General features: G+C 71.9%; 38 protein-coding genes and 1 pseudogene (1 of these 39 running past the window's edge). 12 read left to right on the top strand and 27 right to left on the bottom strand.

Annotation, left to right across the window (positions count from 1 at the left end; all coding sequences use genetic code 11):
• The 4 genes from betT to ACVV2G_RS23770 all read right to left on the bottom strand — a co-directional run.
• On the bottom strand, positions 1 to 2,026 hold the 5' portion of the coding sequence (gene betT, locus ACVV2G_RS23785; protein ID WP_453844777.1) for a choline BCCT transporter BetT. The gene continues 98 nt to the left of window position 1, outside the view; only the first 2,026 of its 2,124 coding nucleotides appear in the window; its start codon is at positions 2,024 to 2,026; its stop codon lies beyond the left edge, outside the window.
• Positions 2,027 to 2,098: 72 nt separating this feature from the next.
• Complete coding sequence (locus tag ACVV2G_RS23780) at positions 2,099 to 3,670, bottom strand: GMC family oxidoreductase (protein WP_453844776.1); 1,572 nt, start codon at positions 3,668 to 3,670, stop codon at positions 2,099 to 2,101.
• An 82-nt stretch (positions 3,671 to 3,752) separates the two neighbouring features.
• Positions 3,753 to 5,219, bottom strand: coding sequence for an aldehyde dehydrogenase family protein (locus tag ACVV2G_RS23775; protein WP_453844775.1), 1,467 nt, complete (start codon positions 5,217 to 5,219; stop codon positions 3,753 to 3,755).
• Between the two features lie 314 nt (positions 5,220 to 5,533).
• Positions 5,534 to 6,700 carry an FAD-dependent oxidoreductase gene (locus tag ACVV2G_RS23770; RefSeq protein WP_453844774.1) on the bottom strand — a complete coding sequence of 389 codons (1,167 nt, stop codon included), beginning with the start codon at positions 6,698 to 6,700 and terminating at the stop codon, positions 5,534 to 5,536.
• A 783-nt stretch (positions 6,701 to 7,483) separates the two neighbouring features.
• Between ACVV2G_RS23770 and ACVV2G_RS23765 the strand changes: the two genes are divergently transcribed.
• Positions 7,484 to 8,812, top strand: coding sequence for an enolase C-terminal domain-like protein (locus ACVV2G_RS23765; protein WP_453844848.1), 1,329 nt, complete (start codon positions 7,484 to 7,486; stop codon positions 8,810 to 8,812).
• A gap of 156 nt (positions 8,813 to 8,968) precedes the next feature.
• Here the strand turns inward: ACVV2G_RS23765 and ACVV2G_RS23760 are convergent, their stop codons facing one another.
• Positions 8,969 to 9,721, bottom strand: a complete 753-nt coding sequence (locus ACVV2G_RS23760; RefSeq protein ID WP_453844773.1) for a hypothetical protein — start codon at positions 9,719 to 9,721, stop codon at positions 8,969 to 8,971.
• Between the two features lie 295 nt (positions 9,722 to 10,016).
• On the opposite strand from ACVV2G_RS23760, the gene ACVV2G_RS23755 reads away from it, so the two are divergent.
• Complete coding sequence (locus tag ACVV2G_RS23755) at positions 10,017 to 10,409, top strand: RapZ C-terminal domain-containing protein (RefSeq protein ID WP_453844772.1); 393 nt, start codon at positions 10,017 to 10,019, stop codon at positions 10,407 to 10,409.
• A gap of 41 nt (positions 10,410 to 10,450) precedes the next feature.
• Complete coding sequence (locus ACVV2G_RS23750; RefSeq protein ID WP_453844771.1) at positions 10,451 to 11,203, top strand: alpha/beta fold hydrolase; 753 nt, start codon at positions 10,451 to 10,453, stop codon at positions 11,201 to 11,203.
• Between the two features lie 296 nt (positions 11,204 to 11,499).
• Here ACVV2G_RS23750 and ACVV2G_RS23745 read toward each other — a convergent pair whose 3' ends face one another.
• From ACVV2G_RS23745 to ACVV2G_RS23725, 5 genes are all read right to left on the bottom strand, one after another.
• A complete protein-coding gene (locus ACVV2G_RS23745) occupies positions 11,500 to 12,183 on the bottom strand; it encodes an ATP-binding cassette domain-containing protein (RefSeq protein WP_453844770.1) in 684 nt (227 codons plus the stop codon).
• Positions 12,180 to 13,139, bottom strand: a complete 960-nt coding sequence (locus ACVV2G_RS23740; RefSeq protein WP_453844769.1) for an ABC transporter ATP-binding protein — start codon at positions 13,137 to 13,139, stop codon at positions 12,180 to 12,182. The genes ACVV2G_RS23745 and ACVV2G_RS23740 overlap by 4 nt, the downstream gene beginning before the upstream one ends.
• Positions 13,108 to 14,874, bottom strand: a complete 1,767-nt coding sequence (locus ACVV2G_RS23735; protein WP_453844768.1) for an ABC transporter permease subunit — start codon at positions 14,872 to 14,874, stop codon at positions 13,108 to 13,110. Before ACVV2G_RS23735 ends, ACVV2G_RS23740 begins: the two co-directional genes overlap by 32 nt.
• Positions 14,871 to 16,358, bottom strand: a complete 1,488-nt coding sequence (locus ACVV2G_RS23730) for an ABC transporter substrate-binding protein (RefSeq protein ID WP_453844767.1) — start codon at positions 16,356 to 16,358, stop codon at positions 14,871 to 14,873. Before ACVV2G_RS23730 ends, ACVV2G_RS23735 begins: the two co-directional genes overlap by 4 nt.
• 651 nt (positions 16,359 to 17,009) lie before the next feature.
• Positions 17,010 to 17,573 carry a TetR/AcrR family transcriptional regulator gene (locus ACVV2G_RS23725; RefSeq protein WP_453844766.1) on the bottom strand — a complete coding sequence of 188 codons (564 nt, stop codon included), beginning with the start codon at positions 17,571 to 17,573 and terminating at the stop codon, positions 17,010 to 17,012.
• Between the two features lie 138 nt (positions 17,574 to 17,711).
• Between ACVV2G_RS23725 and ACVV2G_RS23720 the strand changes: the two genes are divergently transcribed.
• From ACVV2G_RS23720 to ACVV2G_RS23710, 3 genes are all read left to right on the top strand, one after another.
• Positions 17,712 to 18,437 (top strand): SDR family oxidoreductase, encoded by a 726-nt coding sequence (locus ACVV2G_RS23720; protein WP_453844765.1) that lies wholly within the window; start codon positions 17,712 to 17,714, stop codon positions 18,435 to 18,437.
• A gap of 70 nt (positions 18,438 to 18,507) precedes the next feature.
• Positions 18,508 to 19,578 carry an aldo/keto reductase gene (locus ACVV2G_RS23715; protein WP_453844764.1) on the top strand — a complete coding sequence of 357 codons (1,071 nt, stop codon included), beginning with the start codon at positions 18,508 to 18,510 and terminating at the stop codon, positions 19,576 to 19,578.
• 69 nt (positions 19,579 to 19,647) lie between these two features.
• On the top strand, positions 19,648 to 20,394 hold the full coding sequence (locus ACVV2G_RS23710) for an SDR family oxidoreductase (protein ID WP_453844763.1): 747 nt from the start codon (positions 19,648 to 19,650) through the stop codon (positions 20,392 to 20,394).
• A 580-nt stretch (positions 20,395 to 20,974) separates the two neighbouring features.
• On the opposite strand, the gene ACVV2G_RS23705 is transcribed toward ACVV2G_RS23710, so the two are convergent.
• The 6 genes from ACVV2G_RS23705 to ACVV2G_RS23680 are packed head-to-tail and all read right to left on the bottom strand — an operon-like array spanning position 20,975 to position 27,002.
• Complete coding sequence (locus ACVV2G_RS23705; protein WP_453844762.1) at positions 20,975 to 22,204, bottom strand: beta-ketoacyl-[acyl-carrier-protein] synthase family protein; 1,230 nt, start codon at positions 22,202 to 22,204, stop codon at positions 20,975 to 20,977.
• Complete coding sequence (locus ACVV2G_RS23700; RefSeq protein WP_453844761.1) at positions 22,201 to 22,461, bottom strand: acyl carrier protein; 261 nt, start codon at positions 22,459 to 22,461, stop codon at positions 22,201 to 22,203. Before ACVV2G_RS23700 ends, ACVV2G_RS23705 begins: the two co-directional genes overlap by 4 nt.
• Positions 22,425 to 23,465 (bottom strand): NAD-dependent epimerase/dehydratase family protein, encoded by a 1,041-nt coding sequence (locus tag ACVV2G_RS23695; protein WP_453844760.1) that lies wholly within the window; start codon positions 23,463 to 23,465, stop codon positions 22,425 to 22,427. The genes ACVV2G_RS23700 and ACVV2G_RS23695 overlap by 37 nt, the downstream gene beginning before the upstream one ends.
• Positions 23,462 to 25,039, bottom strand: coding sequence for an AMP-binding protein (locus ACVV2G_RS23690; protein WP_453844759.1), 1,578 nt, complete (start codon positions 25,037 to 25,039; stop codon positions 23,462 to 23,464). The genes ACVV2G_RS23695 and ACVV2G_RS23690 overlap by 4 nt, the downstream gene beginning before the upstream one ends.
• A complete protein-coding gene (locus ACVV2G_RS23685) occupies positions 25,036 to 25,977 on the bottom strand; it encodes an alpha/beta fold hydrolase (RefSeq protein WP_453844758.1) in 942 nt (313 codons plus the stop codon). The genes ACVV2G_RS23690 and ACVV2G_RS23685 overlap by 4 nt, the downstream gene beginning before the upstream one ends.
• On the bottom strand, positions 25,974 to 27,002 hold the full coding sequence (locus ACVV2G_RS23680; protein WP_453844757.1) for a 3-oxoacyl-ACP synthase III family protein: 1,029 nt from the start codon (positions 27,000 to 27,002) through the stop codon (positions 25,974 to 25,976). The genes ACVV2G_RS23685 and ACVV2G_RS23680 overlap by 4 nt, the downstream gene beginning before the upstream one ends.
• 159 nt (positions 27,003 to 27,161) lie before the next feature.
• Here ACVV2G_RS23680 and ACVV2G_RS23675 point away from each other — a divergent pair, with 159 nt between their 5' ends.
• Positions 27,162 to 34,538, top strand: coding sequence for an SDR family NAD(P)-dependent oxidoreductase (locus tag ACVV2G_RS23675; RefSeq protein WP_453844756.1), 7,377 nt, complete (start codon positions 27,162 to 27,164; stop codon positions 34,536 to 34,538).
• Positions 34,539 to 34,760: 222 nt separating this feature from the next.
• Here ACVV2G_RS23675 and ACVV2G_RS23670 read toward each other — a convergent pair whose 3' ends face one another.
• The 7 genes from ACVV2G_RS23670 to ACVV2G_RS23640 all read right to left on the bottom strand — a co-directional run bounded on the left by ACVV2G_RS23670 (position 34,761) and on the right by ACVV2G_RS23640 (position 50,049).
• Entirely contained in the window at positions 34,761 to 35,642 is an 882-nt protein-coding gene (locus tag ACVV2G_RS23670; protein ID WP_453844755.1) for a hypothetical protein, read from the bottom strand.
• 176 nt (positions 35,643 to 35,818) lie between these two features.
• Positions 35,819 to 36,352 carry a SigE family RNA polymerase sigma factor gene (locus ACVV2G_RS23665; protein WP_453844754.1) on the bottom strand — a complete coding sequence of 178 codons (534 nt, stop codon included), beginning with the start codon at positions 36,350 to 36,352 and terminating at the stop codon, positions 35,819 to 35,821.
• A gap of 92 nt (positions 36,353 to 36,444) precedes the next feature.
• Positions 36,445 to 37,134: a hypothetical protein gene (locus ACVV2G_RS23660; RefSeq protein ID WP_453844753.1), complete on the bottom strand. Its 690-nt coding sequence runs from the start codon at positions 37,132 to 37,134 to the stop codon at positions 36,445 to 36,447.
• Between the two features lie 186 nt (positions 37,135 to 37,320).
• Entirely contained in the window at positions 37,321 to 37,755 is a 435-nt protein-coding gene (locus tag ACVV2G_RS23655; RefSeq protein ID WP_453844752.1) for an aminotransferase-like domain-containing protein, read from the bottom strand.
• A 764-nt stretch (positions 37,756 to 38,519) separates the two neighbouring features.
• Positions 38,520 to 40,619: an MMPL family transporter gene (locus tag ACVV2G_RS23650; protein WP_453844751.1), complete on the bottom strand. Its 2,100-nt coding sequence runs from the start codon at positions 40,617 to 40,619 to the stop codon at positions 38,520 to 38,522.
• 726 nt (positions 40,620 to 41,345) lie between these two features.
• Positions 41,346 to 42,461: an SDR family oxidoreductase gene (locus tag ACVV2G_RS23645; protein ID WP_453844750.1), complete on the bottom strand. Its 1,116-nt coding sequence runs from the start codon at positions 42,459 to 42,461 to the stop codon at positions 41,346 to 41,348.
• A gap of 88 nt (positions 42,462 to 42,549) precedes the next feature.
• Positions 42,550 to 50,049: an SDR family NAD(P)-dependent oxidoreductase gene (locus ACVV2G_RS23640; protein WP_453844847.1), complete on the bottom strand. Its 7,500-nt coding sequence runs from the start codon at positions 50,047 to 50,049 to the stop codon at positions 42,550 to 42,552.
• 732 nt (positions 50,050 to 50,781) lie between these two features.
• Between ACVV2G_RS23640 and ACVV2G_RS23635 the strand changes: the two genes are divergently transcribed.
• Positions 50,782 to 51,987, top strand: coding sequence for a wax ester/triacylglycerol synthase domain-containing protein (locus ACVV2G_RS23635; protein ID WP_453844749.1), 1,206 nt, complete (start codon positions 50,782 to 50,784; stop codon positions 51,985 to 51,987).
• A gap of 9 nt (positions 51,988 to 51,996) precedes the next feature.
• Here the strand turns inward: ACVV2G_RS23635 and ACVV2G_RS23630 are convergent.
• Positions 51,997 to 52,541 (bottom strand): annotated as a pseudogene (locus ACVV2G_RS23630) (transposase).
• A gap of 430 nt (positions 52,542 to 52,971) precedes the next feature.
• Here ACVV2G_RS23630 and ACVV2G_RS23625 point away from each other — a divergent pair.
• From ACVV2G_RS23625 to ACVV2G_RS23615, 3 genes are read left to right on the top strand one after another with little or no spacing between them, the layout of a single operon-like run.
• Positions 52,972 to 53,451, top strand: a complete 480-nt coding sequence (locus ACVV2G_RS23625; RefSeq protein ID WP_453844748.1) for a hypothetical protein — start codon at positions 52,972 to 52,974, stop codon at positions 53,449 to 53,451.
• Between the two features lie 57 nt (positions 53,452 to 53,508).
• Entirely contained in the window at positions 53,509 to 54,162 is a 654-nt protein-coding gene (locus tag ACVV2G_RS23620; RefSeq protein WP_453844747.1) for a ScbR family autoregulator-binding transcription factor, read from the top strand.
• Between the two features lie 57 nt (positions 54,163 to 54,219).
• Positions 54,220 to 54,984: an SDR family oxidoreductase gene (locus tag ACVV2G_RS23615; RefSeq protein WP_453844746.1), complete on the top strand. Its 765-nt coding sequence runs from the start codon at positions 54,220 to 54,222 to the stop codon at positions 54,982 to 54,984.
• Positions 54,985 to 55,042: 58 nt separating this feature from the next.
• On the opposite strand, the gene ACVV2G_RS23610 is transcribed toward ACVV2G_RS23615, so the two are convergent.
• Positions 55,043 to 55,717 (bottom strand): ScbR family autoregulator-binding transcription factor, encoded by a 675-nt coding sequence (locus ACVV2G_RS23610; protein ID WP_453844745.1) that lies wholly within the window; start codon positions 55,715 to 55,717, stop codon positions 55,043 to 55,045.
• A 216-nt stretch (positions 55,718 to 55,933) separates the two neighbouring features.
• Here ACVV2G_RS23610 and ACVV2G_RS23605 point away from each other — a divergent pair, with 216 nt between their 5' ends.
• Positions 55,934 to 56,896, top strand: a complete 963-nt coding sequence (locus tag ACVV2G_RS23605) for a ScbA/BarX family gamma-butyrolactone biosynthesis protein (RefSeq protein WP_453844744.1) — start codon at positions 55,934 to 55,936, stop codon at positions 56,894 to 56,896.
• 505 nt (positions 56,897 to 57,401) lie between these two features.
• Here the strand turns inward: ACVV2G_RS23605 and ACVV2G_RS23600 are convergent.
• Both ACVV2G_RS23600 and ACVV2G_RS23595 read right to left on the bottom strand, forming a co-directional pair.
• Positions 57,402 to 57,527 (bottom strand): hypothetical protein, encoded by a 126-nt coding sequence (locus ACVV2G_RS23600; RefSeq protein ID WP_453844743.1) that lies wholly within the window; start codon positions 57,525 to 57,527, stop codon positions 57,402 to 57,404.
• A gap of 17 nt (positions 57,528 to 57,544) precedes the next feature.
• On the bottom strand, positions 57,545 to 57,671 hold a 127-nt coding region (locus ACVV2G_RS23595; RefSeq protein ID WP_453844846.1), incomplete at its 5' end, for an adenosylhomocysteinase.

The following is a 57,671-nucleotide window of genomic DNA, read 5'->3' as shown; positions in this document are numbered from 1 at the left end:
GCTCGTACTGGTCGAGGACGTCCGCGATGAGCTGCTCCCTCGTGTAACCCATCACGTCGTAGTCCTGGTTCCCCTCGGACAACTGGACCTCGCAGCGTACGTAGGTGTCGTGGGTGCTGAGCGAACGGGTCGCGAAGCCGGGGGTGGGCAGCTCCACGGGCCAGATCCGGTAGACGAAGACGTCGCTCGGCCCGATCGGAACCCGCAGGCCGACGTGCGGCAGGCCGTTCTCCTCGTTCTCGCCCTCCAGGAGCTCCGCTCGCGCGTCCTGCCCCCGCAGTTCCTCGGCGACGTCCTGGAACGCGGGCCGGCACACGTCGTCGACGAAGCGGAGAGCCGCCCGTCTGCCCGGGAACGTCGTCGCCCGCGCGAGCCGCCGCCGCCAGTTCCGCGTTCCCGGCGGGCCCTGCTGAATGGTGCGCCCGGACAGCGAGGCCGGGAGCGAGGTGGCCAGTGCCTCGTCCCGCATGCGTTCGGTGCGCAACGCCAGATAAAGCCCGATCATGATCAGGAACATGACGACGGAGAAGGGCAGACCCATGATGATCGTGGCGTCCGTCAGGGTCTGCACACCGCCCACGAGGAGCATGGCGAGGGTGAGCAGCCCTGTCGTCAGCGCCCAGAAGATGCGCATCCACGGCGCGGCGTCGGTCACCGGCGTCGGCAGCTCGGAGCTGAGATTGCCCATGACCAGTGCACCGGAGTCCGCGGAGGTGACGTACAGCAGCAGTCCGACGAACGTGGCGAGGCCGGCGCTGAACAACGCGCCCGGGTACTGATCCAGCAGCCCGTAGAACGCCTGCTCGGGCGAGTCCAGCGCGGTCTGGCCGAACCCGGCGTTCCCGTCCCGTACGACGAACAGCGCGCTGTTGCCGAAGACCGTGAGGAAGAGACCGGTGAACAGGAAGGGGATGATCAGCGTGGCGGCCACGAACTGACGCAGGGTGCGGCCGCGGGAGATCCGTGCCAGGAACAGGCCCACGAACGGCGCCCAGGCGATCCACCACGCCCAGAAGAAGAGGGTCCACGTGTTCAGCCACTCGGTGGGCTGGTCGTAGGCGAACGTGTTCAGGGTCATCGAGGGGAAGCCGCTGACGTAGTCCCCGACGTTCTGCACCAGCGCGTTGAGCAGCCTGAAGGGTTCGCCGACGACGAGGATGTAGAGCATGAGGAGGACGGCCAGGAGGACGTTGAGCTGGGACAGGCGTCGGATGCCCTTGTCCACGCCCGCCACGGCGGACACCGTGGCCATCACCACCGCCACCGCGACCAGGCCGATCTGCGCGGGGAGCCCCTCGGGCACACCGAAGAGGACCTTCAGCCCGTAGTTCAGCTGCACCACGCCGATGCCGAGGGACACGGAGATGCCGAACACGGTGCCGATGATGGCCGCCAGGTCGACGGCGTCACCGACCCTCCCGTGGATGCGGCGGCCGATGACCGGGTACAGCGCGGAGCGGATCGCGAGCGGGAGCCGGTACCGGAAGGCGAAGTAGCCGAGCACCATGCCCATGAGGGCGTACATCGCCCAGCCCGTGATGCCGTAGTGGAACAGTGTCCAGACCACCGCCTGACGTGCTGCCTCGACCGTCTCCGGGGAGCCCTCCGGCGGTGCGAGGTAGTGGCTGACCGGGCCGGCCACGGAGAAGAACATCAGGTCGATGCCGATGCCCGCGGCGAACAGCATCGCCGCCCAGGCGAAGAGCCCGTAGTCCGGCTTGTAGTGCTTCGGTCCCAGCTTGATCGTCCCGTACTTGGACACACCGATGAAGAGGACGAACACCAGGTACAGCGTCGCGGCGAGGAAGTAGTACCACCCGAACCAGGACGAGATCCTGTCGACGGCCACTCCGATGGCCGTCCCGGCTCCGGAGGGCGAGACGATGGCCCACAGGGAGATCGCGAGGACCAGCGCGGCCGAACCGAAGAAGACCACGGGTTTGAGCGTGCCCGCGCGCGCCGGGCGGACATCCGGGGCCGCTTCCTCCGGTGCCTGTGCGGCACCCTTGTCTCCTGCACTCGACACGCCCTTGTTCCTCCTTCGCCGTGGTCACGCTGTGCATGCCGGTCCGTCCCGGGCGGGCCGTCGGACCTCGGTTCACCGGGTCGTCGGCCGCCCCTGCGCACCGGAGCCCCCGGTGAGCAGGTCCGCGGCGCGCTCGGCGACGAGCAGGACGGTCACCATGGGGTTGATGGTGGGCATGGTCGGGAAGACCGACGCGTCCACGACGCGCACGCCGTCCACGCCCCGCAGTCTCAGCTGCGGGTCGCACACGGCCATGGGGTCGTCGGGAGCGCCCATCCGGCAGGTGCCCGCCGGGTGGTAGACGGTGTGGGCGACGCGGCGCCCGTACTCCGACAGGTCGGCGTCGGAGGTCACGTCCGGACCCGGCGCCACCTCCCGTACGAGCCAGTCGCGCAACGGGTCGGTGGCGGCGACCTCGCGGGCGATCCGCAGGCCGTCGACGATGGTGCGCTCGTCGTGTCCGCCGGGATCGGTGAAGTACCGGAAGTCGAGCGCGGGATGTTCGGCGGGGTCGCCGCTGCGCAGCCACATGCGTCCGGTCGACCGGGCCCGCGGCACGTTCGGCGTCATGCACACTCCGTGTTCCGGGACGGGGTAGCCGAGGCGTTCGGTGTTGACGGTGAACGGCACCTGGTAGAAGTGGAACATCAGGTCCGGTCGTGGCTGACCCGGCTCGCGCCGCAGGAACAGACCGGCGTCGGAGTCCATCGCGGAGTTCGGCGGCAGCGGGCCGGCCGTCTCCCAGACGATCACCGACTCGGGGTGGTCCAGCAGGTTCTCCCCGACGCCGGGCAGGTCGGCCCGCACCTCGATGCCCAGGGAGTGCAACTGGTCGGCCGGCCCGATGCCGGAGAGCAGCAGCAGCCGCGGTGTGTCGATGGCTCCCGCGCACAGGAGGAGTTCACGCTCCGCGCGCAGGGTTTCGGCCCGGCCGTCGGGGCTCCGGACGGCGACGCGGGTCAGCTTCCCGGACGTGTCGTCGAGGAGACGGTGGGCCCAGGTCTCCAGACGGAGTGTGAGGTTGGGGCGGTCCAGGACCGGATGCAGGTAGGCGACGGAGGCGGAGGAGCGCAGATTGCCCTCCGGCTGGTAGGCCAGTGAGAAGAAGCCGGCGCCGTCGGCGAAGGGCTCGGCGTTGAAGTCCTCGACGACGGGAACGCCGACGGCACGCGCGGCGGCGGTGACGAAGTCCCTCGCGATCGGATTGCGGTCCGCTTCGGCCACCGGCACGATCCGGGTGCGCAGCCGGTCGCGGTAGGGGAGGACGGTCTGCGGATCCCAGCCGGCGCAGCCCCGGGCCACCCAGTCGTCGAGGTCCTGGGGGAGGGGCATGAAGCTGATCAGTGTGTTGTGCGAGGAGCACCCGCCGAGCACGCGGGCCCGCGAGTGCAGGATGTGGGAGTTGCCGCGCGGCTGCTCGACGGTCGTGTAGCCGTAGTCGAACTCCGAGCCGAGCAGGTTGATCCAGTTGCGCAGGCGCAGGATGCGGTCGTCGCCGACGTCGCTGGGGCCGCCCTCGACGACGCAGACGCGGCAGTCCGGGTCCTCGCTCAGGCGCGCCGCGAGTACGCATCCGGCGGTGCCGCCGCCGACGATGACGTAGTCGTAGGCGGTCTCCGGACCGTGCGGGGTGGTGGAGGCCATCAGATGCCTTTCGTCGGGGGCCGATCTCCGGCGGCCCTGCCGCCGGCGGGAGGGGGCGCGCTGCGTGCGGCCCTCGGACCGGTCAGCCCTTGAACCAGTCGGAGGGGGCGGGGGAGAGGTTCTGGTAGATGTGCTTGGCCTCCTGGTACTCCCTCAGCCCGGCGGGCCCCAGCTCACGTCCGACACCGGAGTGGCCGAAACCGCCCCACTCGGCCTGTGGCACGTACGGGTGGAAGTCGTTGATCCACACGGTGCCGTGCCGCAACCGCTGGGCGACGCGCTGGGCGCGGCTCGCGTCGGAGGTCCACACGCCGCCGGCCAGGCCGTAGCGGGTGTCGTTGGCCAGTTCCACCGCCTCGTCCTCGGTGCGGAAGCGCTCGACGGTGACGACCGGGCCGAAGACCTCCTCCTGGACGATGCGCATGGACCTGTCGCAGTCGGCGAACACGGTCGGCAGCACGAAGAAGCCGCGGCTCAGCGCGGGATCGTCCGGTCGAGCACCCCCGGTGACGAGCCGTGCGCCTTCCTCCAGGGCGGCGGCGATGTGCCCCTCGACCTTGTCACGGTGCTCGGCGGAGCTGAGCGGCCCGCTCTCCGTCCCCTCCTCCAGGCCGTTGCCGAGGCGGATCGCCCCGGCCCGGCGGGCGAGGGCCTCGACGAACGCGTCGTGCAGGGTGTCCTGCACCAGTAGCCGGGAACCGGCGGAGCAGACCTGTCCGGAGTGCAGGAACGCGGCGTTGAGCGCGTAGTCCACGGCGGTGGCGAAGTCCGCGTCCTCGAAGACGACGTTGGGGTTCTTGCCGCCCAGCTCCAGCGCGACCTTCTTCGGTCCCTCGGCGGCCGCGGCCATGATGGCCCGTCCGGTGGCGAGACCGCCGGTGAAGGAGACCAGGTCCACTTCGGGGTGGCCGGTCAGGGCGGCGCCGACGGTCGAGCCGCTCCCCAGGAGCAGGTTGACGACGCCGCGTGGTGCCCCGGCCTCCTCGATGAGCCGGACCATGGCGATCGTGGTGAGCGGAGTGACCTCGCTGGGCTTGAGGACGATGGTGTTCCCGGCGGCCAGCGCCGGCGCCACCTTCCACGAGGCCTGCAGGAGTGGGTAGTTCCAGGGGGCGATGAGCGCGCACACCCCGACCGGCTGGTGGACGACGCGGCTGAGCACGTCCGGGCCGACGTCCACGACCCGGCCGCCGTCCTTGTCGGCCAGCTCGCCGTAGTAGCGGAACGCGTTCGCCACGTCCTCCACGTCGATACGGGACTCGGTCAGCGTCTTGCCGGTGTCCAGGGTCTCGGTACGGGCGATCTCCTCCTTGTCGCGCAGCAGCAGGGAGTGAACACGCAGCAGGAGGTCGGCCCGCCGTCGGGTGGGCACGTCCGCCCACTCCTCCTCGTCGAAGGCGCGGCGGGCAGCCCGCACCGCGCGGTCCGCATCGGTGGCGTCCGCCTCGTCGACGGTGGCGACGACGGAGGCGTCGTACGGGTTGAGCACCTCCCGACGTCCGCCGTCCGCAGCCCGCGTCCACTCGCCGTCGATGTACAGATCGCCCACGGGGTACCTCCTCTGTGACAGGCCGGTTCCGGCCGGAGCGGCGGCCGGCCTCACGGGTGCGTCGTACGGTCGGCCGCATCGGCACGCCTGCGGGGCCCGCGCCGGCCGGGGCGGGCCGGCCGGCGTCCGAACCTGTGGGGCGGGGATGACCGACCTCAACCAGCAGAACGCGACGCGCACCGACAAATCGGGACATTACACTCTGGTGTCGCTTCGGGTGCTGTTTGCGGCCTGCCGGGGTGACGTCCGGGGCCGAGTGGCTCCGGTGCCCCACCGGGGGCGTCCGGCGCGGGAGGTGCCCCCGCGCTCGGCGGTCAGGAGGGCTGGACGTCGTCGAAGAGGGCGAGGGCGTCGGAGGGGTCCGGGCTCACGAGGCGTTCCAGACCGGCCATCGTGATGTTCGCCCACTTGGCGGCCCGTGCCCACATCCGCTCCTCGAAGGCGCGGACGATCTCGTCGGGCTGGGCGGGGTCGGGGGCGGCGGCGAGGGACTCGGCGAGTTCGGCGCCTTCCAGCATCGCGAGGTTCGCGCCCGCTCCCAGCGGGGGCATCAGGTGGGCGGCGTCGCCCAGCAGCGTCACCCCGCGGACGTGGGTCCAGGTGTGGGAGGCGGGAAGGGCGTGGAGGGGCCGGTGGGTGAACGTGGTGCCGTGGCGGAGGAGGTCGAGGACGGGGTCGGCCCAGCCGTCGAAGAGGGCCAGCAGGCGGGACCGCACGGCCTCGGTGTCGGCCGGGTCCGGGTCCGGGTCCGTGCGCCGGTCCGGGCCCCTGTGCCGGTCCGGGCCCGTGCCCCCCTCCAGCGGGACGCGGAACTGGGCGTACACCTTGACGTGGCCGCCGCTGTTGCGCTGGGCGACGAGCGCGCGATTCACGCCGTACACGGCCACCGAACCGTCGCCGACCAGACGGGCGAGTTCGGGGTGGTGGGCGTCGACCTCGTCCAGGGACGTCTCGACCAGGGTGACGCCGGTGTAGCGCGGCGTCACGGACGAGACCGCGGGACGGACCCGGGACCAGGCGCCGTCCGCGCCGATCACGAGGTCGAACGTCTCCTGCCGCCCGTCCTCGAACCGGACCAGCACGCCGTCCCGGCTCTCCGGCACGACCTCCGGCACGGCTCGCCCCCACTGGACGTCCAGAGGTCCGAGCAGCAGGTCACGGAGCTGCCCGCGGTCGATCTCGGGATGGGCCCGGTCACCCGGACGAGGCCGCCAGTCGCGCAGGACGGTCCCGTCCACGTCCAGGATGCGCATGGCCTGCCCCTCGGGCCGGGACAGCGCCTGGAACTGCGCCGACAACCCCGCCTTCCCCAGCGCCGCCTGGCCCAGCCCCTCGTGCAGATCCAGCGTGCCGCCCGCGGGGCGGGCGTCGCGGGCGGGATCGCGTTCCAGGACGGTGACCGGGTGGCCATGACGGTGCAGGACGCGGGCGAAGGAGGGGCCGGCGGGGCCACCGCCGACCACGGCGATACGGGGTCTCATGCCGGTGCACCGTAGGACCCCTCCCCGAGCCGGGCCGGCTCCTTCACCGAGGGCGAAAAGGGCGGCGTGGGCCGGCGGACGGATGAGGCGTCGTGCTCGGTCGCGGGGTGGAAGGCGGCCGGGCCCGCAGGGGAGGGCGGTCGAGGGCGGAGCCCGGCCCGGACGTCCGGGGCCGGACCGTCGGCGTGCGGCGCGGGAGGCGCCAGGAGGTGCCGGCCGCCCGCGTCGCCGACCGGGTCGACGCCGTCCCACGTGGCACCCTGGCCGTGACGAACCGACGGGGCCACCCAGGTCGTTCGAAGGGGCCTTCCTCGGCGGACACCTCGCTCCGGCCGCCGGGCCGGGCGGGCGGCGGCCGCCGCGACAGCGACCTGACGTCGGCCACCGGCCCCCGGGAGCCGCCCGGCTCACCCGCCGCCCAGGTACGCGGACTACCCTCGGTCCAGGGCCCCTCGGGGCAGTGCTCTCAGGACGACCGAGTCAGGAGCCCAGCCCTTGGCCATCGGGGACGGCGAGCCGAGTCCGTGTTCTCCGGGTTTCCGGGCTCGCCGTGTTTTTCATGTTTTTCGTGTTCTGCGGCGTCGGCTCCCCGCTCAACGAATCGGGCGGTGCCGGCGGCGGCCTCACCGGATCCCTGGTGACACCGCCCGACGAGACGGAGCCGCCCATCCCCGCACGGCCGGGCGCCGCCACCCCCGCCCGCCACGGAAGGCGCCGGCACCCGACCGAGGGACGCACCGCCTCGTACCCGTCCGACATCAGGGAACGGAAGCGAACATGACCATGAACCAGCCGACCGTCCGCGCGTTCGCCGTCTACCCCGTGGCGGGCCGCGATTGCATGGAACTGAACCTCTCCGGCGCCCACGGCCCCTACTTCACCCGCACCGTCGTGGTTCTGACGGACTCCGAGGGGCGCACCGGCCTCGGCGAGGTACCGGGCGGAGAGAAGATCGCACAGACCCTCGAGGACGCCGAGTCCCTCGTGGTCGGCGCGAAGGTCGGTGACTACAAGCGCGTCCTGCGCGAGATCGCGGACCGCTTCGCCGACCGTGACTCCGGTGGACGCGGTGCCCAGACCTTCGACCTGCGGACCACGGTCCATGCCGTCACCGCCGTCGAGTCCGCGCTCCTCGACCTCCTGGGCCAGCACCTCGACGTGCCGGTCGCCGCCCTCCTCGGGGACGGGCAGCAGCGGAAGTCCGTGCGGGTACTCGGCTACCTCTTCTACGTGGGCGACCCCGGTCGCACCGACCTGGAGTACGTCCGCGGCCACGACGCGGACGTCGACTGGTACCGGATCCGGCACGAGGAGGCCCTCACCCCCGAGGCGATCGTCCGGCAGGCCGAGGCCACCCACGACCTGTACGGCTTCCGGGACTTCAAACTCAAGGGAGGCGTCCTCGACGGTGCCGAAGAGGTCAAGGCCGTACGTGCCCTCAAGGACCGGTATCCCGACGCCCGGATCACCCTCGATCCGAACGGGGCCTGGTCGCTGAGGGAGGCCGTGGCACTGTGCGGGCCGCTGCTCGGCACGCTCGCCTACGCCGAGGACCCCTGCGGGGCGGAAGGCGGCTACTCCGGGCGTGAGGTGCTCGCCGAGTTCCGACGCGCGACCGGCCTGCCCACCGCGACCAACATGATCGCCACCGACTGGCGGCAGTTGACCCACGCCCTCGCCCTGCAGTCGGTGTCCATCCCGCTGGCCGATCCCCACTTCTGGACCATGCAGGGTTCGGTCCGCGTGGCGCAGCTGTGCAACGCGATGGGCCTGACCTGGGGCTGCCACTCCAACAACCACTTCGACATCTCGCTCGCGATGGTCACGCACTGCGGAGCCGCGGCCCCCGGCGCGTACAACGCCCTCGACACGCACTGGATATGGCAGGAGGGCCTGGAGCGCCTTACCACCGCTCCGCCTCGCATCGTCGACGGCGAGATCGCCGTTCCCGACGCTCCCGGCCTGGGCGTACGGCTCGACGAGGACCGGCTCCTCGCCGCCCACGAGCTCTACCGGACGAAGGCCCTCGGCGCCCGGGACGACGCCCACGCCATGCAGTACCTGATCCCCGGCTGGGAGTTCGACGCCAAGCGGCCCAGCCTCGTGCGGTAGCCACCGGTCGGTGCGGCACGGGTACACCCCCCGGACCCGAAGCCGGCACCGAGGGGGTACGCCCACGGACCGCAGCGCGAGCCCGGGCAGGGAAGCCGGTCAGCCCCCCCGGAACAGGGGGCCGACCGAATGTGGGGCTGGGGAACCGGCCTCGGACTAGCTGAGGGTGCTCTCCTCCACGTTCTCCATGCGGGCGTAGAGCACGACCTCGTTGACTTCGAGGTTGTTGATCAGTCGCAGGCAGGCGGTGATGCCGTTGCCGACCAGTTCCTCGGCGACCTCGCCGTACTCGACCTGCAGGATCGTGTTCGGGGCCCGCTCGTCGTTCGCCGCGCCCCCGGGGTCGCGCCATGTGCCCGCGGCGCCGATCTCGGTGGCGGCGCGCAGTACGGAGGCGATGGCGTGTGCCTTGTGCCGCGGCAGGGTCAGGGTCAGCAGTTCCCGCTCCACCCGCCGCAGGCGCACACCCGCCTCCTCGTCACCGAACAGCAGCGCGTAAAGCAGGTCCTTCGCCTCGGTGAGCAGCTGCTCGCCCTCGGAGGAGCGGTGCCCGGGGCCGAGCAGGCCGCTTCCCTTCGCCGGCGGATCGATCAGCAGGCCGCGCTCGATCAGGGTGTCGCGGTCGAGCGCCTGGTAGTCGTCGACGAACCGGCGCAGCCGCTCCAGGTCGAGCGAGAGAGCGCGTAGGCGCTCCGCCCGCCGCTGTCGCTCCTCAGCCGATTCCTCCGCCGGTGGCACGCCGGGATGGTCTCCGCGCTGGGCCGGCAGGCCGGGGGCCAGAGCGAGGTCCAGCAGTTGTTCCACGAGCCATGCACGCGGCCGGTCGGCGAGAGCCTCGCGCAGTCGCCGGCGCGACTCACCCGCCAGTTCCCGACGTACCGCACGAACCAGCGCACCAATGTCCGTCATATCTTCCATGTGAAGGAAACATAGAGACCGTTTTGATCAGCCGGGCCGGTTTCGGGCTGTGAGTCCGTCCGAGGAGTGAACGGACCGCGGGGATACGGACCGGACCGGCGGTGGACACGAGGTGTCGCTCGGGGGCGGACGGACGACGGTAGACCGGGGAGCGGCCCGAGGACGGCAGGGGCGCGGTCGGGTGGAGGCGAACAGCGCGGCGTGACCCCCTTCACCCGGGGCACGGTTCGACGACTGAACGACGGGAGCGCGGGGAACCGGAACCCACCGTCTCCTGGGAGTTTGGATGCCTGCTGTCGTTGAGATCGTTTCGTTCGGCTACCTGCACGACGAGCCGCCCGCCGCCCACCTGACCCTCGATCTGCGCGAACACTTCCGCGATCCGCACGTCAGTCCGGAACTGCGGTCCATGACCGCCCGCGACGAACCCGTCCGCGCAGCTGTGCTGAGCACCCCGGGCTTCGTGGAGCTGGCACGGGCAACCGCTGAGGCGGTGAAGGCATACGCGTCAGGCCCGTCCTCGGAAACCGTCCGGCTCGCCGACGGATGCACGGGTGGCCGCCACCGGGCTCCGGTCTTCGCCGCCACGCTCGCCGGCCTACTGCGCGACGCCGGGTACGAGGTCGTCGTGCGCCACCGTGACCTGGACGCACGCCTCCCGTCGCCACCGCGTTCGTAGGCCTGCCGTGTACGAGTCCTCGCAGGGGTGATAGTGGATGGATGGAACACAGCATCCACGCCGGTCTCTTCACCCGTGCCTTCGGCCCCGCACCGCGCGCGGGTACACCGACGGTGGTGCTGGTGCACGGGCTCGGGCTCTCGGGGCGTTACTTCACACCGCTGGCACGGCGGCTCGCGGCGAACGGGGCCAGCGTGCTCGTGCCGGACCTGCCGGGCAACGCCCGGTCACGGGCCGCCGTACGCCGGATGCCCGACGTGGAGCGGACCGCCGAAGCCCTTGCCCGCTGGCACCGGCAGCTCCTGCCGGGCCCCACTCTGCTGGTGGCCAACTCGGTCGGCTGCCAGGTGGTCGTGGCGCTCGCCGTGCGCCACCCGGGCCTGGCCCACCGACTTGTACTGCTCGGCCCGGCACTCACACCGGGGGTGCCAGCCTGGCGCCAGGGGGGCCGGCTGCTCGCGGACGCGTTGCGGGAGCCGCTGTCCCTGATCGGAGTGGCCGCGACGGACTACCTGCTCACCGGCCCCTGGCGTTTCGCCGTATCCCTCCGCCACGCGCTGCGGGACGCCGCCGAGGCGTTCGAGGGTCGCCTGGCCCGGGTCGCCGTACCGACGCTCGTCGTACGCGGGGCCGGTGACACCGTCGTCTCCAAGGCGTGGACCCGGCGCGTGACACGACTCATCGCCGACGGACGCGCGACCGAGGTGGCGGGCGCCGCGCATGCGGCGCACTACAGCACGCCAGAGGCCGTGGCCGAGCTGATCGAGAAATTCGCGGCAGGGCAGAACCCGTGACACCACCGGCCCCGTCCGACCGTCCCCCGTCCTCGCCGCTCACCCGGGAGCCGGGTCGAGGACCGTGTCGACCGTGGCGGCACCCACGCCGAGTGAGCCGGGAAGCCGCTTGAACGGCCGGGGGAACGGAGCGGCGGAACAACGCCGAGCACCGCGCGGCGCAACGGCGCGGGCGCGCCGAGTGGTACGAGAGGCACCCGCTGCACGTGGCGAAAGCGGAACGGAGCAGCGGGCGCCGGTGGGCCCCCGGACAGTGCCCCGGGGGCCCACCGATGGCTGGATGAGGGCCGTGGCCGTCAGGCGAGGGCGGCCGCACGCCCGTCCCGCATCTCGATCACCCGGTCCGCGAAGTGCCGTACGACCGCCCGGTCGTGGCAGATGAAGAGGTAGCCGAGCCCCAGTTCGTCCTGGAGGTCGGAGAGCAGGTTCAGGACGCCGGCCCGCACGGAGGCGTCGAGCGCGGACACCGGTTCGTCGAGGACGAGCAGCCGCGGTGCGGAAGCGAGGGCGCGGGCGATCCCGGCTCGCTGGCACTGGCCGCCGGAGAGTTCGTGCGGGCGCCGGTCCCCGTACGACGGGTCGAGACCGACCCGGTCGAGGAGCTCGGCCACGAGGTCGGGCCCGTCGGCCCGGTTCCACCTGCCCTGTACCTTCAGCGGCTCGGCCACCGCGTCGCGGATGCGGTGGCGGGGGCTGAGCGAACCGTAGGGGTCCTGGAAGACGGGCTGCATACGCGGGCGCAGCGGGCGCAGTTCGTGTTCCGCCAGGGTCGTCAGCTCCCGGCCCTCGAAGCGAACCGTGCCGCTGTCGGGCCGGCGCAGCTGGAGCACCGCCAGGGCCGTGGAGGACTTGCCGCAGCCGGAGGGGCCGTTGAGGGCGAGGGTCTCACCGGCGTCCAGTGTGAACGAGAGCCGGTCCACGGCGGTCACCGGTCCGTGGCGGACGACGAGGTCGCGGACGTCCAGCAGGGGGTGGTTCACACGAACTCCCGGAGTGGGCCGAGCATGTCGTCGGCGTGGTGGCAGGCGACCTCACGTCCGTCCACGGCCCGGGACGCGGGTTCGTGGTCGAGACACCGGTCCGACGCCAGGGGGCAGCGCGGCGCGAAGGCGCAGCCGGGCCCGAGGGCGTCCGGCGCCGGCGGGGCGCCGCGCAGCGCCGGCAGCCTGCGGCGCCGGGGGCCGTCCTGGGGGAGCGAGGCCAGCAGGCCCGCCGTGTACGGGGCGCGCGGACGGCCGAGGACCTGCCGGACCGGGCCGGTCTCGGCCGCCCGGCCCGCGTACATGACCAGTACGCGGTCCGCGTGCTCCCGTACCACCTCCAGGTCGTGGGTGACGAGGACGAGCGCGGCGCCGACCGCCTCCCGCTGCTCGGCGAGGACCCGCAGCACCTGCTCGCGGCGCTCCTCGTCCAGCGCCGTGGTCGGCTCGTCGGCGACGACGACGTCGGGCTCGTTGACCGTCGCCATGGCGATCACCGCGCGCTGCCGCATGCCGCCCGAGTACTCGTGCGGGTAGGCCCGCGCCCGCCGCCCGGCGTCCGGGATGCCCACCCGGTCCAGTGCCGCCACGGCCCGGGCACGTGCCTGGCCGCGCGGCAGACGCCGCACCGACCGTATGGCGGCGGCGAGCTGGTCGCCGACGGGGTGGACGGGGGAGAGGGCGGACAGGGCGTCCTGGGGGACGAAGGTGATCCGGCGTCCGCGTTCGGCGGCGAGATCGGTGGAGTCCCGCAACCGCACGTCGCCGCCGACGGCCGCGCCGTCCGGCACCATGCCGAGCAGCGCCCGGGCGGTGAGGGACTTGCCCGCGCCCGACTCTCCGACGACGGCGAACACCTCGCGCGGGCGGACCTCGAAGGACAGCCCGCGCACCGCCTCGACGGCGCCGAACGCGATCCGCAGATCACGCACCGACAGCAGGGCCTGGGACGACATGGACGGTCTCCTTTCGTACGGTGCGGCCGGTCGTGCGACGGGCTCCCCGGCCCTGCGCGTACGCCGCCCCCGACACGGCCAGCCCCGCCAGCAGCGCGAGGGCGACGGCCGGGGCGAGGGCCGCCCAGGGGGCGCGTTCGATGTAGGCGCGGGACTCGTCCAGCAGCAGGCCCCACTCGGGGGCGGGCGGCTGGGCGCCCAGGCCCAGGAAGCCCAGGGAGGCCAGGGCGAGGGCGATCCCGGGCAGCCGCAGCAGGGCGTGGCGGGCCACCGGGGCGGCGACGGCCGGCAGGACGTGCCGGGTGAGGACCCACCACGGCGGCGCTCCGATGGCGCGTTGCGCGGTCAGGAACGCCGACGCCCGCACCTCCTGCACCAGCGCCGCCGCGTGCGCGGCCAGCGGCGGCCAGGAGATGAGCGCGACGGCGGTTGCGGCGCCGCCGGTGCCCGGGCCGGCCACCGCCGCGACCAGGATGCCGACGATCACGGGAGGCAGGGCGTTGGCGATGTCCGCGACGCCCGCCGCGACGCCCGGCAGGAAGCCCAGCGCCAGCCCGGCCAGCAGACTCAGCAGGCAGACGGCCGCCGCCGTGCCGACCGTCGAGGCGGCCCCGTGACCGAGCCGGGCCAGCACGTCCCGGCCCAGCCCGTCGGTGCCCAGCGGGTACGCCCACGAGGGCGAGGCCAGCCGGGCGGCCGTGTCCACCGCGTACGGATCGCGCAGCAGACCCCAGCCGATCGCCGCCAGCAGCACGAGGGCGAGGACGGCCGGGACCGCCGGGTGCGCCCGGACCGGGCGGGCCGGGGGCAGCGTGAGCCCGGCGTCGCGCAGGGCGGGGCCCAGCAGCCGGCGTCGTACGAGGGCGGCCAGCGCGCCGACGACCAGGCCCAGGGCGAGCAGCGCGAGGACGGCTCCCTGGAGCAGGGGCAGGTCCTGGGACTTGGCCGCGCCCAGTGCCGTACGGCCGATGCCCGGAACCGCGAACACGGTCTCCACCGCGACCGCGCCGCCCGTCAGCCCGACGGCGACCATCCCGAACTGCGGTACCAACGGCGGCAGTACGCGGCGCAGCGCGGCGGCCGAGACCCGGGCACGGCTCACCCCCGCGCCCCGCCACAGCTCCACCCACCGTTCGTCCAGCACGGCGGGCAGCGCGTCCGCGACCAGCCGCCCGAGCAGGCCGCCCGCCGGGACGCCGAGCGCGACGGCGGGCAGCACCAGGTACTCGGGCCCCTGCCAGCCGGACGTGGGCAGCCAGCCCAGCCACACCCCGCACACCAGCAACGCGACCGTTGCCAGCAGGAACTCCGGCACGGCGGCCGCCATCGCCGCGAACGCCCCGGCCGACCCCCGCCCCCGCACCAGTACCGGCGCCACCAGCACCACCGCGAGCAGCACCGCCACGCCCAGCGCGGCGGTCATCAGCCCCAGGGACACCTGGAACCCGGAGACGACGGACGGCAGGACCTCGGTCCCCGACACCCACGAGGTGCCGAGGTCGCCGCGCAGCACCCCGCCGGCCCAGTCACCCAGCAGGGAGAGCGGGCCCGCGTCCAGCCCGAGGTCCCGGCGGATCGCGGACAGGGCCTCCTCGGTCGGTTCCTGCTCGGCCGACCGGGCGCGCAGCACGGTCAGGGCCGGGTCCCGGCCGGAGAGCCAGGGCAGCAGGCCGACGGCGGCCAGCACGAGTGCCAGGGTGACCGCGCGGGTCACCCCCGCGGTGGCGCGCCTCACTTGACGTGGGTGTCGAGCGTGATCAGCTCCCGCTCGCGCGGGTCGTGGGCGGCGCCGACCACGCCGGCGGCGTCGCCCTGGATCACGCGCTCGTGGAGCATCGGCACGGCGGTGTCGGTGGCGAGCACGGCGGCCTCGGCCTCGACGATCGCCCGGCGGCGGGCGTCACCCGCCGGAGTCACGCCCGCCTTGTGCAGGGCCTTGTCCACGGCGGGGTCGGCGAGCTGGGGGATGTTGAAGGAGCCGTCGGACGCGAAGTCGCTGTACAGGTACGCGGCCGGGTCGCCGGAGTCGAGGACGGTGGCCCGGGAGAGGATGAACGCGTCGAACGCGCCCGCCAGGGCGTCGGACTCGATGTTGGCGTACTCGCGGATCTCCAGTTTCACCTGGAACCCGGCCTTCTGCAGCTGCTGTTGCAGCGCGGCGGCCACCTCGGGCAGTTCGGCCCGGTCCGTGAACGTGCCGATGGTGATGCTCCGGCCCGCCGGGTCGACCGCCTTCGTACGCTGTACGGGCTCGCGCAGTCCGGCCGCCCAGGGCAGCGCGGGCCCGAGCAGCCCCTCGGCCACGTCGGCCCTCCCCTCGTACACGCCCTGCACGATCGACTCGGCGTCGATCGCCTCCCGGGCCGCCGCCCGCAGCGCGGGATCCCTGAAGGCGCCCTTCTCCGCGTTGAGGTAGAGCGTGTTGGTGCGCGGCATCGGGACTTCGGTGATCAGGTCCTCGTCCAGCAGCGCGGCCTGCGAGACGGGCACCGCCTCGACGATGTCGGCCTCGCCGCTGCGCAGGGCGGCGGCGCGGGCGGTGCCGTCGGGTACGAACGTCGCGTCGATGCCGGAAGCCTTGGCCGTGCCGCCCCAGTAGGCGTCGTAGCGGTCGAGGGTGGCGGACGAGGTGCCGTTGAGCTTGGTCAGCTCGAAGGGACCGGTGCCGGCGCCGACCGGATTCACCGTCTTCCCCCGGTACGCCTTGGCCGCGAGGATCGACAGCTGCGGGGAGCTGAGCCGCTGCGGGATCAGGGGGTCCTCCTCGGCGGTGGTGACGACCACGCTGCCGGCGTCCCCCTCCCGCACGGTCAGCTCGACGCCGTCGAGGATGCGGGGCTTGGGGGAGGCGCCGGCGGCCCGCGCGAGGGAGCGGACGACGGCCCCGGCGGTCAGCTCCGTGCCGTCGTGGAACGTGACGTCCTCGCGGAGGGTGAAGGTCCAGCTCCGGCCCGACTGCTTCCACCCGGTGGCGAGCGCGGGCTCGGCGTCACCGTCCGCGTCCAGTTTCACGAGCGTCTCCGCCGTCGACCAGCGGGACAGCTTGAACGCGTCGTCGGTGAGCGGGGACAGGCCCGAGCGCGGCGGTTGCATCATCGCGACGCGGATGCGCTCGCCCGCGCCGGCACCGGTGTCCGCCGTGGACGCGAAGCAGCCGGTGAGCAGGGCGGAGGCGGCGAGGGCGGCGGGGAGGGGCAGGAGACGGGCGGGGACGCGCACGGGGTCACTCCGGGTAAAGGGCCGGCAAATGGTTGAACGTGTGACGACCGTAGCATGATGACAATCATTTTCAGCGACGGGGTGGGGCAGGTGGACGCAGGGGAGCGGACGTACGAGGGTGTCCGCGCGGGAGTGTGCGCGGACGGCCTTCTCGGTCCTGCTCTCGTGTAGCTACGGCGAACGGACATGTGGCGCAGGGTGAGGCTCGGGGCTGGAGCGGGCGCGAGGGTCGACGGCACGGCGGTCGGCGGTGGCAGCGATTCGGCTTCGAGGTTCACTTGTCGGACTTCCGGCGCGCCTGGTGACTCGCCAGGATGGTGCCGCAGTAAATGCCGGATTCGCGACGGAGGCCCGACCGTGGTCGGCGCGACCTGCGGCGGGCTCTCCGGCCGCCGGGACGAGGTGTACGCATTCACTGCGGCAGTACCGGAGGGGCGGGGCGGGCATGGTGATCGAACCGGTGACCGAACCCGGGAGCGGGGGCGCACTCCGTCTGCCGCGCGCCCGGGCCTGTCGCGAGGCGGGGAACGAGCCGAACGTGGGCAACCATCCCGACGGTCCTCACCAGGGTCTGGGGCGCCACGACCGCCGCGGCCGCAGCCATGCCGTCCGGTATGGGCCCGACGCCTCGCCGAGCCGCTGGAGTGTCGCTTAGCGGGGCCTGAGCCCGTCGACGACGACGTCCAGCATTCGGTTCAGCTGGGGGCGCTGCTCGGGTGCGCCGGCCACGGAGAGCAAACCGGCGAGGATGCCGCCTACCTCGACCGGGTCGATGTCGCTGCGCAGTTCTCCTGCTGTGGCGCCGGTCTCGAGCACCATCGCCAGGATCTGCTGGACCTCGTCGCAGACCGGTCCGGTGCCGAAGCGGCCGGAAGCGCTCATGGCGACCAGGGCCTCGCAGATGCCCCGTCGTTCACCGGCCCAGTCGGCGAATCGGAGCATCCACGCGTGGAGGGCCTGCGCGGGCGGCTTGGTGGCCAGCAGGGTGCGCGCATCTTCGCGCAAGGGCCGGATCTGGTCCCGGTAGACCTCTTCGACCAGATCCTCTCGGGTGGGGAAGTGCCGGTACAGGGTGGCGTTCCCCACTCCCGCGCGTTTGGCGATCGCGTCCAGCGAGATCGCGCGTCCGGACGCGAAGGCTTCGGCGGCCGTGGCGATCAGCTGCTCGCGGTTGCGCTGCGCGTCGGCGCGCAGGGTGCTGCGTGGAAGTGTCATGACCTTCGCGATCGTGAGTGTCGGATGGGGCTCGGGAACGATTCGGGGATGTCCCCGGTTCAGTGTACGGTGAGACAACCGGGGAGTTCCCTGGTTATGGGTGGTCTCACCCATCGCATCAGCGACGGAAGGTTTGCCATGCCTACAGCTCTCATCACCGGGGGGACGACCGGGATCGGCAGAGCGACGGCCGAGCTGCTGCACGCCCGCGGCTACCAGGTCGCGGTCACCGGACAGAATCCCGAGTCCCTCGCGCGGGCGCAGTCCGAGCTCCCCGGCGACGTGCTCGTCGTCCGATCCGACGGGCGCGTGCTCTCCGACACCGACGCCCTGATGTCGGCGGTGTCGGCGCGGTTCGGAGCGCTGGACCTGCTCTTCCTCAACGCCGGGATCTTCCGTCCGGCACCGGTTGCCGAGGTGACGGAGGAATCGTTCGACGAGCACGCCGACCTCAATTTCAAGGGCCAGTACTTCACCCTCCAAAAGGCCCTTCCCCTCATGAACGACGGCGGCTCGATCGTGCTGACCGTCGGCATCGGATCCCGTCGCGGCACCCCTGGCGCCACAGTGGGGGCGGCGACACGCGGCGCGCTGCTGGCCATGCTGCCCTCGCTCGCGCTCGAACTGGCCCCGCGCGGGATTCGCGTCAACGCCGTGAGCCCCGGGGCCACCGACACCCCGCTGCTCAACAAGCTGGGGGTGCCCGAGAGCGGCCGGGACGCCATGCGCTCGAAGATCCCCTTCGAGCGCTTCGGATCCAGCCAGGAGGTCGCGGAAGCAGTCGCCTTCCTCGCCTCGGACGCCGCCGGCTACATCACCGGCCAGGACATCACCGTGGCCGGCGGCTACGGGCTCGGCGCCTGAAACCCGGGGCGAGTCGACCACGGATCCGCACCTCTCGAACGCCACGAACCGCACCTCACAGGAGAACACGATGGCACTCACTCTCGACACTTATCGGCTGCTGGGCCGTTCCGGACTCCGGGTCTCACCGCTGGCGCTGGGCACGGCGACCTTCGGCACCGAGTGGGGCTGGGGCGCCGAGCGCGACGAGGCGCGCAAGCTCTTCGACCGCTACACCGAGCTCGGCGGCAACTTCTTCGACACCGCCAGCACCTACACCAACGGCAGTTCCGAGCGGCTGCTCGGCGAATTCGCCCGCACCGACCGCGACAAGATGGTGCTGGCGACCAAGTACTCGACGCTGCGTCAGCCCGGTGACCCGAACTCCGGGGGTACCCACCGCAAGAGCATGCTGGCGTCGGTGGAAGCCAGTCTGCGGCAGCTGAGCACCGACTACATCGATCTGCTCTACGTGAACGTATGGGACTTCAGGACGCCGGTGGAGGAGATCCTGCGGGGTCTGGACGACCTGGTGAGGCAGGGCAAGGTGCTGTACGTGGCGATCTCCAGCGCCCCGGCCTGGCAGGTGTCGCGCATGCAAGCGATCACCGACCTGCGCGGCTGGTCGCCACTGGTCGCGCTGGAGACCGAGTACAGCCTGATCGAGCGCACCGCGGAGCGTGACCTGATCCCGATGGCACGCGAGATGGGACTCGGCGTGGTCCCGTTCTCCCCGTTGGGCGGCGGGGTGCTCACCGGCAAGTACAGCCGGGAGGACCAGAACCAGGCGGGCTCCGTTGCCGGCGAAACCGCCAGCAACCGCAAGAGCCTCAACGTCGCCCTGGGATGGGTCACCGACCGCAACCTTGCCATTGCCGACGCGGTGAAGGAGGTGGCCTCCGAGCTGGGCCGCACACCCGCCCAGGTCGCTCTGGCCTGGACCCTGAACGCCCCGGGCGTGACGGCACCCATCATCGGCGCCCGCACCATCACGCAGCTGGAGGACAACCTGGGCGCCCTGCAGGTCGACCTCACTCCTTCCCAGCTGGCCCGCCTCGACGAGGTCAGCGCCATCGCTCTCGGCAATCCGCACGACCTGCTCGCCGGCGATCACATCCGCACGGTCACCACAGGCGACATGAAGATCGAAACCCTCTGCTGATTCGCTTCATGAACGGCGACATCCAGATATATCGACATGTTTTTGATGAGGGAACGGAGCCACCTCGGCATGGGTAAGTACAGTGACAAGAATGTGGTGATCACGGGTGGCAGCAGCGGCATGGGGCTCGCGCTGGCGGAGCTGCTGGTACAAGGCGGAGCCCGCGTGGTGATCACCGGCCGTTCTCAGGCCAAGCTCGACGCGGCACGCGAGCGGCTCGGCGAGAATGCCGTGGCCGTCCGGGCGGACGTGGCCTCACTGTCCGACCTGGACATGCTCGCCGGCCGTGTAAGGAGCGAGCTCGGATCGATCGAGGCCTTGTTCGTCAACGCCGGCATCTCGCCCCTCACGCCCCTCGAGTCGACGACCGAGGACGTGTACGACGAGCTGTTCGCGATCAACGTCAAGGGCGCCTTCTTCACTGTGCAGAAGCTCGCTCCGCTGCTGAGCGCGAACGCCGGCATCGTCCTCACCACCTCGATCGCGAACGTCATCGGCATGGTGGACACCAGCGTCTATGCGGCCGGCAAGGCGGCGCTGCGCTCGATGGCCCGCACCTTCTCCCGCGAGCTGCTTCCGCGGGGAATCCGTGTCAATGCGATCAGCCCGGGGCCCATCGACTCGGGGATCCTGGAAACGATGAACTTGTCCGAAGAGGCCGCCGACCAGTTCAGGGCGGAACGGACCGCGAGCAACCCCATGAAGCGCTACGGCACCGTCGAAGAGTTCGCCAAGGCGGCCACCTTCCTCGCCTTCGATGCCACGTACACCACCGGCATCGAGCTGGCCGTGGATGGCGGCGACACCCAGCTCTGAGCTCGTCTGCCGTCCCGCCACGGGCGTAAGGCCCGCTACCACGGCGGTTTCAGGGGGCGCTGCAACCCGTGGTCGTGTCGATCAGGTCGCGAGCAGTTCATGCAGACGCTCGGCTGGGGTTTCCCGGCCGAGCGTTCTGCGTGGGCGGCCATCGAGTTCGCCGGCGACGGCGCCAAGATGCTCGCACCAGGCAGTTGTCGCGGCCCACGAAGACACGCCGGCTGAACCTTCCCCCGTGAAGTGGACACCTGTTTGTGCCGTTATGTGGCGAGAGTGCTGGTGACCAGACGCTGTTCGTAAGCGATCGGAGCCCCAGCTCCTCACCCCAGGACCGCCGCCGGTCCACCCTCGGGGGCGCGCGGCCTGGGCACGGCGCCCCGGGCGGTCAGGTCCAGGTCGAGGCGTCTGTATATGTCCAGCTCGAACCGGCCGTAGGGATCCACATGGGTCCAGAACAGCGGGGAGATGTCCGTTCGCCGTAGCTCTACGGGAACAGGGCCTCCTCGCAGGGACCGTGGCCAGGCCCGGTTCATCGCCTGCACCCCGCCGCGCGGCGGCTCCCGGCCGACCGCCGAGCCGGTCAGGAGGCCCGGGCCAGGGCGAGGACGACGTTGTGTCCGCCGAAGCCGAAGGAGTGGCTGACGGCGATACGGACGTCCTGGCGGCGGGGCTCCTTGGTGACGCAGTCGATGTCGAACCCCGCAGCGGGCGCGTCCAGGTTCGCGATCGGGGGCACCGTGCCGTGCTGAAGGGTGAGCACGGTCAGCGCCGCCTCCACGGCGCCCGCCGCGCCCAGGCTGTGGCCGAGCACGCCCTTGGGCGCGGTGACACTCGGGCGGTGCGGCAGCACCCGGGCGATCAGGGCCGACTCGGCGGCGTCGTTGGCCGGTGTGGAGGTGCCGTGGGCGTTGACGTGCTCGACGTCGTGCGGAGCCAGACCCGCGTCCGCCAGGGCGGTGCGCAGGGCCGCCTCCGCGCCCCGGCCGTCCGGGGCGGGCGCGGTGGGGTGGTGGGCGTCCGAGGTGCTGCCGCAGCCCACCAGCAGGGCGCGGACGCGGGCACCACGGGTGGCCGCGTCCGCGGCCCGCTCCAGTACGAGGACGCCGGCGCCCTCCGCCATGACGAAACCGTCCCGGTCGGCGGCGAAGGGCCGGGACGCGCCGGTGACCGCGTCGGTACGCCGGGACAGCGCGCCGGCGCGCCAGAAGCCCGCGGTGGCCAGCGGGGTGACGGCGGCTTCCGTGGCTCCGGCCACCGCGACGTCGCACCGGCCGGCGGCGAGGAGGTCGCGGGCGACGGCGACGGCGGTGGCGCCGGAGGCACAGGCGGTGGCCGGGGCGAGGCCGGGGCCGCGGGCCCCGAGGTCGATGGAGACCTCCCCGGCCGCCATGTTCGGGATGACCTGCGGGATGGTGAGCGCGGAGACCATGTCGGCACCCCGTTCCGCCAGCCGCCTGGCCTGTTCCTCGCGCACCGCGTCCGCGCCCAGCCCGCAGCCGATGACGACGGCGACCCGGTCGCCGTCCCACGTCCGGGCGTCGAGGCCGGCGTCGTGCACCGCCTCGCGGGCGGCGAGCACCGCCAGCACGGCGTTGCGTGACATGCGCCAGGCGGTGCGGCCGACCCGCCGGTCCAGCTCGTCGCGGCCCAGCGGGACGCGGCAGGAGAAGTCCACGGGGAGGCCGGCCAGCGCCGGGTCGTGCGCGGCCGCGGTGCCCGCACCGCGGCGGACCGTGTCCCAGGTGGCGCCGGTGTCCGCCCCGGCGGGGGTGATCAGGCCGAGGCCGGTGACGGCGACGGGCTCGGTCACGAGGGGGTCACCGCCCCGGTGCCGCTCGCGCGCAACGTGTCGAGGCGGTCGACGAGCTGCCCGACGGTCGTGCTCCGGGAGGCGTCCGCGCTGTCGACCTTCACCCCGAAGCGCTCGTGCACGATGAGCACCAGCTCCGTCAGGGCCAGGGAGTCCAGGTCCAGTTGCTCCAGCGTGAGGCCGGGCCGGATCTCGTCCTCGGGGATACGGAAGGCGCTGCTCAGGATGGTCCGGATGGTGTCGTAGGTGTCCGGCACGGTGTCTCCTCGCTGTCGTTCGGGGTGGAGCGGGTCAGCTCCGCGATGCCGGCGTCGAATCCGACCGGCGGCGCGAAGCCCAGGTCGCGGCGGGCCGCGGTGAGGTCGAAGTAGTGCGGATGCAGCAGCTCCGCGACCAGGAAGCGGCTCAGGGCGTGGGTGCGGGTGCTGCGTGCCGCGCGCAGGAGCGTGTCGCCGACCGCGGCCCCCGCGGTGGCGAGCCGGGGCGGTACGGCGCACCAGCGGGCGTCGATGCCGGCGGCCCGCAGGAAGTGCCGGGTGGTCTCGCGCAGCGGACGCGGGTCGTCCTGACCGATGAAGTAGGCGCGGCCGCCCGCCGTCGTCGGTGACTGCCGCAGACTGTCCAGGGCGAGCAGATGGGCGTGGGCGGCGGTACGGACATGGGTGGTGTCGACGAGGTTGCCGCCGTCACCGGGCATCAGCAGGCGGCCGGCCCGCACGGTGCGCGCGAGAGCGGGGGCGAAATGGGGGTCGCCGGGTCCCCAGATGATGTGGGGGCGCAGCGAGACGGTGGCCAGCTCCGGGCCGTGGGCCGCCAGCACCAGGGCCTCGGCGCGGGCCTTGGTGGCGGGGTAGGCGGCCAGGTGACGGGGAGCGGTGGGAAGGCTCTCGGTGACACCCTCCAGGCCGCCGGGCCGGAAGGCGACGCTGGCGGTCGAGGTGTAGAGGAGTGTGCGCACCCCGTGGGCGCGGCACTGCTCGACCACATGGCGGGTGCCGACGACGTTGGTGGCCCAGTAGGGCCGCGGAGGGCCGCTGACGCCGGCCAGGGCGGCGTTGTGGATGACGGCGTCGCACCCGGCGACGGCACGGGAGACCACGGCGGCGTCGGTGAGGTCGCCCAGGTGCTGGTGGACGCCCAGTCGTTCCAGCGCCTTGCTCGGGCGCCGGTTGAGGGAGGAGGCGACGTCGCCGCGTGCGCTCAGCCGACGGCAGATCTCCAGACCCAGGAAGCCGCTTCCTCCGGTGACCAGCACCTTCATCGAACCCTCCCGCGCAGGCGCTTGGCGGCCCAGCCGGCCAGTCGCATGCGGTCGATCTTGGAGTTGTGCCGGGGGTCGGTGGGGAAGGCGGTACGGATCAGCACGGCGCCGACACGGTGCCCGTCCGGGTGGTCCTTCAGAACGGCGCGGACAGCCTCCAGGGCCAGGGCGCGGGGAGCGGAGGGCAGGGGTTCCACGCAGAGCACGGGCAGTTGGCACACGGCCGTGCCGACGCCGACGAGGGCGGTGCGCCGGACGCCGGGGGCGGTGTCCGCCGCGGCCTCGACGTCCTCGGTGGTCAGGGTGAAGCCGGTGCCGGTGATCAGGTGGGCCTTGCGGCCCAGGAACCACAGCCGGCCCTCGTCGTCGAGCCGGCCCAGGTCCCCGGTGCGGTGCAGTACGCCGTGGTCGGTGTCGCTCTTGGTGAGGGCGTCGGCGTCGGGACGCGCGTGGTAGGCGGGGCTGACGGTGGGGCCGGTGACGGCGATCTCACCGAGCCCGGTGGCGTCGGCGTCCAGGATCCGCGCGCGGATGCCGGGCAGCGGCCGGCCCAGGCAGGTGCCCGAGTGCCCGGCGGGCGGCGCGGTGCGCGAGGCCCGCAGGCAGTGGTCATCGATCGCGGACACGGGCAGGCACTCCGTGGCGCCGTACACGCTGAGGATCTCGGCGTCGTCCGGCACGGCCTCGCGCAGGGCGTCGGCGAGACCGACGCGCAGCGGGGCGCCGAAGGAGAGGACCTGCCGGACCGAGGGCAGGGTGATGCCGTGGCGGGCGCAGTGCCGGGCGATCAGGGTGAGGACGGCGGGGGAGGCCAGGACGATGCTCGCCCGGTGTTCCCGAAGGGGACCGACGACTTCCTCCGGCGGGGTGCGGGCCGGGGCCAGATGGTTCACCGCCGGGACGACGGTGGCCGGGCCCAGCAGCGGACCGAGCAGCGCGACCGGCAGGAATCCGGCCAGGAGCACGTCGTCGGGCCGAGGATTCATCAGCGTCGCCAGAGCGTCGAGCTGCCCGGCCAGGGTGGAGTGGCGGTACTCCGCGCCCTTCGGCCGTCCCGTGGAGCCGGACGTGAAGGCGATGAGGGCCGGTTCGTCGCCGTCGGGCTCACGCACCTGCGGGGGCGAGGCGTCGCCGGCCGGTGCCCGGGTGACCAGCCGCCGCCCCACGGGGAGCGGCGCGGAACCGGTGACCAGGGCCGTCCCGACGTGGGGGCGGCCCCACCCCAGCACCCGGCGTCCCAGGTGGGCCAGCGGCTCCCCGACGAAGACGTCCGGGGCGACGTCCTGAAGGCAGCGGCCCACCTCGGCGCGCGGTTCGATCAGCACGGGTACGGCGCCGACCAGGACCAGTGCGTACGAGACGGCGGTGAGGTCGTGGGCGTCGCGGGTCATCACGACGGCCTTGTGACCGGGCCGGACCCCCGCGTCGCGCAGGTCCTGGGCGATGCGGCGGCAGTGGCGCACCAGCTCGCCGCGCCGGGTCGTCCGCGAGCTTCCCCTGCGGCTTTCCACGAGGGCGACGGCGTCCGGCCGCTCGGCGAGGCGCCCGGCGATGTCCGCGGTGGTCGTGGTCATGGGGCTCCCTCGAGGAAGTCGCGGATGTGGTCGGCCAGTTCGGCCGCGGCGTCCTCCATGACGAAGTGCCCGGCCTCGGGGAAGCGGTGGATGACGGCTTGCGGGCACCGGCGCGCCCACTCCTGAAGCAGGTGCGGAGTGAACACGGGATCGCGCATGCCCCACCCGATGAGCAGGGGCAGGTCCGCCAAGCCGGCCCCATGGCCGGGGGGCTCGAGCAGGTGCCACGCGGGGTCCGCGGGGCCGCGGGGGATCGCGCGTACGGCGTCGGTGACCGCCCGGCGCTCCGCGCGGCGGGCGTAGGGCCGCAGGTAGGCCCGCCGCTCGCCCGGGAGCAGCGGATGGTGGACCCCGGCCCGTACGGCGACGCGGGCGAAGGCGTTGGTGGCGTGGACGAACGCGGCGACCGGCCGGTGGTCCCGGATCCAGCGCAGGTAGAACGGCAGCCGGAAACCGTCCGGGAAGGGGAAGGCCACGGTGTTGCAGACGACCAGCCGGTCCACGACGCCCGGGTTGCGCAGCGCCCAGGCGGTTCCGAGCGGGCCGCCCCAGTCGTGCAGGACGAACGTCCAGCCCCGCTCGGGCAGGCCCTCGTTCCGCACCAGGTGACGGTGGAGGCTGTCCAGGCCTTCCAGCTGAGCCTCGTAGGGGTCGGGCACCCCGTCCGCCGGCCGCAGGTGCCGGGACAGCCCGAAGCCCGGCAGGTCGGGGGCGAGACAGCGGGCGTGCGGGGCGAGCCGGTGCAGCAGCTTGCGCCAGACGTAGCTCCACGACGGGTTGCCGTGCAGGAACAGCACCGGCCGGCCGGAGCCGAGGTCGAGGTAGTGCTGGCCGGTGACCGGCACCCGTCGCCAGTACCGGGGCGCGGGATAGCCCGGCATCAGCCGTTCCAGTGCGGCGGAATCCGGTGCCGGGGCCTGCCCCGCTCGCGCGGTCACCACCGGACGAGCGCCAGACCGAAGCTGAAGCCACTGGCCAGACCGATCATGGCCACCAGATCCCCGCTCTCGATGCGGTCGGCCTCCCGAGCCTTGACCAGTTGCAGGGGCAGGGAGGCCGCCGCGCAGTTCCCGTGTTCGGCCACCGCGGGCATGCATCGGTCCTCGGGCAGGGAGAAGGTGTCGATCACCTCGCGGTACTGCGGCACGGCGATCTGGTGGAAGGCGATGAAGGACAAGGCGCCGGACTGCGCGGCCCGGAGTTCGTCCCCGGCGGTGTCCATGATCCGGGGGAGCACGTCGAGGGCGCTCTGCCGCAGGTCCCCGTTCAGGCGCAGGGTGGTGTGGTCGTCGTGGACGGAGAGGTGGTGCATGCTGCCGCCGCCGGCCACCGTGCAGGCCTCCCAGGCGGGCGAGTTGCTGACGAACCGGAGGGACAGGATGCCGGGATCGCCGTCGCCCGCGGGGCCGGCGGTGAGCACCATCGCGGCACCGGCGTCCGAGGCCGTGTAGCCGGGCAGGGCCCTGAGCAGGTCCTCCCGGTGGGGGAGGTGCCAGCGGGTGGCCAGGGTGGAGGGTTCGCCGCAGGCGATGAGGACCGTGCCGTAGCGGCCGGTCTCGATGAACGACGCGGCCACCTCCATGCCGTTGAGGAAGCTGTTGCAGGCGTTCTTGACGTCGAACACCGGGCAGGAGGCGCCCAGTTTGGTGGCCACGAGGTGGGCGGTCGCGGGTTCGATCAGGTCCTGCGAGGTCGAGGCGAACAGCAGCAGGTCCACGTCGCCGATCTTCAGACCGGCTTCGTCGAGCGCGCTGCGGGCCGCCGCCACGGCGAGGTCGGAGGCGTTCTCGCCGTCCTCGTGGACGTGGACCCCGCGCACACCGGTCAGATCCTCCAGCAGACCGGGCGGCGGGGCGTAACCACCCGTCTCGGTGATCTTGACACGGATTTCGTCCAAGGTCCGGTAACGGGACGGAAGATGAGTGGAGACGGCGGCGATACGGGCACGGATGGCTTCGGGCACCGGGTCACCGTAGCCGGTGCGAAACCGTCATGGCGTATGTGTCGTGACGTTCACTACAACGAGTGCTGTGTCCGGGATTCCTCCCTTGGTTGCCCGCTCCATCCTCTTCAATCCGCACGAAGGTGCAGCGAATCGGCGTGAAGGGGCGGGGACTTGGCGATGCAGCAGCTTGAACGGGCCGTGGCGGTGGTGGGCGTGGGGTGCCGGCTTCCCGGAGGCATCACCGATCTGGACGGCCTGTGGGCCGTGCTGCGCGACGGGCGCGACGTGGTCGGCGAGATGCCCGCCGACCGGCTGCCCCGCGACCGGACCGTCGACCCGGGAGGCGTGCGGCCGGGCCGCAGCTACACCGCCGCCGGCGGTTTCCTCGAGGACGTCGCCTCGTTCGACGCCGCCTACTTCGGCATGTCACCCGCGGAGGCCCGGCACATCGACCCGCAACAGCGGCTGCTGCTGGAGATGGCCGCCGAGGCGCTGGACGACGCCGCCATCCCCGCCGAGTCACTGGCCGGATCGGACACCTGCGTGTACGTGGGCGTCTCCGACCCCGGATACGGCGTGCACCTGTCCATGATGCAGGACCACACGAGCCCGCACACCATGCCCGGCGCCACCCTGTCCATCACGGCGAACCGGATGTCGTACGCCTTCGACCTGCGCGGGCCGAGCATGGCGGTGGACACGGCCTGCTCCTCCGCCCTGGTCGCCCTGGACCGGGCCTGCCGCACCCTGCGCGAGGGCCCGGGCCGCGTCGCCCTGGTCGGCGGCGTCAACGTGCTGTGCAGCCCCTACTCCTTCGCCGGATTCTCCTACGCGGGCATGCTGTCGCGCCGCGGACGCTGCGCGGCGTTCTCCGCCGACGCCGACGGGTTCGTCCGCGCGGAGGGCGGCGCGGTGCTCGTCCTCAAGCGCCTCACGGACGCGGTGGCGGACGGCGACCGCGTCCACGCCGTACTGGCCGCCACCGGCAACAACACCGACGGCCGCAGCACCGGGATGATCGTGCCCAGCGCCGAGACCCAGGAGGCGCTGCTGCACACGGTCTACGCGGAGGCCGGGGTCGACGCGGACGACCTGGTGTACGTCGAGGCCCACGGCACCGGCACCCAGGCCGGCGACCCGGCGGAGGCCGAGGCCATCGGCCGGGCCCTGGGCCGGCGCCGCAGCCGCGGACCGCTGCCGATCGGCTCGGTGAAGACGAACATCGGCCACCTGGAACCCGCCGCCGGAATGGCCGGCCTGCTCAAGGCGATCCTGGTCCTGCGCCACCGGCTGGTACCGGCGTCCCTGCACGCCCTTCCCCTCAACCCCCGCATCGACTTCGACGGCCTGGGACTGGCCCCCGCCGTCGACCCGGTCCCGCTGGACCCGGGGCAGAGAGCGGCCGTCGGAGTGAGCGCCTTCGGCTTCGGCGGAGCCAACGCCCACGCCGTCGTCCTCCGGCCGCCCGCCGTCCGGCGGCCCGAGCCGGATCCGGTGCCGGCCGGGCGCCCGCTGCCGCTCGTCGTCTCCGCCCGGTCCGCCAAGGCGCTGCAGCAGATGACCGCCCGTATGGCGGAACGACTGCGGAACACCGACCCGGCGGACTTCTACGACGTGGCCCACACCAGCACCGTACGGCGCACCGCGCACCCGCACCGTGCCGCCGTGCTGGCCGCCGACCCGCGGGAGGCCGCCCGGCAGCTGGACCGGCTGACGGCCGCGGAGCCCGCGAGCGGGGCCGTGGTGCGTGCCGGCGAGCGGGACGGGGTCGCATTCGTGTTCTCCGGCAACGCCTCCCAGTGGCCGGGCATGGCCGCCGACCTGCTGCGGGGCGAACCGGTTTTCCGCGGGGCCGTCCAGGAGGCCGACGCGGCCCTCGCACCCCACCTGGGCTGGTCGGTGGCCAAGGAACTGGCCCACCCGTCCCCCCGGAAGTGGCAGCGCACCGAGGTGGCCCAGCCCGCCCTCTTCGCCGTTCAGGTGGGCCTCACCGCGCTGCTCGCCTCGCACGGGGTGCGCCCGCGGGCGGTGACCGGGCACAGCGTCGGCGAGGTCGCCGCCGCCCTCGCCGCCGGAGTCCTCACCCTGGAACAGGCCGCGCTGGTGATCGCCGAACGCAGCCGCACCCAGGGCACCACGGCGGGCCGGGGCCGGATGGCCGCCGTCGGCCTGCCCGAGGCACAGGCACGCGAGGAACTGCTCCGCCACGACGGCGCACTGGAGATCGCGGGGATCAACAGCGACCGGGACGTGACCGTCGCCGGGGACGCCGACGCGCTCACGGCCTGGGGAGCCGAACTGACCGGCCGCGGCGTCTTCTTCCGCGATCTGGACCTCGACTACGCCTTCCACAGCCGGGTCATGGACCCCATCAGGAAGCCGCTGCTCGACGCCCTCGACGGTCTCGAACCCGCCCCGGCCCGCGTTCCGTTCGTCTCCACCCTCACCGGCACACCGCTGGACGGACCCGAACTCGACGCCGCGTACTGGTGGCGCAACGTCCGTGAACCCGTACGGTTCGCCGAGGCCGCCACCCACCTCGCCACCGAGCACGCCGGCGTCCTGGTCGAGATCGGACCCCATCCGGTACTGCGCCCCTATCTGCGCCACACCGGTGCCCGCTGCGTCCCCACCCTGCGCCGCGACGGGGACGGCCTCCGCGAGACCGCGGCGGCCGTCGCCGCCGTACTCGCCGCCGACACCGGGACCGACTGGCGGCACCACTTCCCCCGCCCCGGCCGGGTGGTCGACCTGCCCGCCTACGCGTGGCAGCACGAGCGGCACTGGCACGGCACCGCGCAGGACCTGGTCACGCGCACCAGCGGCAGCGGTCTGCTGGACCATCCGCTGGTGGGCGAGCGGATGCCCGCCCCGCACCCCGTGTGGCACGGCACCGTCGAGCCGCAACTGGTGCCCTGGCTGGGCGACCACAGGATCGGCAGCGACGTCCTCATGCCGGCCGCCGCCTACGTGGAGATGGCCCTGAGCGCCGGCCGCCGGGCCATGGACCGCCCGGTCGAGGTACGGCACCTGGAGATCGGCCGCCCGCTGTCCCTGCGGTGGCCGGACCCGACGCCGGTCGCCCTGCAGACCGCGGTCACCCCCGACGACGGCGCCGTCACCATCAGCGTCCGCGAGGAAAACGGCGGTGAGTGCCTGCCCGTGGTCCGCGCACAGGTCCGTAGCCTGCTCGGCTCGGCACCGGCCCCGCTCGACGTCGTCGCGCTCCGGGCACGCTGCGCCCAGAGCGTCGACGGCCCGGGCTTCTACCGCATGTGCCACCGCATCGGTCTGCACTGCGGCCCGGACTTCCAGCTCATCGACCGCGTCGACACCGGCGACGCGGAGGCGCTGGTCAGCTACCGGCTGGCGCACCCCGCCGACGCCTACACCGCCCACCCGGTCCTGATCGACGCGCCGTTGCAGGCCACCGTGGCCCTCGCCGAGGCGCAGGGGGAGTCCGCCGCGTTCCTCCCGACCGTGTTCGGAGCCGTACGCGTGTGGCGCACCCCCGCGCCCGCCGGCGTCGTACATCTGCGCCGCCGCAGCCGCAGCGCCAACGAGATGTGCTGGGACATCACCTACGCCGACCCCGACGGCACGGTCACCGTCGAGATCGACGGCTGCCGCACCCGCCGGGCACACCTGTCCGAACACACCCCGTTGACCGTCCAGCGCACCGTCCTGAGGGCCGCCCCCCACCCGGACGCCGCCGCCCCGCCCTCTCCCCTGCCCACGCCCACCGAGGTGGCATCCGCGGCCGAGCCGCGCGTCGCCGCCGCCCGCACCGCCCTGGACGACGACGGCCACCGCCGGTTCACCGCGGCCGCCGAGCAGGCCGGCGCCCATTGCTGGGCCGGGACACTGCGCGGTCTGCTCGCCGACCCGACGGCCCCGTTCTCGATGGACGACCTGGTGGCCGGGGGCCTCCAGCCCCGGCACCGTCGGCTCGCCCGGCTGATGCTGCCCCTGCTGGCCGAGCACGGTCTCGCCCGGCCGGCAGGGCAGACCTGGCGGCTCACCGGCGCGCAGACGCACGCCGAGGCCCTGCTGCGCGGCCTGGTCGAGGACCACCCCGCGTACGGCGCCGAGACACTGCTCCTCAACCGGCACCTGCGCCGGCTGCCCGACGTGGTACGAGGACACGCCGACGCACGTGAACTCCTGCCGGCCGGGGACAGCGCCTACGAGCAACTCCACGAGTCCGGCCCCGCCCACCGCTTCGCCCACCGTGCCGTACAGGCCCTGCTCGCTGACATCGTCGCCCGCTGGCCGGCCGACCGCCCACTGCGCGTCCTGGAGTTCGGCGCGAACACCACCGCCCTGACGGCCGCCGTCCTGCCCGTGCTGCCGGCCGACCGGACCCGCTACACCTGCACGGCAACCACCGGCAGCACCGTCACCCGCGCCGAACACCGCTTCGCGTCCCACGACTTCGTCGACCACCGCGTTCTGAACCCGAACGCCGACCCGGCCGACCAGGGCCTGCCCCGAGGCGGATTCGACCTCGTCCTCGCGGGCGACGCCCTGCACACCACCAACGACCTGGCCGCGACCCTGCGCCGACTGCACGGCCTGCTGGCCCCCGGCGGACACCTGCTGGCCACCGAACCGCACCACGCCCCGCTCCAGGCCCTGCTGTACGGCACGCTGAACGACTTCTGGGAGCGCGGGGACCACACCCTGCGTCCCGTGTCCCGCATCCTCGCCCGGGACCGGTGGGCCCCGCTGCTGCACCGGTGCGGCTTCTCCGGTGTGGTGCAGACCGGGCCCGCGGACCGCTCCGTCCTCCTCGCCGCGGCGGACCACGGCCAGGCGACGGCCACCACCGGGACGGCGCGGCCGGCTCCGGGCACCACCTGGGTGATCGCCGTCGAGGACGGAACCGAGACGCCGACCGCGCGAGCTCTGGCCGCCCGCCTCGGCAAGGCCACGGTGATCACCGCGCCCGACGAGGCCGCCGCCTGGAGTGCGGCCCTGCCCACGGACCCCGATCCGCGCATCGTCCTGCTGCTCGCCGCACCCGGCCCGCACGAGACCGTCACGCGGACCACCCGCCGCGCGGCCCTCCTGCGCTCCCTGGCCACCGCCTGCGACGGCCTGAAGGGCGGAACCGGCCCCCGGGTATGGCTCGTCACCCGCCCGACCGGCCTCTTCCCGGCCCCGGAGCAGCCGACGCACCCGGTGGACGCGGCCGTCTGGGCGGCCTGCCGCACCTTCGCCAACGAGCGCCCGGACCTGTGCCTGCGCCGCCTGTCCTGCCACCGCACCGGTGACGCCGGCACCGACGCCCGCCGCCTGGCCGACGAACTCCTCGCGCCCGACGACGACGACCGGAGCGCTCGGGAGGACGAGGTCATTCTGACCCCACGGGGCCGGTTCGTGCCCCGGCACGTGCAGCACCCGGCGGACGAGCCCCCGGGCGTCCCCGCCGGTACGCCGTTCATCCTGGAAGCCCGCGAACCGGGCCTGCACCGGCGGCTCGTCTGGCGGCAGGCGGACGCCCCCGAGCCGGGACCGGGCGAGGTGGTCCTGGAGATGCGGGCCGTGGCCCTGAACTACCGCGACCCCATGCGGGCCAACGGCCTGCTGCCGCCCGAAGCCGTGGAGAACAGTCCACTCGGCCGCGGACTGGGCACCGACGGTGCCGGCATCGTGCGTGCCGTGGGAGCGGGGGTGGAGGACCTGAAGCCCGGCGACCGGGTCTGCGGCCTCGTGCCCGCCGCACTCGCCTCGCACGCCACGACCCCAACCCTTGCCGTCGTCCGCGTTCCCGACGACATGAGCCTCACGGAGGCGGCGACCTTCCCCGTCGCCTTCCTGACCGTCCACCAGACCCTGGTCCACCAGGCCCGACTCGGTGCCGGGGAGACCGTACTCGTCCACGGCGGAGCCGGAGCGGTGGGCCTGGCCGTCCTGCAGTGCGCCCGCCGGCAGGGCGCCCGCGTCATCGCCACCGCCGGCACGGAGACCAAACGGGACCTGCTGCGCACGCTCGGCGTCGAGCACGTACTCGACTCCCGCAGCCTGGACTTCGCCCCCCGGGTACGAGAGCTGACCGGCGGTCAGGGCGTGGACGTCGTGGTGAACTCGCTCAGCGGCGAGGCCATCGCCCAGGGCCTGGACCTCCTGCGCCCCAACGGCCGCTTCATCGAACTCGGCAAGAGGGACATCTTCCTCAACAACCCGATCACGCTGCGCCCCTTCCACCGCAGTCTCACCTTCATCGGCTTCAACCTCGACACCGTCCTGGAAGACCCGGCCCTGCGCACCCGGCTCGTCGAGGACTTCGACGCGGCGATCGGCTCCCGCACCTACCGGCCCCTGCCCCACACGGCCTATCCCGCCGCCCGTGTCGACGAGGCCTTCCACCTCCTGCAGCACTCCCGGCACACCGGCAAGGTCGTCGTCACCTTCGACCCCCTGGACGAACCCGTCCCCGTCGAACCCGCACCCGGCTCCCTCCGCCTCGACGGCGAGGGCACCTACCTGATCACCGGTGGACTGAGCGGGCTCGGCGCCGCCACCGCCCACCTGCTGGCCGACCGCGGAGCCCGGCACCTGGCCCTGCTCTCCCGCGGCGGACCCGACGCCCCCGGTGCGCACACCCTGCTCCGGGAACTCACCGACCGCGGTGTGCAGGCCACCGCACACGCCGCCGACGTCACCGACGAAGCGGCGCTGCGCCGGGTCCTCGACGCCGTGGACGCCACCGGGCACGCCCTGCGGGGCGTCGTGCACGCGGCGATGCACATGGACGACGCGGTGCTGTCCGACCTCACCGACGACCGGTTCGCCGCCGTACTGGCGCCCAAGGCGGCGGGCGCTGCCCTGCTGGACCGCCTCACCGCCGACCGCGACCTGGACCTGTTCCTCGGGTACTCGTCCGTCTCCGCCGGCATCGGAAACCCGGGACAGTCCGCCTACGCGGCGGCCAACGCCTACCTGGAGGCCCTGACCCGGGCCCGGCGCGGCTCCGGCCGGCCGGGTACGGCGCTGGCCTGGGGGCCGATCGGCGAAACCGGCTACGTCGCCCGCAGCGGCATGGAGGCCACCATGGCCGGACGCGGCCTCGAACTGCTCACCCCCGCCGAGGTCCTGACCACCGCCGACCACCTTCTGGCCGCAGGCACCGACGTCGCCGGAGCGGGCCGTTACCGCTGGGGGACCGCACGCCATCTGCTGCCTGCCCTGGCCACCCCCCGGTTCGCCCCGCTGGTGCCGGTGTCCTCCGCGGCATCCCCGGACGCCCGCAACGAGCTGCTGAACGCGCTGGCGGACCTCCCGGCGGACGAGGCACTGCGCAGGATCACCGACGCGATCACCCAGCTCCTCGCCGGTGTCCTGCAGACCGACCCGGCCGATCTCGAGCCCACGGTCAACGTCACCGACTTCGGACTGGACTCACTGCTGGGGATGCAGTTCCTGATGCAGGCCCGGGACCTTTTCGACATCCGCCTCGGACCGGCCGACCTGGCCACGGGACGCACCCTGGGCCACTTCGCCCGTCTGGTCCACCAGCGGCTGGACCTGAGCGCCCACGAGCGGCAGTAGGCGCAAGGCGGGCGTCCGCCGTGCCGGACACTCCGGTGCGGCGGACGCCCCCGGTGCGGCGGGCACGTTCCTTCCCGGTCCGCTGGGCCCTGTGCGGCTGTCCGCGGTGTTGCGACGCACGCCTCCGGGCTCCCGAGGGCAACGATCAAGGGCCTCAGAGGCGCGCACAGCGGTGTGCAGCGGTTCGAGCGGCGGTGGACGCCCTGAACTCCGGCAACGGCTTCAGTCCCAGTACGTCTCGTGGGTCAGCCGCTCGCCCTGTCCGTCGAAGGTGTCGACGGACGCGATGGTCTCCCCGTCGGCGACGGGCAGGGCGAACGCACGGTAGGAAGTACCGGGCAGCGTCACCACCTGCGCCGTGCGGACCGTGCCGCCGTCCAGGGTGAGCCGGGCCGTGGCCGTTCCCGAGGCGGGGTTGCCGACGAAGATCCGCGTCCCGGACGCCCCCTTCCCGGACAGGCTGCGCAGCCCGGCGGCCTGGACGAAGTCGGCCTCGCCGTTCACGACGGAGCACCCCGCCCAGCGGCCTGCCTGGTGGTCGACCTGGACGCCACCGATGAAGACCCGCTGGCAGAGCAGCGAGAGGCCCGCCGGCCGGGAACCGCCGCCGGAGCCCCCCTCGGCGTCGCGGTCGGCCCTGTCACCGGCGTCCGTGTCGGCGTCCGTGTCGGCGTCGGTGTCGGTGTCGGTGTCGGTGTCGGTGTCGGTGTCGGTGTCGGTGTCGGTGTCGGTGTCGGTGTCGGTGTCGGTGTCGGTGTCGGCGTCGGTGTCGGCGTCCGTGCCGGTGCCGGTGTCGACGTCGCCGTCGGTGGAGGGAAAGTCGTCCGGCACGTCCGGATAGAACGTCAGCGTCACCGACCACTCCTTGCCGTCGATGTCGCCGGAGCGGACCACCCGGCTGCGTTCTCCGCCGTCCAGTGTGTCGGGGACCGGTGAGACGGAGGGGGACGAGGCCGCGGGGCGCGGACCGTCGTCCTGCGGCGGGCCGCTCAGCAGCGGCAGGACGACGGCTGTCGTGACCGCGGTCACCAGCACCCCGGCCGTCGCGGTCACGGTGGAGCGGCGCGACCTCCGGGCCCGGGCACCGTCCAGGATGGCCTGCACGGGTGCTGGTCCGGGCGTCTTCCGTCCGGCCGCCCGGGCCAGCGCATGCCGCACATCCGGTGCGGAATCGGCGGCGTCCAGGGGGCCGGGCCGGGCCGGCACGGAAGCCCCTGAAGTGCCCGAAGTGCCTGGGTCACGAGAGGTTTCCGGTCGCCCACCGGGTGTGTGGGGGGTGGTCATGCGGCACCTCCGAGATCCGCGCGGACGTGCGCTGCCAGCGCGGGGTGGGCCCGCAGCTTGGCGAGAGCGCGGGAAGCCTGGCTCTTGACCGTGCCGGGCGTGCAGCCGAGCGTCCGTGCCACCTCGTCCGCCCCGAGATCCTCCCAGTAACGGAGGACGACCACAGCACGTTGCCGTTCGGGCAGCTCGGCCAGGGCCTCCATCAGCACGTCGCGCTCCTCCAGGCGTTCGGCCTCACCGGACCGCTGCGGACGGTCCGGAAGCAGAGGGGTGAGCAGGTGGGCGACCCGTCTGCGGCGGTGGCGGCTGCGGTTGTTGTTCACCAGCGCGCGCCGCACATAGGCGTCGGCGTCCTCCCGCCGCACCCGGTCCCACCGCGCGTACACCTTGATCAGCGTGGTTTGCACCAGATCCTCCGCCTCATGGAAATCGCCGGTCAGCATGTAGGCGGTCCTGACCAGGCGGCTCCAGTAGGCCGAGGTGAACGCCGTGAAATCGTCTTCGGCATCGCGGGCCGGTCCGATGTGCACGAAGAGTCTGTCCCTGCGGGTGTGTGTGGCGGGCAGGAGGTGCGGCCCGGTCCCCGGACGCGGACGGCATCCGGGGACCGGGGACCGGTGGGTCAGTCCCAGTACGTCTCGTGGGTCAGCCGGCTGCCCTGTCCGTCGAAGGTGTCGACGGACGCGATGGTCTCCCCGTCGGCGACGGGCAGGGCGAACGCACGGTAGGAGGTCCCCGGCAGCGTCACCACCTCGGCGGTACGGACCGTACCGCCGTCGAGCGTCAAACGGGCCGTGGCCGTGCCCGAAGCCGGGTTGCCGACGAATATCCGCGTCCCGGACGTGCCCTTGTCGGTCAGGCCGTGCAGCCCGGCGCCTTCGACGAAGTCGTCCCGACCGTCCACGACGGCGCAGCCCGCCCACGGTCCTGCCTGGTGATCGACCTGGACCCCGCCGATGAACACCCGCTGACAGAGCAGTGCGGGATCGCCGGGCCGGGAGTCACCGAAGCCGGAGGCCGGGTCGACGGAGGGGAAGTTCTCCGGCACGTCCGGATGGAACGTCAGCGTCACCGACCACTCCTTGCCGTCGATGATTCCGGAGCCGATGGTACGGGCGACGGACCGCTGTCCCTCGTCCTGCGTGTGCCGGGTCGGGTGCTGTTCGCCCTGCACGGCCGACCGCGTCTGCAGCCCCTTGCCGGACGCGTCACCGGACACCTCGTCGGCCGCCCGGGCACCGGCTACCGGTGTACTGACCACGACGGCGGCCACGCCGACGGCGACCGCGAACCTCTTGATGCTGCTGGACACGTTGCTCCTACGGGAAGTGGGGTCAATGGACCGGAGGGCGCCTCTCCATCCACTCCTACTCCCGTTGCCCGCCCAGGGGTTGCACGCGACGTCGGATCTCCCGTCACTCGCTCGGGCGAGCAGTCGCAGGACAGCGCGCCAGGAGCGGCAGGCGTGAGTGAGGCCGCCCCTGACGGCGCGGGCACGTCAGCAGGAACGCACGAAGGCGGCGAAGCGGTCGAGCGCCTCCTCGATGCTCTCCGGGCCGAGCGCGCTGCACGACAGGCGCAGACAGCGCAACGGCCCGACACCGGTTCCGGTGCCCGCTGCCGCGGCGCCGTAGAAGTGGTGCAGTGGCGTCCAGAGCACCCGGTGCTCGCGCGCCGAGCGTTCCAGTACCGCGCCGGTGACGCCGAACGGAACCCGGACGACGACGAAGAAGCCGCCCTCGGGACTGTTCCCGCTCACCCCGGACCCCGACGGGTCGGGGAAACGGCGGGCGAGCCCGTCGACGATCCGGTCGAGGCCGACCCGGTACACCTCGCTCTTCCGTTCGTTGGCGTGGACCAGGCTGCACCCGTGCTCCAGCAGCCGGCCTCCGGCCGCGGCCTGGGCGATGGGCGAGGTGTTGACGGTGACCATGCTCTTGGTTGGCGAGCAGGTCGGCCAGGCAGGGCCCGCCCTCGACGGGCTGGTCGGCCACCGCGTCGCCGATCCGCACGCCCGGGAACACCGTCTTCGCCAGCCAACCGGGATGGATGACCCGGCGCCCGGTGTCCAGGGCCTTGAGGGTCGGCAGTCACCCCGAAGGCTCGCCAGTTCGGCCGGTACGACACGCTCATGTCCGCTACGGCAAGGCGAAGAAGGGGCAGCCGCCGCGGCGCCGGAACGTGCTGTCGGTGATGGGCTGGGCCGACGAGACGGTCGAGGACTACGTCGAGGACGTCCGGCCACGCTTCGGGTTCCCCGATCACCCAGCCCTGTGGATCACCGAACGCTGGGGAGGCATGCAGCCAAGCTCGATCAACGACCGGTTCGAGGCGTACCGAGACGCGCTAAAGCTCCCAAAAGCCCTAGTTCCGCACTCAATTCGCATTCTTACGTCACGCATCCGACCGAGGACGGGGTGGACCGGCGCTTCATTCAGCAGCAGGTCGGTCACGAGTGCGACAGCTCCACGGCCATCTACACGCGCGTCAGCGACGACTTCGTGAACACCGCCCTGAGCAGGGCCCTGGCCCCGGCGTTCGCCGGCGTCCGACGAGGAAGGCCCCGATGATGGCCGCCGAGATCTACGTCCACTGGCACGCGGGCCGCCCGAAGAGCGAGCTGGCTGCGTCACGGTGATGGGGACGGGAAACAGGGGGCCGGCCGTGGTCTCCCACTCGTCTGATGCTGTTGGGCGGTCACCTGGTGTCCGCCTCGGCGGGGTGCCGCACGGACGCGGGGGGTCGGCGGAACGTGGGTTGCCACCAGTTCGCCCGGCCCGCCATCCGCATCGCCGCCGGGACGAGTACACCCCGCACGACCGTGGCGTCGAGGACGACGATCGCGGCCATCGTCGCGCCGAGCACCACCAGGAGACTGACCTGTGACAGCATCAGTGCGCCCATGCTGACGGCGACCACCAGCGCGGCGGCAGTGAACAGCCGGCCGGTGTGTTCGATGCCGAACACGATGGAAGCGGTGTTCTGCCGCGTTCGCCGCCATTCCTCCGCCATGCGGGAGACGAGGAAGACCTCGTAGTCCACGCAAAGGCCGAACGCCAAGGCGGCGGCCAGCAGCGGCATGGTGATCTCCAGCGTGCCCTGGCCTTCTCCGGCCGGGTGCCCGAGCACCTGCAACTGCTGGAAGAGCAGCACCATCAGACCGAGTGCCGCACCGATGCTGAAAGCGCCCAGGACCGCGGCCTTGAGCGCGACCAGCAGACTCCGGGTGAAGGTCAGCAGCATGATGAACACACCGCTGAGCATCAGCGTCGTCCACTGGCCGAGGGCGCCCGTCACGGCGTGCCGGGTGTCGGCGAAATGCACCGCTGCCCCGGCGACCTGCGCCGGCCCGGGCGCGGCGGTGTCGCGCACCGCGTCGACGAGCGTGGCGGTGCTCGGTGACTGGGCTGATTCCGTTGCGAACACCACGACCAGTGTTCCGCGCTGGGCAGTGGCCGCTCCGGCGTCCCGTGCTTTGATGAGTCTTCCCTCGGTGTAGTCCCCGGCCGCGGTACTCACCCGGGCTGCGCCGGGCAGCGCCGCCAGGTGCCTGGCGTAGGCGTCCAGGCGCGCCGCGTCGGCCGCTGGGTCCGTGCGCGGGAGCACCACCGTCAGTTGATGGTCCGGTGGGTGAGCGAAGTCCGTCCGGGTGGTCTCCGCGACCCTCCGGGCCTCGGCATGGTGCGGCAGGATGGATTCGTCCATCAACGCGGGCCGCAGCCCGGTGACGGGCAGAGCCAGTCCCAGCAGCAGAGCGGAACCGGCCAGCGCCCACAGCAGGGGCCGCCTGGTCACCGTGACAGCGACCCGTCGCCAGGCAGGACTGCCCGACGGCTCCGCGGCGCTCCGCCGCCAGGGGAAGAGGCGGGACGGCTTCACAGCGTCGAGCCGTCCGCCCAGGGCAGCCACCAGGGCGGGGACAAGGAACAGGGTGCCCACCGCGCAGAACGCGACGACGACGAGCGAGGCGGTTGCAAGCGAGCGGATCAGCCCCAGCGGGAAGAGAAGCAGCGCCGCCATGCACCACGCCATCGTCAGGGCGCAGAAGATCACGGCTCGGCCGGTAGTCGACATCGCCCGTCCGACCGCCGCCTCCGCATCCAGGCCACGGGCGCGCTCCTCCCGGTACCGGGAGAGGGTGAACAAGGCGTAGTCGACGGCCAGGCCGAAACCGAGGGCACAGCTGAGGTTCACGGCGAAGACCGAGACCGGCATCAGTCGGCTTACGATCGCCAGCACGGCCAGGGCCCCCGAGACTGCGGTCACACCGATCCCCAGGGGTACGAGCGTGGCACCCAGAGAGCCGAAGGCCAGCGCCAGGACCAGGAACGTCACCGGCAGGCTGAACAATTCCGACCGCAGCAGATCGTGATTCGCCTGGTCGGTGGCGGACACGTTCACCCAGGCGGGGCCGGTCACCGACAGCGTCAGCCCCGAAACGGCGGCCCGCAAGGTCGGGACCAGGGTGCGCGCGATGCGGGCGGCCTCGGATTCTCCGCCCTCGAGATCGATGCGCAGCAACGCGCCCCGGCCGTCGGCGGCACGGAGCGGATCCAGCCCGGTGTTCCAGTACGACACTGCCGACGCGACCCCCGGGGACCGGGCAGCCAGCTCGGTCAACCGCAGGCCCTCCTCCGCCACCTCGTGTGAGTCGACCGGGCGGCTGGAGCGCGCGTACAGGAGCAGGTCGGGTGTGCCCGCCGCGAACTTCTGGGCCGCGGCCTCGGCCCGCTGGGCGGCCGTCCCGTCGGCGGTATATCCGCCGTTGGACCACGACTGGCCCATGCTCAAGCCCACGAACGCGCACAGTACGAGCAGACAGGCCGCTGCCCCGAGTACCCACCGGCAGTGCCGGAACGACCACCGTGCCACTGCGCCCAAAGCGTCACCTCTGTCGCGGCCCGCAGCGAGTGTGAGCCCCGACCGGCAGGTTTCGACCCGACCGGTGGCGTGCTGTGCGTGTGGACGCGATTGCGTAGCGACGCGGTGTTCTGCCGGGCCCCCTCCCGCAGTCGGCTCCGCGGTTCCGGTCATGTCGTCGGACATCGGCCACACTGTCCCTTCTGAATAGGCGGATGCGTGCTGGCACGTCGTGTTCTGAGCCGGGCCGGGACTGCTGCCAATGCCCTGGTCACCACGGCGGATACGTCCTCTCGTCCGGCGTGTGCCGAGTCGTGCGTGCGTGCGAGACCCGGCGTGCCTCTTCCCGGAACGGGCCGCCGTCGGTCTCGCGATGCGGATTCGATACGGTCCGTCGCAAGGGCGCTCCGACGGGACGGACCCGTGCGCCGTCGCAGGCTTCAGGGGACGGCCGGTCCGCTTTCGGTCCCCGCCCGCCACGCCGTCCCCACGGCGAGGTGCCACCGGTGCCAGTGCTCGGAATCAGACGTGCGCCGCGCCGGACTGCCCGGGCCGAGGCCTGGCTGCCGACCTCGCGACGGTGACAGCCGCCGTGCGGCGGCCGCACTCGGTACGCGCCTGGCGGCCCCGTGGGGCAGGGCTGGAGTGATGCGGTCCTCCTGGTCAGCCGTAGGCAAGGGGCCTCGGTCTCGGCACGGCGAACGATCGTCGCAGGTAGTTCTGGTCGATGTCTTCCGGCTCATGCCATGGGCCGACGGCGTCGAGGAACCGGCTGCGGTCGTAGCGACGACGCAGGTGCGTGTATCTGCTGATACCGGCAACGGCATCGAGGGCAAGCCTCTCCACCGGGTCGTGATGCGGCGGATCCTTCGTGAATTCGACCTTCAGCCGGGGGCAACATGCCTGGAGTGCTGCGGTGATCATTCCTACAGTCGTTTCATGAGGATGGACCACGTGGAAGGTGCTGATCAGCTCCGCCGACCGGTGCCGGCCGATACGAACCATCGCTGCCGCCGCATGCTCCACCTGGACCACGTTGACGCCCGCCTCCGGATCGCCTTGCAGACGCAGGTTCAGTGAATCGCCACCGGTCATGGCGACAAGGGCGTCAATGTTCTCCTCGTCGTCGAGCAGGGCAAGCTTCGCTCCGATGTCGGTGAAGGGATGGCTGGGCGCTCCAGGGGCGATGGGGCGGTCGGACACGAGCACGCTGGGACGGAGAACGGTGACCGGATGCCGGTACTGGTCTGCCCAGCTGTGGACGGCCAGCTCGGCCTGGTACTTCGACGCCTCGTACGGGGTGAGGAAACCGTGGCTCTCGTCGAGGTCGTCCTCGTAGACGGTTCCGTTGAGACGGGCGCCGGCGACGTACGCGGTGCTGATGTGCCGTACGCGCGTCGACGGGCCGGCCGCTCGGGCGAGTTCCAGAACGTTCCGGGTTCCCATCACGTTGGTGCGATGCAGTTCGTGGGGCAGGCCCAGCATGTCGATGGACGCCGCGCAGTGCCAGATTTCGTCGATCGAGGCGGCTAGGCCGGCATGGGTTGTGGGGTCGAGTCCGAGTGTGGGGTGCAGCAAGTCGTAACGCACCGCGTGGACTCGTCGCGTGAAGTCCTCGAGAGGGGTCACCCTTGTGGCCTGGGTGGCGGTACGCAGCCGACGCAGTGCGGTGTTTGGTTCGTCGCGGACGAGGGCCACGACGTCTCGCCCGGAAGCGAGCAGTTCGCTCAGGAGGTGGGAGCCGAGGAAACCGGTTGCTCCGGTCACTGCAGTCAGCATGCAGCAGTCCTCCGGTCGGCGGGAGGAGGTGACGAACGCCGGTCTGCGAGGGGGAGGCTGCTCGTTGCCGTTGTCGTACCGGTGAGTGTCAGGAGGAGCAAGGGGGTGTTCCCGTCGTCGCGTCGTGGGAGCGGAGCGCTGACTCGGCGGTCGTGGGCGGGGTGGCCTTGGTGGAGGTCTCGTGACCGAGCCGGATGAGAGCACGTCGGGCCAGGTCCGTGATGTCCTGGGCATTGAGGATCTCCAGCGTCGGCAGCTCGCAGCCGAGACGGCGGCGGGTGGCGACGACTGCCTCGACGGCCATCAGGGAGTCCAGGCCCAGCTGGTCGAGGCGGCGGTCGCGTTCGAGGCGGTCAGCGTCGGTCTGCAGGATGTCGGCGAGGACCTGGGTGATCGCGTCGGCGGCGATCTTCAAGGCTTCTTCCGAGGTAGCGGTGGCGAGCTGACGGCGTAGCCGGTCCGGGCCGTCGTCGGTGGCGGTGTGGGCGGGGATGAGGCCGGCCAGCCGGGGGCCACGCACGGCGGGCATCATGCTGCTGATACGCCCCCAGTCGATCTTGGCGGCGGCGGTGACGTCAGCGTCGCGGGCGACGGCGTCCTCCAGGGCGGCGCAGGCTTCGTCGGGGGTGAGGGCGTCCAGCCCCAGCCTCTCCATCACGTCCGTGATCTGGTGGCGTGCCGCGTAACCGGTGTCCCCGACCGCGCCCCAGGCGACTGCGGACCCGGCCTTCCCGGCGTGGTGTCGGGCACGCGCGAGGGCTTCGAGATAGCTGTTGGCCGCAGCGTAGTTGGCCTGGTAGGCGTTGCCGAACCAGGCGGTCGCCGAGGAGCACATCGCGAACAGGTGCGGATCGCGGTCCCGGGTGAGGGTGTCCATGAGAGCCGCGCCGAGCATTTTGGGTTCGACGGCGGTACGCAGCCGCTCGTCGCTGAGTTCCACCAGGGGCGCGTCGTCGAGACGCATCGCGGCGTGGATCACGCCTCCCAGCGGGTGGTTGCCGGTGTCGATGGTTTCAAGGACGCGGCGCAGGTCCGCTTCGCTGGTGACGTCGGCGGCGTGGGCGGTCGCGGTGGCGCCGCGGGCCGCGAGGGCCTGGACGAGCTCGGCCGCGCCGGGAGTATCGGGGCCGCGCCGACCCAGAAGGGCCAGGTGACGAGCGCCGTGGGAGGCGAGGCGGTGGGCCATGGCCGCGCCGAGGCCGCTGAGACCGCCGGTGATCAGGTAGGTCCGGTCGGGGGACAGCTCCAGGGGCGGGGGCGGCTGTTCGACAGCGGGTGATTCGTCGAAGGTGATGACGACCTTGCCGACATGCCGGGAGCGTTGCAGGGCGCGCAGCGCCTCACCCACACGGGGAGCGGGGTAGGTCAAGTGCGGAAGGGGCCGGTACGTGCCGTCGGAGATCCGCTGAGCCACCTCGTCGAAGCACGCTCCGGCCTGCGGCAGACGGTGAGTGATGAGCTGGTGGGCGTCGATCCCGAAGAAGGCGACGTTGTTGGCGAAAGGCCGCATTGCCAGGGGCGTTGACGCGTAGATGTCACGCTTCCCGAGTTCCAGGAAGCGTCCTCCTGGCCGCAGCAGTTCCAGGCTGCGGGCGATGGCTTCACCGGCGAGGGAGTTGAGGACCACGTCGACTCCCTCGCCCGCAGTGAGGTCGCGGACGTGTTCGGCGAAGTCAAGCGTGCGGGAGTCGAAGACGTGCTGTACGCCGAGCATGCGCAGTAGGTCACGCTTGGCGGGGGTGCCGGCGGTGGCGATGACCGTGGCACCGCGCGCGTGGACGAGCTGGACGGCAGCCAGGCCGACACCACCGGCTGCGCCATGGACAAGCACGGTCTCGCCCGGTTGCAGGCGGGCCAGTCGTTCCAGGGCGTGGTGGACGGTGAAATAGACCACAGGCAAGGTGGCGGCCGCGGTGAAGGACATGCCGTCCGGCATCCTGCCCACGAGCCGGGCCGGAGCGGACACCTGGGAGCTGAGGCTGCGGGGGGCGAGCGCGTAGACGCGGTCGCCGGGGGCGAGGTGCGTGACCCCGGCCCCGACGGCCGTGATGGTGCCCGCGCATTCCAGTCCCGCCGCCGGCCCCTTCGGAAGGGCCACCTCGGCCCCCGGTGGCAGGAGACCCGCGGCGAGCATGACGTCGCGGTAGTTCAGGGCCGCTGCCCGGACGGCGATGGTCACCTCATCGTCTGCGGGCCGACGGGGGCGGTCAAAGGCCCACATCGGTCGCGGGTGCAGACCCGGCTCGTCCAGACGCAGGGTGTACGGGGTGTCGGGTCCGGCCGGTACGGTGACCGGGCGGGTGGGGACGACGCGGGGGACGAACCGTCCGCCGTGGGTCAGAACGACTTCGTCTTCGGTATCGGGGTGGAGCAGCTCCACCGCCAGGCGCTCGGCACCGGCCTCGGAGTCGTGGGAGACGCGCCGTACGGTGATGTGCGGGTGCTCGTTGGCGAGAGATCGGGCGGCACCCCACAGGGCCGCGTCCTGGGGGGCCGTTGGGTGCTCGGGAGCCGGGTGCAGGCCGCTGGGGCGGGTGATGATCCACAGGTCGGCCTGCGTGCCGGAGGGCAGTGCGGCACAGGAGGCGGCGAGGGTACGCAGAATGGCGAGTCGTTGGACGGCTTGCTCCGTCATCGCTGCTGCGTCGTTGGCCGGCGCCTCGGCGTCGAAGATCACTGCCAGACGAGGGGGCTGTTGCCCGGTGGTGTCGGTCCAGGCATGGGGGGCCTCCTCCACGGTGGTGAGGTGTGCGGTGGCGCCCAGCCGGGTGAGAGCGGCTGTTAGGGCCGTGGCGCGGACGCTGTCGGGTGATTCGGCGGCGACGATCCAGGGCGTCTCCTCAGCGGTCGCCGGGGACGTGTTCCGGCGGGGCGGGCCCTCGTCCCGTGGGCCACGGCGAGCGCACAGCACGGAATACGCGAGCTCCGCGGCGGGCCGGTCGTGGCCCAGCTGGGCGACCTCGTCGAAGCCGCAGGCGTGCAGCAGCGGCTGCCAGGCATCGGCGGGCAGCAGCGGTGAGGTGGACCGCAGATCCGTGTCGGTGAAGTTCCAGAACCCCGCCAGCGGGCCGAAGACGGGGGCGAGTTCGGAAGGGTCGTGGGTCTCGAAGACCAGCAGCTGTCCACCGTCGGTGAGCAGTCGGCCGATGCGGCTGAGGCTCTGGCGCAGGTCGCGGGTGGCGTGCAGGACGTTCGTGGCGATCACCACGTCGTACGAGTCGTCGTTGAAGCCCTGTTCGGCAGGGTCGGTGTCCAGGTCCAGACAGCGGTAGTCGACGAAGTCGTAACCGGCGAAGCGGGACCGGGCGACGGGGAAGAAGCCGGCCGACAGGTCGGTGAACGTGTAGGCGGTGCGCTCTGCCGGCAGCTCCGAGAGCAGTACGGCGGTGGTGCTGCCGGTGCCGGCGCCGACCTCCAGTACGCGCAGGGGACGGTCGGCCGGCCAGGCGCGGACCTGCTCCCTCATCAGGGCGCGCACTAGGCCGTTGTGGTAACGGGGCTGGGCGGCGTCGCTGTAGAAGTACTCGATCAGATGGCGGTCGGGCTCGTCGAACAGGAGCTCCAGCGGATCGCGCGTACCTCGCAGGACCTCGGAGAGGTGTAGGCAGCACCGGCCGAACAGGGAGGTCGCCACCGCCTGTTGAGGGAAATCGCGCAGGACTTGGGCGAAGAGGTTCTGGGACCGTGTGTGCTCAGGCAGGCGCCAGCGTCCGAGCCCGCCCGTCCCAGGCCCTTCGAGACGGTGCACGGTCCCCCGCGCGGTGTCCGCAAGGAGGGCGGCCAGTCTTGCGTACCCGGGCAGCATGCCCCCGGCGATCAGGTCGTCGGTGTCGAAGGTCCTGAGGTCCGGGAGCAGACGGTCGAAGGCGTCGGCGATCAGATGCGCGCAGCATTCGCGCAGGCGCTGTACAGCCTCGTCGCTCCTTTCGAGGCGCCAGGTCTCTTCCAGCCGGTCGTGCTCGGGGCGGCAGGCCGCAGCCAGCTCGGTGGGAGTGGGCAACGGTGCGGGGCGGTCGCGGTCGGGGACTGCGGCGCGGTCGTCGTCGCCGGGCCGCGGTGCGGCGCGCAGGACTGCGACCAGGTGCTGGACTGGTTCGGTGGGGGTGTTGTTCGTGCGGCGAAGTCGGCAGCCGGCCAGTTCCAGGCAGACCCGGCCCTCGGTGTCGGTAAGGGTGATGTCCCAGCACAGTTCCTGCTCGTTGCCGCCCCGGGATCGCACGTGGACCAGGCCGTCGGCGGGCGGAGTGTGCCACACGCGCAGCGCCTCGACGGCGACCGGCAGGTACGGCAGGTACGCCCGGTTGGCGAAGGTCATGGCCGCGCCGGCCTGGAGGGCTCCGTCGAGGAGCGCGGGGTGGACGTGGTAGCCGTCGGGTGCCTCGCCCAGGGTGTACGCGGCCAGGGCTTCATTGGGGGCGGTGTGGAGTTCGGTCAGGACCTGGAAGGCCGGACCGTAGACGAGTCCACTGCGCCGGGCACGGTCGTAGTGCTCCGTGGCATCCAGGCGTGTGGAGACGCGGGCCCGCAGGGAAGCGAGGTCGAGAGCCGTGGGTTCGCCGCGCAGCAGACGCTGCACGCGGGCGCGGGCGTACGGCTGCCAGGGCACCTTGTCGTCGGTGCGGGCGGCGATGTCGACGGACCGGTCCGCCGGGTTCACCGACACCTGCAGGTGCACGTCCCGTTCGTCGTCGTGCCACGGCAGGTCGAGGGCGCGGGTGATGAGCAGGTGGTTCACCTCGACGGCGGTGCCGTGCACGAGGTGACCGGCGGCCAGCGCCATTTCCAGGTAGGCGGTGGCGGGCATGACCACGGCCCCGGAGACCTGGTGGTCGGACAGCCACGGCAGACGGGAGGGCTCCACCAGAGTGGACCAGGTGGGCTGCTGGACCGGGACAGGGGCACCGAGGAGCGGGTGCTGGACGGGGCCCGTCTCCCCGGTGACCCGCAGCCACCACTGCGGGTCACCGTGCCAGTGGGGTTCGCGCTGCCAGGGGTAGGAGGGCAGCTCGACGGTTCGGCCGGGGTGGGAGAAGAACGTCTCCCAGTGGACACGGGCACCGGCGGCCAGCAGGTGCGCGGCGGCGGTGTCCACGGCCGCCCGCCCGGACGTGGTCCGGGCACAGGTGGGTACGGCCAGGCCGGGGTGCTCCTCTGCCTGAAGGGCTTTGCGCAGATAGGGCCGCAGGACGGGGTGAGAGCCGATTTCCACGAAGGTGTCGTGGCCCTCATGGAGCAGTGCGTGCAGGGCCGGGCGGAACAGGACGGGTTCGCGCACGTTGCGCCACCAGTAGTCGGCGTCGAGATCCTCACCTGGGCAGACCGCGCCGGTGACGGTGGAGATGAACGGGATGCGGGTGGCCCTGGGGCGCAGTTTCCCCAGTGCCCGCATCAGGTCGTCGTGCACGGGATCCATGGCGCGGCTGTGGAAGGCGTAGTCCAGGTCGAGAAGACGGAAGAACACTCCACGTGTCTCCAAGGCGTCACCCAGAGCGAGCAGGTCGTGCTCGGACCCGCTCACGGTCACGTCCTCCGCGCCGTTGACGGCCGCGATCTCCAGCGTGCCGCCGAAGGGCGCCAGTTCCTTGACCGTGTCATCCACCGGCAGGCCGACCGCGGCCATCCGTCCCCGGCCGCGCGTGGCGGCCTGCGCGTGACTGCGTGCTGCCACCACGCGGGCTGCCGTGTCGAGGTCGAGCGCGCCGGCGGTGAGCGCGGCGGCGATCTCCCCCACGCTGTGTCCCACAACGGCGGTGGGACGGATACCGCGAGCAGCAAGTGCCTCCACCAGGGCGCTCTGGAAGGCGAACAGCAGAGGCTGCGCGATCTCCGTGGCGTGGACGCGCTCTGGGTCGGCGGCTTCCATCTCCTCGCGCACCGACCAGCCCAGGTGGGGTGCGAGGGCATCGTCGGCACGCGCCACGGCGGCACAGAACGCAGGGTCTTCGCGCAGCAGATCGGCGCCCATCCCGGCCCACTGGCAGCCGTTGCCGCTGAACGCGAAGACTACTCGCCCGTCCCGGACCGCTTGCGCCTCGGCGCAGCCGCCCGGCAGCGGCCGGGTGTCCTCGCTGACAGCGGCCAGCGCCGGTACGGCATGCCCGGGGCCGGAGGCCAGCACCACCGCTCGGTGGTGGTATGCGGTGCGGCGCCTCGCGGCGGTCCACGCCGCGTCGTAGAAGCCCTGTGCTGTCTCGCCTTCCAGGCGCCGGGCCATCCGGACGGCAGCGGCCTTGAGCGCCTGGGGGGTGCGGGCGGAGACCACGACCGGCAGCGGCCCGTGCCGGGGAGGCTCGGGTGCCTGTTCGGCCGCGGGAGTGCGCGGGGGAACGGTGAGGACGGCATGGGCGTTGGCACCGCCGAACCCGAAGCAGTTGACGCCGACAACCGGCCGGTCCACGTCCAGAGGCGTCTCCTGCGTGCAGGGAAGCAGATTCCAGCCGTCGAAGTCGATCCGGGGGTTGAAGGGAGCGGCGTGCAGGGTCGGCGGGATACGGCGGTGCTTGAGGACCAGCATGGCCTTGAGCAGCCCGGCCATGCCGGAAGCGGCTTCCAGGTGACCGGTGTTGCTCTTGACCGAACCGATGGGCAGAGCGCTTGTGGTGCGCCGTTCGCCCAAGGCTCGCCCGATGGCCTCGCACTCGATCGGATCGCCGACTGGCGTGCCGGTGCCGTGGGCTTCCAGGTAGGAGACCTCATCCGGGCCGACCTGCGCCCGGGCGTACACCTGTTCCAGCAGGGACGCCTGGGAGCGGGCGCTGGGCAGTGCCAACCCAGTGGTGCGGCCATCGCTGTTGACGCCACTGGCGAGGATCACCGCATGGACGCGGTCACCGTCGGCCAAGGCGTCGGAAAGGCGCTTGAGGGCCACCATGCCGCCCCCTTCGGCGCGGACGTATCCATCGGCGTCGGCCGAGAAGGGCCGACACAAGCCAGTGGGCGACAGCATCGAGGCGGAGGAGAAACCGGTGAACGCGAAGGGGCTGAGCAGAACGCTGACGCCACCGGCGAGCGCGGTGCGTGCCTGTCCCGTCCGCAGCACCTCACAGGCCTGGTGCACAGCGGTCAGCGCTGAGGAGCACGCGGTGTCCACCGTCATGCTTGGCCCGTTCCAGTCGAGCAGATGCGAGATGCGGTTGGCGGCGTTGGTGGCCGCCAGGCCGGCCATGGTGTGGGCGTCGGGGGGATTTCCACCGCAGGTCTGCAGGTCGGCGTAGTCATGGCTGGACATGCCGATGAACACCGCGGTATCCGATCCGGTGGACGCGGCGTGATCGATGCCTGCATCGTCCAGTGTCTCGATCGCCATCTCCAGCAGCAGCCGGTGCTGGGGGTCCATGCGGGCCGCCTCACGGGGCGAGATCCGCGTGAAGTAGCCGCTGTCGAATCCGGCGACATCGTCCAGGAAGCCGCCGTCGGAGGTGTAGCTCTTGGTGGCCTTGCGGCGCTGCTTGTCAACGAAACGGGAGGCGTCGAAACGGTCGGCCGGCACCTCGCCCACCAAGACGCGACCGTCACACAGCGCCTCCCACAACTCCTGCAAACCTGTGACGGAACCCGGCAGTCGGCAGGAGGCGCCGATGACGGCCACCGCAGGGCTGTGGGCGTGGGACGGGTCCGCAGTCACAGAGGATCTCCCGATGGGTAGCAAGATGAGGGGCCAAGCGCGGCATGGCCCTCCCGAGTCGCCCCGTCGAGCGCTTGTGGGTCAGTCGTCGGAGGATGCCCGCGTCTCCAGGTGAACGCGGCTGGGGCTGGTCCGTAGCGGAACTCCTCTGATTTTCACCAGATCGGGGAGAGCAGCCGTCCATTTCACCGGTCACCGCCCCTCGCCCGAGTGAACGCGGGCCTGGATCCTCCGCCCGAGCCGGTATGGTCGCCGCCGCGGTGAACCGTCGTGCTCCGGCGTGTCCACCTGCGTTCGCTCGTGTCCATCGGTGTGCCCTCAGCGAGAGGAACATGTCGCCTGTGGCTGGCTCCTCTCCGCCCCGTGCCGCGAGCGACCGCGAGCGTCACAAAGTGCCGCCAGCCACGACACGCCCGTGGAGTCCCTCTTGTCTCATGGAGCAGTGCGCCAAGTGCTTGGCCGTCCGAGTCGAGCGCGTCGACCATGGCCAGCCGCCAGTGTGCACCCAGATGGACTTCGTCCCGTGGCCGTGGCAACTGACACCGTTACTGGCCTCGGCCCCCCGTACGCCGCCCCATCGCCCTGTCACGAACTCCTTTCCGACCCGGCCCACCCGCCCGGCGAACCGGTCCAAGGAGTCTCGGTGGCCCCGGGCGACCGCCGTTCCATACACCAGACAACCCGTAGAGGACCACGATGGACACTCCACGTCACACCAGCAGTCCTCTGGACAACTGGCTGGTGCGTGCTGGAGCCACGACCGGCTTCGTTCTCGATTTCCATGGGACGCTTCGAGACCCCGATCTGCTCATTCGGCGTACTCTGCACCGGGCCGCAGCACTACCCGCTCTCCGACATGTACCGCCCGCGCCCCGCTCGCGCCACTGGACCACACGCAAGGAGCCCCTCGGCCCGGATCCTCATGTGCGCCACCACGTCCTCGCGCGTCACGCGGACCTGCACATGGTCACCGGGGACCTGCTGCGGCTGCCTTTGCCCGATGGCCCGCACCCCCCCTGGGCCGTGTGGATCGTCACTGACGCCCATCATCAGCGGTTCCGGGTCTGCTACCGGGTCCACCACGGACTTCAGGACGGAGCAAGCGCCGCGCACACGGCCCTCACACTGATCGCGGACCAGCACACCCCCGGGCCCCATCCCTACCAACCCGCTCGACCCACGCTCGTCGGTGCCCTCCTCACCGTGCGGGGATTCCTGGGCAATCTCCGCCACGAGCGCCACTGGCCGCGTCTGCCCGTACAGCTACCGAACTCGATCGACTGGGTGTATGAGGAACTGCCCGAAGAACGGCTTCGCCGACTGGGCAACGCCTGGAACGCCACGGTCAACGACGTGTGCCTGGCCGCAATCGCCCAGGCCATGCGTGAATGGCGCGCTTCCTCCCGGTCCTGTCCGGACTTGCCCGTCATCATGCCGATGACCCTGCGCCAGAAGCACGAACCGTACGCAGCGGGCAATCGCATTACCGCTCAACGCCTGCTGCTCCCGTGCTCAGCAGCGAGCTTCGGGGAGGCCCTGCACGCGGTACGCCGACAGACCGACGCCTTACGCATCCACCGAGCCCGGGACGCCGCTCGCTGGGCCATGGCAGCGCTCCCGCGCCGACTGGGCGAGCAATCCTGCACTCGCATGCTGGACGCTCAGGCTGCCCCCGTCACCACGAGCAGCATCACACTCCCGCAGACACCGACCTGCCACGGCGTCCCCTTGCACGGCGCTTCCATGCTCAATACCCCCCATACGGGATGCCCGACGTACATCTCGTTCACGCGCGCCGCAGGAACGGTACGCTGCACCGCCATTCATGGTTCCTCCCTGACCGATATGCCGTCCATCACTCGAGCCTGGGCACGTGTCATCGACCAGCAGCGCATCCACTAACTGATCGTTTCAGAATGACGTTCGGAGGCGGCGCAAGCAGATGATGCTGCAGGCGAGTCCGAGCAGTCCGAGGTGGAGGTCGGCTCGTATCTCGTAGCGGGTCCGTAGCCGTTTGAACTGGTGGAGCCAGGCGAAGGTCCGCCCCACCACCCAACGGGTCTTTCCCAGACCGGAGCCGTGCGCGGCGCCTTTGCGGGCGATCTTCGGTGTGATGCCGCGGGCCCGGAGGAGGCGTCGGTACGTGTCGTAGTCGTAGCCCCGGTCGGCGAACAGGCGCCTGGGCCGGTGACCGGGGTGGCCACGGGTCCTGCGGATGTGCGGGGTCGCGTCCAGCAGCGGCGTCAACTGCGTGACGTTCACACCGCTGCGGCCGATCCGCTCTGTGGGCACATCGGCCCAGATCACGCCCTTGCGCAGTACGTAGACGATGCCGCGCGGTGCGGCCCGGTCATCCACCGGCAACCGTCCCGGACACCGTCGACGACGCGGCGGACGAGGAGGAGCGACGGGGCCACGCGGTCCCACAGGTCATCAGACACAAGATCATCCGACACCCGCAGAAGTCTGCCGCTGACTCAACCACAGCCAAGCCCTCCGCCAGGTTCATTCTGAAACGATCAGTAAGCCGCTGACCGTACATGGCGCGCACCACGTCCGCTTCGGCACGTGCTCCGGCTGTCGGAACCTCGGCATCGTGGGAACGCGCGTATGAGTTGGTCACGCCGCGCACAAGATCGACGCGACCGGGGGCCGCAGGGGCGTGCACGGAGGCCGGATGCCCGGCGCCCCCGTCCCCGCTCCGGACCGTGCGTGGCGCCGGGAAGGGCAGAGCACGTCTTCCCGCCGATCCGGCTACCTCAACAAGCCGTTCGACCGACTTTGGTTGACATACCATTCGACCGGTTTTTATAGTCAGGTGAACGGAACGAGAGGGCGGGCGGCGGGTGTTCGTTCGCGCGATGGTTGCTGAAGGGGGAGATGGTTGTGGAGCTCGAACACGGCCCAGCCGCGCGGACGGTCGTCGTCGGTGCGATCGGCGAGTCGGCGTCCCCGGCCGACAGTTTCCTGGTGTCCATGCGCCTGAACTGTCGAGGCGTACGTGCGGTGAATCTCGGTACCGGCGTCACCCTGGAGCAGGCGACGGTGGAGCTGTCGTGCCGCCGGGAGGTGGAGGCCCTGCTGCTGATCTGCGGCGACAGTGCCAGGGGCGTCGTGCGTCAGTTGTCGGGTCTGCGAGACCTGGTGGCCGTCGGCGCGGTCAGCCGGCCCGTCTTCGTGGGCGGGGCCCGGGGCGGATCGTGGCGAGAGCTCCAGGGGATTGCCGCAAATCTGCGGCGAGGCGGGGTCACGCAGGTGCTCGCGGACCTGGCCGACGCCGCGTACCTGCTTCCCGTGCGGCGTCCGGCGGTCCGCGACGTGTCGCCTTCCGCTCGTTCGGCCGGGATCGTTTCCGGAGTCGCCTGAGGGTCGTTGAGATCCCCTGCAAGCCATCCGACCGCATTTTTAGCGAGGCTGACGACCATGGCGAGACAGGAGCGATCCGAACGCACGATGGAGCGGCTCGTGGTGGCAGCCGCCGATCAGTTCGCTTCTCAGGGGTTCGTCAAGGCGTCACTGGCGGATGTGAGCAGATCGGCCGGCGTGACCAAGGGTGCCCTCTTCTTCCACTTCTCGACCAAGGACGAACTCGCCGACGCGGTGCTGGTCCGCGCCCAGGACGTGCTCGAGACGATGGTGGAGGAGATGTGCGAGACCGAACCGGTCTTCCTTCAAGTCGTGGTGGACATGACGCACGCCCTCAATCGGCTCCTTCGTGACGACGCGTTCGTCATGGCGAGCGTGCGCATCACCCGTGAGCGGGTGAACGACCGCCCCGCACCACTCGACTTCTACCCGCTCTGGCTCGGCCGGCTGTGGCAGCTGTTGGACGAAGCGCGCGGCAACGGGGAGCTCGGACGGTCCGTGGCCGACGCGTCGGCTCGCACCATGGTGACGGCGGCCGTGTCCGGAGTGGAGACGCTGACCTGGACGAGGGCGTCGCGCGTGGAGACCGAGAAGTGGCTGAACGATCTATGGGAATTGGTCCTTCCACTCCTTAAGGTGGAGGACGAGAAGCGGACGGCGGGCGCTGCGGCTCCGCTCGCACAGGCTCCATCGCTCAAGAAACGGTACTGAGGGGCGCACCGACTGTTTCAGCGGCCGTGGCTGATCGCTGCAAGGGGGAGTTCGGACATGGGCACGCTGGCAGGCAAGACGGCACTGGTCACGGGGGCCAGCCGGGGTATCGGACGGCAGATAGCACGGAAGCTCGCCGGGGAGGGCGCGTTGGTCGCCGTCCACCACGGCAGCAACGAGGAGGCTGCGAGAGAAACACTCGACCTCGTCCACCGTGACGGTGGACGGGCGTTCCCGGTCCGGGCGGAACTGGGAGTGCCCGGGGACGTCGAGACGCTCTATGCCGGCTTGGACGCGGGGCTGGCACGGCAGGGGCAAGGACCCGACCTCGACATACTGGTCAACAACGCAGGAATCAGCGGGTCAGCGAGGATCGAAGAGGTGACGCCGGAACTCTTCGACCGGCTCGTCGCCGTGAACTCCAGGGCGCTGGTGTTCCTCGTCCAGAGGGGACTCAAGTACCTGCGTGACGGAGGCCGCATCATCAACATCTCGTCCGCCGCCACGCGGATCGCCTATCCCGAGTCCATCGTGTACTCCATGACCAAGGGAGCCATGGACACCTTCACCCTGGCCCTGGCCAAGGAGCTCGGCGACCGGGGCATCACGGTGAACGCCGTCAATCCGGGCTTCGTGGAGACGGACATGAACGCGGGCAAGCGGTCGTCCCCGGAGGCGTGCGCCCAGTTGGCCAGTTGGTCCGCTCTCGGGCGCATCGGCCAGCCCTCCGATGTGGCCGACATCGTTGCCTTCCTGGCGTCCGACGTCTCCCGCTGGGTCACCGGGCAGTGCATCGACGCGAGCGGCGGCTCACGTCTGTGAGGCATCACGCCGACGGGCCGATCACCCTGAGGCGATCGGCCCGCGCAGTGTCCCGTGCTCAGCCCACCGCGACCGCGGGCCGAGCCGTGGCGGGCAGGCCGAGGGAGGCATGCAGTTCCGGCGAACCCGACGGCTCGAACCTCGCGACTCTGCGGGGCGGAACGATCCCCGGCAGGAGCAGCGACCACATGTCGGCGACTCGCTCGTGCAGGTCCTCACGTCCACTGCGGACCTGGGACATGATCTGTACGCCGGCGAAGGCGCCGACGGCGAAGACGGCCACGTCGCCGATGTTGACCTCAGGCCTGACGTCGCCCCTGCCCTGTGCCGGGGCGAGGCAGTCCGTGATCGTCTCGATCCACTTGTTGTAGACCGTCGGGTTCGGATCGGTGAACGAGCCGAGTTCGATGACCAGCCGGATCCCCGCGCGCACGCGCACGCTGGAACGCAGCTCGTAGGCCATGCGGTGCGTGATGTCGATGGCGGTCTGCACGCCCGGCCGCTCGGCGTTCTTCAGTACGGTCGCGACGTCGAACTGATCGGACATCAGCTCGTGGGCCAGGGCTTCCTTGGACTGGAAGTGGAAGTACAGAGCGCCCTTGGTCACGCCGGCCTCCCGGGAGATGTCCGTCAGGCTGGTGTTGCCGAACCCTGCCGCGTCGAAGGCCTTCGCCGCCCCGTCGAGGATCGCCTCCCGCGTGACTTCCGCCCGCTCTTGCCGTGTTCTCGCCACAACCGCCTCCTGAGTGCCGCGGTGCGGATGGTGGTCTTCCATCCTTCCGATGTTCACCGCGACTTGCACGGTGGCCAATCCTCCACTCTCTTGCCAAAAAATACCAGTCGCCTAGTATTCTTATCGTCATCAATCAGGTGCCGAACGCCTGAGTCTCTGCTGTTTTTCCTGCTCAACCCCTTGCTGTTGCGACAATGCACATCTCAGGAGGTCAGGATGACTGCGCTTCTTCAAGCCGACCGATCGGAATTCTCACCGGCCGTCATGGCGGCCGAACCCGAACTCTTCGAGCGGACCGTGCCGCGTGCGCTCGTCCACCGGACCGCGGTCTCGGAAGTGCTGCTGACCGGAGTCAGCCGTTGCCGGGAGGACGTCTATCGCATCGGTGCCCAGTGGTCACGCGGACACAGCTACTACGGAGCCGTCGCCGGCCGCTGGCACGACCCCATGCTCTTCGCAGAAACGATTCGACAGGCGGGGCTGCTCCTCGCCCACGAAGTCCTGGAGATACCTCTGGGCTTCAGTTTCCTCACCGAGACGATGTCGTTCGAGATAACCGAGGAGGGCGCCCGACTGGGCCGTCGGCCCGCCGACGTGGTCCTCGAGGTGACCCTCCACGACGTGATACGCCGCAGAGGCGTGGTCTCGGCATACGCGTACGAGGTCGTCGCCCACCGAGACGGCCGTCGGATCGGATACGGACGGCTGACCGCGAACTGCGTGAGCCCGGCTGTGTACCGCAGGCTGCGGGGCGATCGTGCGGAGGCGACCGCGCCGCGTGAGGTGCCGGACGGACTCAGCCCCGAACTGGTGGGACGCACCTGCGAGTTCGACGTCGTGTTGGGTGCCGAGTGCGTGAACGGAACACGTCCGCTGCGTGCGGAGGCCGACCACCCCGTCCTCTTCGACCACTCCGTCGACCACCAGCCAGGCATGGTGCTCATGGAGGCGGCACGGCAGGCGGCGCTCGCCGCGCTGCGGGTACCCGACGGGCTGCTCATCGGATGCGATGCCGAGTTCCGCAAGTACGTGGAATTCGATTCGCCGTGCATCGTGGCGCCCTCGGCCGATGCCGTGCGCTCGCCCTTTGGCGCCCGGGAACTCGTCGTCGACTTCCACCAGGGTGGCTCCGTCGCGGCGACCTGTGTGGTGGCGGTCCACGACGGCGCGGGGCTGTGAGCGGGCCGTCGGGCGGCTCGGTCCTCGCGGTGGGCGGCACCGGATTCATCGGCGGTGCCGGGCTCGGAGTCATGACCAGGAAGAGCGACGGCCACCCCCGCGCGCCACGGCTCCACGTCCTGGCCCGCCGGGCGCCCCCGGGAACAGGAAGCTCCGCGATACGTCATGTGCGGGGGGCCTGGCCGACCCGCGATCGTTGCGCGGTGTGTGCTCCGTACGGACACGGTCGTCCGTACGGCCGGTCACGTGGGCCGCGACTGCCGGCTGTGCCGAGACGTCAGCCACCAGGGGACACGGGCACCGCTCGAAGAGGCGCGCCGGGACGGAGTGCGGCGCTTCAGCTGCCTGAGCACGGCCTTCGTCCATGGGACGGGCCCGCACCGGGGCCCGGCCGAAGGGGAGGCGGAGCCGGCCCCGGCCTCACCCGCGAGCCACTGGAGGAGCCGGCACGCACCCTCGGCGACTGACCGGGTGGGGCGCCGGTCGCGGCGGTCGCCCCACCCGGTCAGTCGATGCCCCGGACGATGTGGGACTCCGCGGGGTCGTCGTCCACGCCGGCGAGCAGGACCACGGGTACCTGCGGAGCGCTGCCGTGGTGCCGATCGTTCTCCCTTTCCTCTTCGTCTTGCACACGCCCTCCCGGTCGGTTCAGTAGCGGTAGTGGTCCGCCTTGTACGGGCCCTCGACGTTGACGCCGATGTAGTCGGCCTGCTCCTGGCGGAGCGTGGTCAGCTTGACGCCGAGCGCGTCGAGGTGGAGGCGGGCGACCTTCTCG

This window comes from Streptomyces sp. JK94, from assembly GCF_053613315.1.
The sequence above is the reverse complement of the archived record's forward strand: the minus strand, read 5'-3'. Positions and strand labels throughout refer to the sequence as shown.

Bases quoted from the DNA above. Each gene is read 5' to 3' on its own strand.
- ACVV2G_RS23750 (WP_453844771.1), top strand. From the start codon at position 10,451: ATGGAACACAGCATCCACGCCGGTCTCTTCACCCGTGCCTTCGGCCCC.
- ACVV2G_RS23725 (WP_453844766.1), bottom strand. From the start codon at position 17,573: ATGACACTTCCACGCAGCACCCTGCGCGCCGACGCGCAGCGCAACCGC.
- ACVV2G_RS23720 (WP_453844765.1), top strand. From the start codon at position 17,712: ATGCCTACAGCTCTCATCACCGGGGGGACGACCGGGATCGGCAGAGCG.
- ACVV2G_RS23760 (WP_453844773.1), bottom strand. From the start codon at position 9,721: ATGACGGACATTGGTGCGCTGGTTCGTGCGGTACGTCGGGAACTGGCG.
- ACVV2G_RS23780 (WP_453844776.1), bottom strand. From the start codon at position 3,670: ATGGCCTCCACCACCCCGCACGGTCCGGAGACCGCCTACGACTACGTC.
- ACVV2G_RS23710 (WP_453844763.1), top strand. From the start codon at position 19,648: ATGGGTAAGTACAGTGACAAGAATGTGGTGATCACGGGTGGCAGCAGC.
- ACVV2G_RS23615 (WP_453844746.1), top strand. From the start codon at position 54,220: ATGGGCACGCTGGCAGGCAAGACGGCACTGGTCACGGGGGCCAGCCGG.
- ACVV2G_RS23635 (WP_453844749.1), top strand. From the start codon at position 50,782: ATGGACACTCCACGTCACACCAGCAGTCCTCTGGACAACTGGCTGGTG.
- ACVV2G_RS23605 (WP_453844744.1), top strand. From the start codon at position 55,934: ATGACTGCGCTTCTTCAAGCCGACCGATCGGAATTCTCACCGGCCGTC.
- ACVV2G_RS23620 (WP_453844747.1), top strand. From the start codon at position 53,509: ATGGCGAGACAGGAGCGATCCGAACGCACGATGGAGCGGCTCGTGGTG.
- ACVV2G_RS23695 (WP_453844760.1), bottom strand. From the start codon at position 23,465: ATGAAGGTGCTGGTCACCGGAGGAAGCGGCTTCCTGGGTCTGGAGATC.
- ACVV2G_RS23740 (WP_453844769.1), bottom strand. From the start codon at position 13,139: ATGTCGTCCCAGGCCCTGCTGTCGGTGCGTGATCTGCGGATCGCGTTC.
- ACVV2G_RS23690 (WP_453844759.1), bottom strand. From the start codon at position 25,039: ATGACCACGACCACCGCGGACATCGCCGGGCGCCTCGCCGAGCGGCCG.
- ACVV2G_RS23715 (WP_453844764.1), top strand. From the start codon at position 18,508: ATGGCACTCACTCTCGACACTTATCGGCTGCTGGGCCGTTCCGGACTC.
- ACVV2G_RS23755 (WP_453844772.1), top strand. From the start codon at position 10,017: ATGCCTGCTGTCGTTGAGATCGTTTCGTTCGGCTACCTGCACGACGAG.
- ACVV2G_RS23765 (WP_453844848.1), top strand. From the start codon at position 7,484: ATGAACCAGCCGACCGTCCGCGCGTTCGCCGTCTACCCCGTGGCGGGC.
- ACVV2G_RS23770 (WP_453844774.1), bottom strand. From the start codon at position 6,700: ATGAGACCCCGTATCGCCGTGGTCGGCGGTGGCCCCGCCGGCCCCTCC.
- ACVV2G_RS23675 (WP_453844756.1), top strand. From the start codon at position 27,162: ATGCAGCAGCTTGAACGGGCCGTGGCGGTGGTGGGCGTGGGGTGCCGG.
- ACVV2G_RS23655 (WP_453844752.1), bottom strand. From the start codon at position 37,755: ATGGTCACCGTCAACACCTCGCCCATCGCCCAGGCCGCGGCCGGAGGC.
- ACVV2G_RS23645 (WP_453844750.1), bottom strand. From the start codon at position 42,461: ATGCTGACTGCAGTGACCGGAGCAACCGGTTTCCTCGGCTCCCACCTC.